General features: G+C 72.9%; 54 protein-coding genes (2 of these 54 cut by a window edge). 28 read left to right on the top strand and 26 right to left on the bottom strand.

The window, feature by feature from the left end; all coding sequences use genetic code 11:
* Positions 1 to 663, top strand: the 3' portion of a protein-coding gene (locus tag ACFYYW_RS45815) for an NAD(P)H-dependent flavin oxidoreductase (protein ID WP_387660051.1). 360 nt of this gene lie to the left of the window's left edge; 663 of the gene's 1,023 nt are visible here — the last part of the coding sequence; the start codon falls outside the window, past its left edge; the stop codon is at positions 661 to 663.
* A 63-nt stretch (positions 664 to 726) separates the two neighbouring features.
* Here the strand turns inward: ACFYYW_RS45815 and ACFYYW_RS45810 are convergent, their stop codons facing one another.
* From ACFYYW_RS45810 to ACFYYW_RS45800, 3 genes are all read right to left on the bottom strand, one after another.
* On the bottom strand, positions 727 to 1,392 hold the full coding sequence (locus ACFYYW_RS45810) for a pentapeptide repeat-containing protein (protein WP_352319921.1): 666 nt from the start codon (positions 1,390 to 1,392) through the stop codon (positions 727 to 729).
* Between the two features lie 4 nt (positions 1,393 to 1,396).
* Positions 1,397 to 2,875: a glycoside hydrolase family 3 N-terminal domain-containing protein gene (locus ACFYYW_RS45805; protein WP_364414965.1), complete on the bottom strand. Its 1,479-nt coding sequence runs from the start codon at positions 2,873 to 2,875 to the stop codon at positions 1,397 to 1,399.
* Positions 2,876 to 2,999: 124 nt separating this feature from the next.
* Positions 3,000 to 4,154 carry an acetyl-CoA C-acetyltransferase gene (locus tag ACFYYW_RS45800; RefSeq protein WP_387660046.1) on the bottom strand — a complete coding sequence of 385 codons (1,155 nt, stop codon included), beginning with the start codon at positions 4,152 to 4,154 and terminating at the stop codon, positions 3,000 to 3,002.
* Between the two features lie 98 nt (positions 4,155 to 4,252).
* On the opposite strand from ACFYYW_RS45800, the gene ACFYYW_RS45795 reads away from it, so the two are divergent.
* Both ACFYYW_RS45795 and ACFYYW_RS45790 read left to right on the top strand, forming a co-directional pair.
* Entirely contained in the window at positions 4,253 to 4,924 is a 672-nt protein-coding gene (locus ACFYYW_RS45795) for a TetR family transcriptional regulator (protein WP_352319927.1), read from the top strand.
* Positions 4,921 to 5,601, top strand: a complete 681-nt coding sequence (locus ACFYYW_RS45790; RefSeq protein ID WP_352319928.1) for a DNA alkylation repair protein — start codon at positions 4,921 to 4,923, stop codon at positions 5,599 to 5,601. The genes ACFYYW_RS45795 and ACFYYW_RS45790 overlap by 4 nt, the downstream gene beginning before the upstream one ends.
* A gap of 77 nt (positions 5,602 to 5,678) precedes the next feature.
* On the opposite strand, the gene ACFYYW_RS45785 is transcribed toward ACFYYW_RS45790, so the two are convergent.
* The gene (locus ACFYYW_RS45785) at positions 5,679 to 6,518 is read right to left on the bottom strand and encodes a LysR family transcriptional regulator (RefSeq protein WP_352319984.1); all 840 of its coding nucleotides are present in this window, start codon (positions 6,516 to 6,518) and stop codon (positions 5,679 to 5,681) included.
* An 82-nt stretch (positions 6,519 to 6,600) separates the two neighbouring features.
* Between ACFYYW_RS45785 and metE the strand changes: the two genes are divergently transcribed.
* Entirely contained in the window at positions 6,601 to 8,760 is a 2,160-nt protein-coding gene (metE, locus tag ACFYYW_RS45780) for a 5-methyltetrahydropteroyltriglutamate--homocysteine S-methyltransferase (protein WP_387660042.1), read from the top strand.
* Here the strand turns inward: metE and ACFYYW_RS45775 are convergent.
* The 3 genes from ACFYYW_RS45775 to ACFYYW_RS45765 all read right to left on the bottom strand — a co-directional run bounded on the left by ACFYYW_RS45775 (position 8,751) and on the right by ACFYYW_RS45765 (position 11,375).
* Positions 8,751 to 9,302 carry a GNAT family N-acetyltransferase gene (locus tag ACFYYW_RS45775; RefSeq protein ID WP_387660039.1) on the bottom strand — a complete coding sequence of 184 codons (552 nt, stop codon included), beginning with the start codon at positions 9,300 to 9,302 and terminating at the stop codon, positions 8,751 to 8,753. The genes metE and ACFYYW_RS45775 overlap by 10 nt on opposite strands.
* A gap of 102 nt (positions 9,303 to 9,404) precedes the next feature.
* Complete coding sequence (locus ACFYYW_RS45770; RefSeq protein WP_387660037.1) at positions 9,405 to 10,319, bottom strand: ABC transporter permease; 915 nt, start codon at positions 10,317 to 10,319, stop codon at positions 9,405 to 9,407.
* Between the two features lie 213 nt (positions 10,320 to 10,532).
* A complete protein-coding gene (locus ACFYYW_RS45765; protein WP_387660034.1) occupies positions 10,533 to 11,375 on the bottom strand; it encodes an alpha/beta fold hydrolase in 843 nt (280 codons plus the stop codon).
* Positions 11,376 to 11,442: 67 nt separating this feature from the next.
* Between ACFYYW_RS45765 and ACFYYW_RS45760 the strand changes: the two genes are divergently transcribed.
* The 3 genes from ACFYYW_RS45760 to ACFYYW_RS45750 all read left to right on the top strand — a co-directional run bounded on the left by ACFYYW_RS45760 (position 11,443) and on the right by ACFYYW_RS45750 (position 12,683).
* Complete coding sequence (locus tag ACFYYW_RS45760) at positions 11,443 to 11,919, top strand: MarR family winged helix-turn-helix transcriptional regulator (RefSeq protein ID WP_387660032.1); 477 nt, start codon at positions 11,443 to 11,445, stop codon at positions 11,917 to 11,919.
* Between the two features lie 144 nt (positions 11,920 to 12,063).
* Complete coding sequence (locus tag ACFYYW_RS45755; RefSeq protein WP_387660029.1) at positions 12,064 to 12,270, top strand: hypothetical protein; 207 nt, start codon at positions 12,064 to 12,066, stop codon at positions 12,268 to 12,270.
* Positions 12,267 to 12,683 (top strand): type II toxin-antitoxin system VapC family toxin, encoded by a 417-nt coding sequence (locus tag ACFYYW_RS45750; protein WP_387660026.1) that lies wholly within the window; start codon positions 12,267 to 12,269, stop codon positions 12,681 to 12,683. The genes ACFYYW_RS45755 and ACFYYW_RS45750 overlap by 4 nt, the downstream gene beginning before the upstream one ends.
* 85 nt (positions 12,684 to 12,768) lie before the next feature.
* Here the strand turns inward: ACFYYW_RS45750 and ACFYYW_RS45745 are convergent, their stop codons facing one another.
* The gene (locus ACFYYW_RS45745) at positions 12,769 to 13,056 is read right to left on the bottom strand and encodes a hypothetical protein (protein WP_387660023.1); all 288 of its coding nucleotides are present in this window, start codon (positions 13,054 to 13,056) and stop codon (positions 12,769 to 12,771) included.
* 645 nt (positions 13,057 to 13,701) lie between these two features.
* Here ACFYYW_RS45745 and ACFYYW_RS45740 point away from each other — a divergent pair.
* Complete coding sequence (locus ACFYYW_RS45740; RefSeq protein ID WP_387660020.1) at positions 13,702 to 14,169, top strand: NUDIX hydrolase; 468 nt, start codon at positions 13,702 to 13,704, stop codon at positions 14,167 to 14,169.
* A 251-nt stretch (positions 14,170 to 14,420) separates the two neighbouring features.
* On the opposite strand, the gene ACFYYW_RS45735 is transcribed toward ACFYYW_RS45740, so the two are convergent.
* From ACFYYW_RS45735 to ACFYYW_RS45715, 5 genes are read right to left on the bottom strand one after another with little or no spacing between them, the layout of a single operon-like run.
* Entirely contained in the window at positions 14,421 to 15,338 is a 918-nt protein-coding gene (locus ACFYYW_RS45735; protein ID WP_352319944.1) for a carbohydrate ABC transporter permease, read from the bottom strand.
* Positions 15,339 to 16,250: a carbohydrate ABC transporter permease gene (locus ACFYYW_RS45730; RefSeq protein ID WP_387660017.1), complete on the bottom strand. Its 912-nt coding sequence runs from the start codon at positions 16,248 to 16,250 to the stop codon at positions 15,339 to 15,341. It abuts the gene before it with no gap.
* On the bottom strand, positions 16,250 to 17,662 hold the full coding sequence (gene ngcE, locus ACFYYW_RS45725) for an N-acetylglucosamine/diacetylchitobiose ABC transporter substrate-binding protein (RefSeq protein ID WP_387660014.1): 1,413 nt from the start codon (positions 17,660 to 17,662) through the stop codon (positions 16,250 to 16,252). The genes ACFYYW_RS45730 and ngcE overlap by 1 nt, the downstream gene beginning before the upstream one ends.
* A gap of 17 nt (positions 17,663 to 17,679) precedes the next feature.
* Complete coding sequence (locus ACFYYW_RS45720; RefSeq protein WP_352319949.1) at positions 17,680 to 18,414, bottom strand: SIS domain-containing protein; 735 nt, start codon at positions 18,412 to 18,414, stop codon at positions 17,680 to 17,682.
* Position 18,415: 1 nt separating this feature from the next.
* Positions 18,416 to 19,285, bottom strand: a complete 870-nt coding sequence (locus ACFYYW_RS45715) for a MurR/RpiR family transcriptional regulator (RefSeq protein WP_352319951.1) — start codon at positions 19,283 to 19,285, stop codon at positions 18,416 to 18,418.
* Between the two features lie 79 nt (positions 19,286 to 19,364).
* Between ACFYYW_RS45715 and ACFYYW_RS45710 the strand changes: the two genes are divergently transcribed.
* A complete protein-coding gene (locus ACFYYW_RS45710) occupies positions 19,365 to 20,315 on the top strand; it encodes a BadF/BadG/BcrA/BcrD ATPase family protein (RefSeq protein ID WP_352319952.1) in 951 nt (316 codons plus the stop codon).
* A gap of 28 nt (positions 20,316 to 20,343) precedes the next feature.
* Here the strand turns inward: ACFYYW_RS45710 and ACFYYW_RS45705 are convergent, their stop codons facing one another.
* Entirely contained in the window at positions 20,344 to 21,414 is a 1,071-nt protein-coding gene (locus tag ACFYYW_RS45705; protein ID WP_387660011.1) for an acetyl-CoA acetyltransferase, read from the bottom strand.
* Positions 21,415 to 21,671: 257 nt separating this feature from the next.
* Between ACFYYW_RS45705 and ACFYYW_RS45700 the strand changes: the two genes are divergently transcribed.
* Positions 21,672 to 22,520 (top strand): LysR family transcriptional regulator, encoded by an 849-nt coding sequence (locus tag ACFYYW_RS45700; RefSeq protein ID WP_387660008.1) that lies wholly within the window; start codon positions 21,672 to 21,674, stop codon positions 22,518 to 22,520.
* A gap of 15 nt (positions 22,521 to 22,535) precedes the next feature.
* Positions 22,536 to 23,174, top strand: coding sequence for a MerR family transcriptional regulator (locus ACFYYW_RS45695; protein WP_387660005.1), 639 nt, complete (start codon positions 22,536 to 22,538; stop codon positions 23,172 to 23,174).
* Positions 23,175 to 23,211: 37 nt separating this feature from the next.
* Here the strand turns inward: ACFYYW_RS45695 and ACFYYW_RS45690 are convergent, their stop codons facing one another.
* Positions 23,212 to 24,099 carry a hypothetical protein gene (locus ACFYYW_RS45690; protein WP_387660002.1) on the bottom strand — a complete coding sequence of 296 codons (888 nt, stop codon included), beginning with the start codon at positions 24,097 to 24,099 and terminating at the stop codon, positions 23,212 to 23,214.
* 51 nt (positions 24,100 to 24,150) lie between these two features.
* Positions 24,151 to 24,828, bottom strand: coding sequence for a ThuA domain-containing protein (locus ACFYYW_RS45685; RefSeq protein WP_352319961.1), 678 nt, complete (start codon positions 24,826 to 24,828; stop codon positions 24,151 to 24,153).
* A 122-nt stretch (positions 24,829 to 24,950) separates the two neighbouring features.
* On the opposite strand from ACFYYW_RS45685, the gene ACFYYW_RS45680 reads away from it, so the two are divergent.
* Together ACFYYW_RS45680 and ACFYYW_RS45675 are read left to right on the top strand one after the other, a co-directional pair.
* On the top strand, positions 24,951 to 25,805 hold the full coding sequence (locus ACFYYW_RS45680; protein ID WP_387660073.1) for an RNA polymerase sigma-70 factor: 855 nt from the start codon (positions 24,951 to 24,953) through the stop codon (positions 25,803 to 25,805).
* Positions 25,806 to 25,829: 24 nt separating this feature from the next.
* Positions 25,830 to 26,591 (top strand): SDR family oxidoreductase, encoded by a 762-nt coding sequence (locus ACFYYW_RS45675; RefSeq protein WP_387659999.1) that lies wholly within the window; start codon positions 25,830 to 25,832, stop codon positions 26,589 to 26,591.
* Here the strand turns inward: ACFYYW_RS45675 and ACFYYW_RS45670 are convergent.
* Positions 26,581 to 27,153 carry a TetR/AcrR family transcriptional regulator gene (locus ACFYYW_RS45670; RefSeq protein WP_387659996.1) on the bottom strand — a complete coding sequence of 191 codons (573 nt, stop codon included), beginning with the start codon at positions 27,151 to 27,153 and terminating at the stop codon, positions 26,581 to 26,583. The two genes, ACFYYW_RS45675 and ACFYYW_RS45670, sit on opposite strands and share 11 nt — an antisense overlap.
* Before the next feature lie 84 nt (positions 27,154 to 27,237).
* Between ACFYYW_RS45670 and ACFYYW_RS45665 the strand changes: the two genes are divergently transcribed.
* Together ACFYYW_RS45665 and ACFYYW_RS45660 are read left to right on the top strand one after the other, a co-directional pair.
* Positions 27,238 to 28,887: an FAD-dependent oxidoreductase gene (locus tag ACFYYW_RS45665; protein WP_352319969.1), complete on the top strand. Its 1,650-nt coding sequence runs from the start codon at positions 27,238 to 27,240 to the stop codon at positions 28,885 to 28,887.
* Positions 28,884 to 30,314 carry an ATP-binding protein gene (locus ACFYYW_RS45660; RefSeq protein WP_387659993.1) on the top strand — a complete coding sequence of 477 codons (1,431 nt, stop codon included), beginning with the start codon at positions 28,884 to 28,886 and terminating at the stop codon, positions 30,312 to 30,314. Before ACFYYW_RS45665 ends, ACFYYW_RS45660 begins: the two co-directional genes overlap by 4 nt.
* A 39-nt stretch (positions 30,315 to 30,353) precedes the next feature.
* Here ACFYYW_RS45660 and ACFYYW_RS45655 read toward each other — a convergent pair whose 3' ends face one another.
* Entirely contained in the window at positions 30,354 to 31,355 is a 1,002-nt protein-coding gene (locus tag ACFYYW_RS45655) for an ROK family transcriptional regulator (protein WP_352319973.1), read from the bottom strand.
* A gap of 74 nt (positions 31,356 to 31,429) precedes the next feature.
* On the opposite strand from ACFYYW_RS45655, the gene ACFYYW_RS45650 reads away from it, so the two are divergent.
* The 3 genes from ACFYYW_RS45650 to ACFYYW_RS45640 are packed head-to-tail and all read left to right on the top strand — an operon-like array spanning position 31,430 to position 35,197.
* Positions 31,430 to 32,593: an MFS transporter gene (locus ACFYYW_RS45650; RefSeq protein ID WP_387659990.1), complete on the top strand. Its 1,164-nt coding sequence runs from the start codon at positions 31,430 to 31,432 to the stop codon at positions 32,591 to 32,593.
* A gap of 46 nt (positions 32,594 to 32,639) precedes the next feature.
* Entirely contained in the window at positions 32,640 to 33,707 is a 1,068-nt protein-coding gene (locus tag ACFYYW_RS45645) for an LLM class flavin-dependent oxidoreductase (protein WP_352319977.1), read from the top strand.
* Positions 33,708 to 33,709: 2 nt separating this feature from the next.
* Positions 33,710 to 35,197 (top strand): AMP-binding protein, encoded by a 1,488-nt coding sequence (locus ACFYYW_RS45640; RefSeq protein WP_387659987.1) that lies wholly within the window; start codon positions 33,710 to 33,712, stop codon positions 35,195 to 35,197.
* 235 nt (positions 35,198 to 35,432) lie between these two features.
* Here the strand turns inward: ACFYYW_RS45640 and ACFYYW_RS45635 are convergent, their stop codons facing one another.
* Positions 35,433 to 36,341: a cyclase family protein gene (locus ACFYYW_RS45635; protein ID WP_387659985.1), complete on the bottom strand. Its 909-nt coding sequence runs from the start codon at positions 36,339 to 36,341 to the stop codon at positions 35,433 to 35,435.
* 29 nt (positions 36,342 to 36,370) lie between these two features.
* On the opposite strand from ACFYYW_RS45635, the gene ACFYYW_RS45630 reads away from it, so the two are divergent.
* The gene (locus tag ACFYYW_RS45630; RefSeq protein ID WP_387659983.1) at positions 36,371 to 37,669 is read left to right on the top strand and encodes a serine hydrolase domain-containing protein; all 1,299 of its coding nucleotides are present in this window, start codon (positions 36,371 to 36,373) and stop codon (positions 37,667 to 37,669) included.
* Between the two features lie 14 nt (positions 37,670 to 37,683).
* Here the strand turns inward: ACFYYW_RS45630 and ACFYYW_RS45625 are convergent, their stop codons facing one another.
* Positions 37,684 to 38,421 (bottom strand): SDR family NAD(P)-dependent oxidoreductase, encoded by a 738-nt coding sequence (locus ACFYYW_RS45625; RefSeq protein WP_387660070.1) that lies wholly within the window; start codon positions 38,419 to 38,421, stop codon positions 37,684 to 37,686.
* Positions 38,421 to 39,011 (bottom strand): isochorismatase family cysteine hydrolase, encoded by a 591-nt coding sequence (locus ACFYYW_RS45620; RefSeq protein ID WP_387659980.1) that lies wholly within the window; start codon positions 39,009 to 39,011, stop codon positions 38,421 to 38,423. The genes ACFYYW_RS45625 and ACFYYW_RS45620 overlap by 1 nt, the downstream gene beginning before the upstream one ends.
* A gap of 178 nt (positions 39,012 to 39,189) precedes the next feature.
* Between ACFYYW_RS45620 and ACFYYW_RS45615 the strand changes: the two genes are divergently transcribed.
* The 7 genes from ACFYYW_RS45615 (at position 39,190) to ACFYYW_RS45585 (ending at position 48,419) form a co-directional block, all read left to right on the top strand.
* Entirely contained in the window at positions 39,190 to 41,061 is a 1,872-nt protein-coding gene (locus ACFYYW_RS45615) for a protein kinase (RefSeq protein WP_387659977.1), read from the top strand.
* Positions 41,062 to 41,071: 10 nt separating this feature from the next.
* A complete protein-coding gene (locus tag ACFYYW_RS45610) occupies positions 41,072 to 41,434 on the top strand; it encodes a Zn-ribbon domain-containing OB-fold protein (protein WP_387659974.1) in 363 nt (120 codons plus the stop codon).
* Positions 41,431 to 41,754, top strand: a complete 324-nt coding sequence (locus ACFYYW_RS45605) for a VOC family protein (protein ID WP_352319442.1) — start codon at positions 41,431 to 41,433, stop codon at positions 41,752 to 41,754. Before ACFYYW_RS45610 ends, ACFYYW_RS45605 begins: the two co-directional genes overlap by 4 nt.
* 14 nt (positions 41,755 to 41,768) lie before the next feature.
* Positions 41,769 to 43,283: a class I adenylate-forming enzyme family protein gene (locus tag ACFYYW_RS45600; protein ID WP_387659970.1), complete on the top strand. Its 1,515-nt coding sequence runs from the start codon at positions 41,769 to 41,771 to the stop codon at positions 43,281 to 43,283.
* Positions 43,280 to 45,358 carry an acetate--CoA ligase family protein gene (locus tag ACFYYW_RS45595; RefSeq protein ID WP_387659968.1) on the top strand — a complete coding sequence of 693 codons (2,079 nt, stop codon included), beginning with the start codon at positions 43,280 to 43,282 and terminating at the stop codon, positions 45,356 to 45,358. The genes ACFYYW_RS45600 and ACFYYW_RS45595 overlap by 4 nt, the downstream gene beginning before the upstream one ends.
* Positions 45,345 to 46,094, top strand: coding sequence for a glucose 1-dehydrogenase (locus ACFYYW_RS45590; protein WP_387659965.1), 750 nt, complete (start codon positions 45,345 to 45,347; stop codon positions 46,092 to 46,094). Before ACFYYW_RS45595 ends, ACFYYW_RS45590 begins: the two co-directional genes overlap by 14 nt.
* Before the next feature lie 267 nt (positions 46,095 to 46,361).
* Positions 46,362 to 48,419 (top strand): CHAP domain-containing protein, encoded by a 2,058-nt coding sequence (locus ACFYYW_RS45585; RefSeq protein ID WP_387659962.1) that lies wholly within the window; start codon positions 46,362 to 46,364, stop codon positions 48,417 to 48,419.
* 77 nt (positions 48,420 to 48,496) lie between these two features.
* Here the strand turns inward: ACFYYW_RS45585 and ACFYYW_RS45580 are convergent, their stop codons facing one another.
* Genes ACFYYW_RS45580 through ACFYYW_RS45570 form a run of 3 tightly spaced genes read right to left on the bottom strand, consistent with a single transcriptional unit; the run spans position 48,497 to position 51,400 of the window.
* The gene (locus tag ACFYYW_RS45580; protein ID WP_387659959.1) at positions 48,497 to 49,309 is read right to left on the bottom strand and encodes a TIGR03619 family F420-dependent LLM class oxidoreductase; all 813 of its coding nucleotides are present in this window, start codon (positions 49,307 to 49,309) and stop codon (positions 48,497 to 48,499) included.
* Complete coding sequence (locus ACFYYW_RS45575; RefSeq protein WP_387659956.1) at positions 49,306 to 50,280, bottom strand: acyl-CoA dehydrogenase family protein; 975 nt, start codon at positions 50,278 to 50,280, stop codon at positions 49,306 to 49,308. Before ACFYYW_RS45575 ends, ACFYYW_RS45580 begins: the two co-directional genes overlap by 4 nt.
* Positions 50,281 to 50,299: 19 nt before the next feature.
* Complete coding sequence (locus tag ACFYYW_RS45570; RefSeq protein WP_387659953.1) at positions 50,300 to 51,400, bottom strand: acyl-CoA dehydrogenase family protein; 1,101 nt, start codon at positions 51,398 to 51,400, stop codon at positions 50,300 to 50,302.
* A 66-nt stretch (positions 51,401 to 51,466) separates the two neighbouring features.
* Between ACFYYW_RS45570 and ACFYYW_RS45565 the strand changes: the two genes are divergently transcribed.
* Entirely contained in the window at positions 51,467 to 52,744 is a 1,278-nt protein-coding gene (locus ACFYYW_RS45565; RefSeq protein ID WP_387659950.1) for a helix-turn-helix domain-containing protein, read from the top strand.
* Here ACFYYW_RS45565 and ACFYYW_RS45560 read toward each other — a convergent pair.
* Entirely contained in the window at positions 52,722 to 53,687 is a 966-nt protein-coding gene (locus ACFYYW_RS45560; RefSeq protein ID WP_387659947.1) for an alpha/beta hydrolase, read from the bottom strand. The genes ACFYYW_RS45565 and ACFYYW_RS45560 overlap by 23 nt on opposite strands.
* Before the next feature lie 218 nt (positions 53,688 to 53,905).
* Positions 53,906 to 54,562 carry a type 1 glutamine amidotransferase domain-containing protein gene (locus ACFYYW_RS45555; RefSeq protein WP_387659944.1) on the bottom strand — a complete coding sequence of 219 codons (657 nt, stop codon included), beginning with the start codon at positions 54,560 to 54,562 and terminating at the stop codon, positions 53,906 to 53,908.
* Between the two features lie 73 nt (positions 54,563 to 54,635).
* Here ACFYYW_RS45555 and ACFYYW_RS45550 point away from each other — a divergent pair, with 73 nt between their 5' ends.
* On the top strand, positions 54,636 to 54,722 hold the beginning of the coding sequence (locus ACFYYW_RS45550) for a LysR family transcriptional regulator (protein ID WP_387659941.1). Its footprint extends 807 nt past the window's final position; only the first 87 of its 894 coding nucleotides appear in the window; it begins with the start codon at positions 54,636 to 54,638; its stop codon lies beyond the right edge, outside the window.

Genomic DNA, 54,722 nt, shown 5'->3' with positions numbered 1-54,722 from the left:
CGGCACGCCGAGAAGGTGGCGGCGTGGGGCGTGGACGCGGTGATCGTGCAGGGCGGCGAGGGCGGCGGGCACACCGGCCCGCTGGCCACCACGCTGCTGCTGCCGCAGGTCGTGGACGCGGTCGACATCCCGGTGATCGCGGCGGGCGGCTTCTTCGACGGCCGGGGCCTGGTCGCCGCGCTGGCCTACGGCGCGTGCGGGATCGCCATGGGCACCCGGTTCCTGCTGACCCGCGAGTCCCCGGTGCCGGACGCGGTCAAGGACGTCTACCTGGCCGCCCGCGAGACCGTCGTGACGACCAGGGTGGACGGCGTGCCGCACCGCGTGCTCAGCACCCCGTTCGTGGCCTCGCTGGAACGGTCGCGGCTGCTGCGCGCGGTGCTGAACGGCGCCCGGTTCCGGCGGCTGTCCGGCCTGTCGTGGGGCGCGCTGGTCCGCGAGGGACGCCGGATGCGCCGCGGCCGGGAGCTGACCTGGGCGCAGGTGCTCCAGGCGGCCAACACGCCGGTGCTGCTGCGCGCGGCGATGGTGGACGGCCGGGCCGACCTCGGGGTGATGGCCTCCGGCCAGGTGGTGGGCGTGATCGAGGACCTGCCGTCGTGCGCCGAGCTGATCGGGCGGGTGATGGCCGAGGCCGAGGAGGCGCGCAAGCGCCTGCCCTGACCCGCGGGACGCCTGACCCGCACGGCGCCTGACCCGGGCGGGTCTGGCTCACACGGGCCTGGCTCACACGACGGTGATGCCCCTGGCCAGCAGGATGGCGTTGGCCTGGGTCTGGTTGATGATCGCGCCGGCGAAGGCGCGCAGCTTGGCGTCGTCGGGCTGCCCGAGGTCGGCGCCGCGCAGGTCGGCCTTGGCGAAGGTGGTGTTGAGCAGCCGCGTGCCGATGAGCCGGCAGTCGCTGAAGGTGGCCTCGGTGAAGTCGCAGCCCGACAGGTCGGCGTCGTCGAAGCGCACGCCCTCGATGAACTCGCCGCGCAGCGAGCAGCCGCCGAGGTTGGCCAGCGTCAGGTTGCACCGCGCGACCTTGAAGCCGGTGCCGCGCGAGGCTGTGAGCGCGGCGCCGATCATGCGGCAGCCCTGGAAGGAGGCGTCGGTGAGCAGGGCGCCGCCGAACTGGGCCGAGGACAGGTCGACGTCGGTGAAGGTCGCGTCGATCAGGTCGGCGTCGTTGAACCTCGGCCGCATGCCGCCGCCGCCCGCGAAGACCGCGCCGTCGAGGTCGGCCTTGCGCAGGTCGGCGCCGTCGAGCACGCAGGACTCGAAGCGGGCGCCGGCCAGCGCGGCTCCGGACAGGTCGGCCTCGGTCAGGTCGCAGTCGCGGAAGACGTGCGGCCCGTCGTCATGGAGGGCGGGGCGGCTGTGGGAGAGGTCTTCGCCGTCGAGGATCACGGTGTCACAGCGTACCGGTGAGCACCTCCGCCGCCGCCTGGCCGCAGACCCGCGCCGACCCGTACGTGGCGATGTGCACGGCGCCGAGGTCGGAGCGGGCGGGCAGGCCCATCTCCACGACGACGGCGTCCGGCCGGGCGCTGAGCAGGTGCCGCAGCGCCTCGCCCTGCCAGGCGTAACGGTGGGCGTCGCGGACCACGATCACCAGCGGGCGCTGCGCCGCCTCGCCGATCAGCCGCTCCAGCCTGGGCCCGGTGGTGTCCCCGGCCGCCAGCCGGGTGACGGCGGTGCCGGGCAGCAGCCGTCCGAGCGGTTCGCCGACGCCCCACGGGGTGCCCTTGTCGATGGCCAGGTTCATCTCGGGCGTCAGCTCGACCACGTGCGCCGCCCCGGTGAGCGGCAGCACGGCCGCCGTGGACCTGCGGGTGACGCGGACGGCCCGGCGGGCCGCGGAGAGCCCGAGGTAGCCGTCCTCCGGTACGGGGCTGCCCGAGGAGGTGGTCCAGGCGGCCAGCTCGCGGACCCTGCGTGCGGCGTCGGCCAGTCGCTCCTCGGGCAGCAGTCCTTCGGTCACGGCGGCGGCGATGGCGTCGCGGACCTCGACGGCGGTGGCCTCGTCGGCCCGCTCGCCGCCCACGCAGATCGCGTCGGCCCCCGCGGCTATGGCGCGGGCGGAGGCGCCCCCGATCCCGTACGCCCCCGACACCGCAGCCATTTCTATGCCGTCCGTGATGATCATTCCCTGGAAGCCCAGCTCCTCGCGCAGCAGGCCCGTGAGGACCTTGGGGCTGAGCGTGGCGGGCAGCTCGGCGTCGTAGGAGGGCACGAGCAGGTGGCCGGTCATGATCGACCGGACCCCCTCCTTGATCGCCTCCCGGAACGGGAAGAGCGCCTCCTCGATGCCGGCGTCGGCCACCACGGGCACGCCGTGGTGGGAGTCGACGGTGGTGTCCCCGTGGCCGGGGAAGTGCTTGGCGCAGGCGGCCACCCCGGCCGACTGCAGGCCGCGGACGAACGCCCTGGTGTGCCGGGCGACGAGCGCGGGGTCGGCGCCGAAGGAGCGCAGGCCGATGACCGGGTTGTCGGGGTTGGAGTTGACGTCGGCGGACGGGGCGAAGTCGATCGTGATGCCCGCGGCCGCCAGCTCGCCGCCCATGTCCCTGGCCAGGGCCTCGGTGAGGCCGACGTCGTCCACGACGCCGAGCGCGTAGCCGCCGGGACGGCTGCTGCCGGTGCTCACCTCCAGCCGGGTGACCTCGCCGGACTCCTCGTCGGTGCCGACGAGCACCGCGGGGTTCTCCGCGCGCAGCGCGGCGGTGAGCCGGGCGACCTGCGCGGGGTCGGCGATGTTGCGGGAGAACAGCACCACACCGGCCAGTCCCTCGCCGAGTCGTCGGCGGATCCAGTCCGGAGGCATCTGTCCCACGAAACCAGGGAGGAGGACGGCATCGGCGAGGCGAAGAAGGTCACCGCTGAGGGGCATGACCCGAAATCTAATAGGAAAGTTTCCTATTTGCTAGAGGCATTTTCTGATGTCAGCCCGGTTCCTTCCGTGTCTTATTCAACCATTGCCGTAAATGCTCACTTCAGTTGCGCGGCGCGGCCTTTCAGCCGAGACGTTCGATGACGGTGACGTTCGCCTGTCCCCCGCCTTCGCACATGGTCTGCAGGCCGTACCGGCCGCCGGTGCGTTCCAGTTCGTGCAGCAGCTTCACGGTCAGGACCGCGCCGGTCGCGCCGAGCGGATGGCCGAGCGCGATGGCGCCGCCGTTGGGGTTCACCCTGGACGGGTCGGCGCCGGTCTCCTTGATCCAGGCCAGCACGACGGAGGCGAACGCCTCGTTGATCTCGATCGCGTCGAAGTCGTCGATGGCCAGGCCGGTCCGGTCCAGGGCGTGGGCCGTGGCGGGGATGGGGGCGGAGAGCATCATGATCGGGTCCGCGCCACGCGCCGAGAGGTGGTGCACGCGGGCGCGCGGGGTCAGCCCGTGGTCGCGTACGGCCCGGGGCGAGGCGACCAGCAGCGCCGCCGCGCCGTCGGAGATCTGGGAGGCCAGCGCCGCCGTGAGCCGTCCCCCTTCGCTCAACGGCCTGAGCGCGGCCATCTTCTCCGGCGAGGTGTCCCGGCGGGGGGCCTCGTCGTCGGAGACGCCCTCACAGGGGACGATCTCGCGCCGGAAGCGCCCCTCGTCCATGGCCCGCAGCGCGCGGCGGTGGGACTCGTAGGCGTAGAGCTCCATCTCCTCGCGCGACAGGTCCCAGGCCACCGCCATCTGCTCGGCCCCGGCGAACTGGGAGACCTCCGCCGCGCCGTAGCGGGCCGCCCAGCCCTTGGACCCGGCGTACGGGGTCTCGTGCCCGAGCGGCCGGCCCGCCAGCATGGCCGAGGAGATCGGGATCATGCTCATGTTCTGCACGCCGCCCGCCACCACCAGGTCGCTGGTTCCCGACAGCACGGCCTGGGCGGCGAAGTGCAGGGCCTGCTGCGAGGAGCCGCACTGGCGGTCGACGGTGACGCCCGGCACCTGCTCGGGCAGCCCGGCGGCCAGCCAGCAGGTACGCGCGACGTCCCCGGCCTGCGGCCCGATCGTGTCCACGCAGCCGAAGATCACGTCCTCGACGGCGGCGGGATCGGCGTCGGCCCGCCGCATCAGCTCGCGCAGGACGTGCGCGCCGAGGTCGGCCGGGTGGGCCGCGGCCAGCCCGCCGTTCCTGCGCCCGACGGGGGTACGGACGGCGGCGACGATGTAAGCCTCGTTCATCCCGCAATCCTAACAAGCGCTTGGTACGTAGGATAATGCCCTACGAGCTGGGCCTGACGCGTGAACAAGCGATTGTCTGAGGGCTCATAATGGGAAACGTGACCACGCGAAAGAACTCCGGCACCACCACGTCACCGGCGAAGCGCCAGCGCGCCTCCTCCACTGGGGCGGCCTCAGAGCGGCGCGACCACCTCGTCAAACTCGCCGCGGAGCTCTTCGCGCGCAAGGGCTTCCAGGCCACGACCGTACGCGAGATCGCCGACGAGGCGGGCATCCTGTCCGGCAGCCTCTACCACCACTTCGACTCCAAGGAGACGATCGTCGACGAGGTGCTGTCCACCTTCCTCGACGACCTCATCGCCCGCTACCGCGCCGCCGTCGACACCAACTCCGACGCCCGCACGGTCCTGTCGGAGATGGTCCGCATCGGCTTCGGCACGCTGGAGCCCCACCGCGCCGCGATCACCGTCATGCAGAACGACTGGAACTACCTGCGCCAGTTCGAGCGCTTCAACTACCTGGTCAAGGCCGAGGACGAGGTCGAGCAGATCTGGGTGACCCAGATCAAGGCCGGTCAGGCGGCCGGGCTGTTCAGGGCCGACGTCGACCCCAAGCTGACCTACCGGATGATCCGCGACACCATCTGGGTGGCCGTGCGCTGGTTCCGTCCCGGCGGCCGGCTCAACACCACCGCGTTGGCCGAGCACTACATCACGGTGCTGTTCGACGGCCTCGCCACCGGCGAGCGCACGACCCAGCGTCAGGGATGAGCCTCGGCAAGGCGGTGCGGCTGGCCCTTGAGGAGGTCGCCGAGCCGGACAAGGCCGAGCCGATGCGCGCGTACATGAAGTCGGAGATGCCCTTCCTCGGCGTGCAGGCCACGCCGAGGCGGGCGGCGCTGCGGCGGGTGTTCGCCCGCCACCGCCTCGACTCCGCGCCCGAGTGGCGGCGCGCGGTGCTCTCGCTGTGGCGGGAGGCTGAGTACCGCGAGGAGCGTTACGCCGCCGTCGAGCTGACCGGCCACCGCTACTACCGCGACTTCCAGACCCTCTACACCGTGCCGATGTACGAGGAGATGATCGTCACCGGCGCCTGGTGGGACCTGGTCGACGAGCTGGCCACCCATCGCGTCGGCGACCTGCTGGCGGCCTTCCCCGACACCATGCGCCCGCTCATGCTGGAGTGGGCGGCCGACGCCGACCTGTGGAAGCGCCGCACGGCGATCCTGTGCCAGAACCGCTTCAAGTCCCGCACCGACACGGCCCTGTTATACGCCTGCATCGAGCCCAGCCTGTCCGACACCGACTTCTTCGCCCGCAAGGCCATCGGCTGGTCCTTACGCGAGTACGCCAAGACCAACCCCGACGAAGTCATCCGGTACGTCCGCGCCAAGGGCATCTCCGGCCTGAGCCGCCGCGAGGCCCTGAAGAACCTGCCTGTGAGTTAGCCCTTCCTCATCCGGCCTCACCCGCTCTCATCCGCTCTCATCCGCTCTCACCCGCCCTCACCCGCCCTCACCCGCCCTCACCTGGTCCAGAGCGCGTCCTGCACCGCCTGCACCAGCGCCATCAGCTCCGGCGTCACCCGCTCGCGCGCCCAGGCCAGCGCGTAGGTGATGCGCAGCTCCCCCGCCTCCAGGGGCACGAACCGCACGTCGTCCCGCCTGACGGCCCTGACCAGGAGCTGCGGGATCGGCAGCACCCCCGCCCCGGCGGCCACGAGATCGAGCGCGGCGGCGAAGTCGTCGTCGGCCACCATCCGCGCCCGCCCCGGCAGCCCCGCCCACGGCCGGCTCCCCGGTGTCAGCAGCACCTGCCCGCCCAGGTCGTCCGGCGTCACCCTGCCGTGCCCGGCCAGCCGGTGCCCGAGCGGGACGGCCAGATGGTCCACGGTCACGTGGAAGCGGGCCGCCGTGACGAACTGCGCGGGCGCCGGCGTGGCCAGGATCGCGGCCGAGACCTCCCCGCTGCCCAGCGCCTGGGCCGCGGCGCCCCGCCCGGCCACGACGAGTTCGACGCCGATCGCCGGGGCGCGTCCGGCCAGCCGTCTGGCGATGCGCGCGGCGAGGGTGCCCACGAGCGGTGGATAAGCCAGGTGAATGGTCGGGCGGGCCAGTCTGGCGGCTTCCGCGGTGAACGCCTGGGCCGATTCGAGCACCTGCCGGGCGTACGGCAGCAGGCCCTTGCCCTCGGCCGTCAGCCGCACCTCGCGGGCGTTGCGCTCGAAGAGCCTGACCCCGGCGGCGCGTTCGAGCCGGGTGATGGCCTGGCTGACGGCGGGCTGCGACATGCCCAGGTCGGCGGCGGCGGCCGAGAAGCCAAGCCGCTCGGCGACCAGGAGGAAGCAGTGGATCTCCTTGAGCATAAGCAGCACTTATCGATGATGCACCACGTCGGCCTCGCCGGACACGATTCCCGCATCTGACCGACGTGATCGAGGAGCTGAGATGTCGCCATTCCCCACGTCCACGGTGCTCGGGTACCCGAGGATCGGGCCGCGACGGGAGCTGAAGCGGGCCCTGGAGTCGTACTGGGACGGGCGGTCCGGCCGCGCGGAGCTGGAGCGGACGGGCGCGGAGATCAGGGAGCGGACCTGGCGGCGGCTGGCCGAGCTGGGCCTGGAAGGGCTGCCGTCCAACACCTTCTCCCTGTACGACCACGTGCTGGACACGGCGGTGCTGCTGGGCGCGGTGCCCGAGCGCTACCGCGCGGCCGAGGACCCCTACTTCGCGATGGCCAGGGGCACCGAGGGGCTGGCGCCGCTGCGGATGACGAAGTGGTTCGACACCAACTACCACTACATCGTGCCGGAGATCGGCCCGGAGACCGTCTTCAAGCTGGACGCCGCCAAGCCGCTCGCCGAGGTGCGCGAGGCCCGCGCGCTGGGCTACGAGACGCGGCCCGTCGTGGTCGGGCCGGTGACGTTCCTGCTGCTGGCCGGGGCGCCCGAGCGGCTGGAGGACGTGCTCGGCTGCTACGAGGAGCTGCTCGCGGCGCTGGCCGCCGAGGGCGTCGAATGGGTGCAGCTCGACGAGCCGGCGCTGGTCGGCGACCGCACGCCCGAGGAGCTGGCGGCCGTGCGGCTCGCCTACGACCGGCTGGGGTCGGCGGCCGTCCGCCCGGGGCTGTTCGTGGCCTCCTACTTCGGCGACCTCGGGCCCGCGCTGCCGGTGCTGGCCGGCACGCCCGTCGAGGCGATCGGCGTGGACCTGGTGCGCGGCGGCGCCGTGCCCGACCTGCCGGGCAAGACCGTGGTCGCGGGCGTGGTGTCGGGCCGCGACGTGTGGCGCACCGCGCCGGAACGCGCCCTGGCCGCGCTGGGCGGCGTGCACGCGGACCGCGTGACGGTGAGCACGTCGTGCTCGCTGCTGCACGTGCCCTACGACGTGGCCGCCGAGCCCGACCTGGACCCGGCGCTGCGGGCACGGCTGGCGTTCGCCGAGCAGAAGGTGGCCGAGGTGGTGGCGCTGGCCCTCACCGTCGCCGAGGGGCCGGACTTCCGGGGGCCGGTCCCGGCCGCGCCCTCCGTGCCGCTGACCGCGCCGGTCGCGCCGGAGGAGCGGGCGCCGTACCCGGTGCGGGCCGCCGCCCAGGCCGCCCACCTGGGCCTGCCCGTACTGCCGATCACCACCATCGGCTCGTTCCCGCAGACCGGCGAGCTGCGCGCGGCGCGGGCGGCCGTGGTGGCCGGCACGCTGTCGGAGGAGGACTACGAGCGGCGCGTCGAGGCCGAGATCGAGCGCGTCGTCAGGGTGCAGGAACGCCTCGGCCTGGACGTGCTCGTGCACGGCGAGCCCGAGCGCAACGACATGGTCCAGTACTTCGCCGAGCACCTGGACGGGTTCGCGGTCACCAGCAACGGCTGGGTCCAGTCGTACGGGTCGCGCTGCACCCGGCCGCCGATCCTGCACGGCGACGTCGGCCGTCCCGGGCCCATCACCGTGCGCTGGGCCTCCTACGCGCAGTCGCTCACCGCCAAGCCGGTCAAGGGCATGCTCACCGGGCCGGTGACGATCGTGGCCTGGTCGTTCGTCCGCGACGACCTGCCGCTGCGGGACGTGGTGTTCCAGGTGGCCGACGCGGTGCGCGCGGAGGTGCGCGACCTGGAGGCGGCCGGCGTGTCGATCATCCAGGTGGACGAGCCCGCCCTGCGCGAGCTGCTGCCGCTGCGGCGGGCCGCTCAGGCCGACTACCTGGAGTGGGCGGTGGCGGCGTACCGGCGGGCCACCTCCGGCGCGGCCGACCGCACCCAGATCCACACCCACCTGTGCTATTCGGACGCCGACCAGATCCTGGCCGCCATCGACGGCCTGGACGCCGACGTCACCACGATCGAGTCGGCCCGCTCGGGGGCGCGCATCCTGGGCGCGGTGCGCGCGTTCGGCCGCGGCCTCGGCCCCGGCGTGTACGACATCCACTCCCCGCGCGTGCCCGGCGCGGACGAGGTCGAGGACCTGCTGCGCAGGACGCTGGCGGCGCTGCCGGCCGAGCGGATCTGGGTCAACCCCGACTGCGGGCTGAAGACGCGCACGTACGAGCAGGTGGAAGCCTCGCTGGCGCACGTCGTCGAGGCCACCCGGCGGCTGCGGGCCGAGCTTCAGCCGTAGAGCTCGGTGAACTCCTCGACCGTCATCCCGAACAGGATCCCGTCGTCGTAGCGCCCGGCGGCGAAGCGGCTCCTGCGCCGGCGGCCCTCCTCGACGAAGCCGAGCCGCCGGTGCAGGGCCTGCGACGGTTCGTTGGAGCTGTAGACCCACGCCTCGGCCTTCTGGAAGCGGCGCTCGGCGAACATGTAGCGCAGCAGCAGGACGATCGCCTCGCTGGCGTAGCCCTTGCGGTGGTGGGGGGTGCCGATGGAGATGCCGTAGCAGAACGTGCCGTGCATGCGCTCGACCTCGTGCGTGTTGAGCATGCCGACCGGCCGGCCGTCGGCCGCGTCGGCGATCACCAGGCGGAGCTCGTCCATGTCGGGCTCCTGCTCGGCCAGCTCCCTGGCCCACTTCTGCGCCTGGGCGGCCGAGCGGGGCGGAGGCAGCCGCCAGCCGTTCCTGGCCGCGTCGGTGTCCTCCTCGAAGGCGAAGAGCTCCGCCCAGTCCTCCGGTTCGATGGCCCTCAGGCGCACGCGCTCGCCGACCCACGCAGACGTCATGATGGGGAGCAAACCAGAGCACGCCCCCGGCGCGCGAACCCTTTTCCGGCCCCCACCCGCTTTCCGGCCCCCCGCTTTCCGGCCCTCACCCGCTTCCGGCCCTCACCCGCGCCCGTACGTGTCCTCGGCCCGCCAGAAGTACCAGAGCCCGAGGGTCAGCCCGGCGACCGCCCAGAACGTGCAGCTCAGCCAGACGAGCGGGCGCGGGCTGGACGCGTGGATCAGGATGTCGCGCATGAACTCGATGATGGAGGCCGCGGGGTTGAGATACATGACGTCGGCCACCCACTGCGGCAGCCCCACCCCGCCGACCGGCTCGCCGGTGACCGGGTCCGGATATCCCACGATCTTGTACTGGATCGAGAAGAAGACCCCGGAGGCGTACAACCAGGTCCGCAGGACGAACGGCAGGAGCTGGTTCACGTCGCGCAGCGAGGCCCCCAACCGCGCCAGGACCAGGCTCAGCCCGATGTTGAACATCGTCTGCAGCAGCACGGCGACCGGGATCAGCAACCAGAACCAGGTGGGCAACTCCCCCATGACGACCACGAGCACGAGCAGCACCCCCATGGAGACCGCCGCCTGCCGCAGCTCCTGAAGGGTGTAGGCCAGGGGAAGCGCGGCGCGCGGGAAGTGCAGGGCGCGGATGAGCGAGAGGTTCCCCGAGACGGACTTGGCCCCCGCCGAGGCCGACCGCTGGCTGTAGGTGAAGACGAACATCCCCGTGACAAGGAACGCCGCATAGTTCTCGATGTGGTCGTGTCCGCCCAGGACGAGGCCGAACATGACCCAGTAGATGCCGGCGTTCAGCAGCGGCGTCAGCACCTGCCAGAGTTGCCCGAGCGCGGAGCCGGAGTACTTCGAGGCGGTGCGCGAGGTCGCGTACACCAGGATGAAGTGCCGGCGTTCCCATAATCGGCGCAGGTAGACGTGCAGGTCCGGGCGGGCCATGGCTCGCCTCAGCCCGTGCCGGGTCGCGAGGGCGGCGAGTGATTCCTGTTCGGGCGCGGATGACATGGGAGTCTCCTCACGGCCTGCTGCGTCGCGGAATGCCCAGGAGTCTAGGCTCCGGCGTGGCGGGACGGGCGTCCTGGCGCTTCGGAGAGGGGCAGCGGCGCGGGCGTCCTGGCGCTTTGAGAAGGGCAGCGGCGCGGGCGTCCTGGCGCTTTGAGAAGGGCAGCGGCGCGGGCGTCCTGGCGCTTTGAGAAGGGCGGCGGCGCGGGCGGCGGGTCAGGTGGCTCGTCCGTCGAGGAAGTCGACGACGCGGGCGTTGAGGTCGGCGGGGTCGTGCCACGGCATCGCGTGATGGGACAGGTGCGGCAGCACCTCGGTCCGCGCGCCCGGCAGCAGGCGGGCGGCGGCCGACGCGACGCGGTGCGGGGAGTGCGCCTTGCCGCGCCCGGCGACGAGCACGAGGGCCGGCGTGGTGAGCGCGCGCAGCGATCCGGGCTCGGGCCGTTTCCCGGTGACGACCTTCGTGTCCGGGAACTCCGCGGCCAGGCCGTAGAGCCGCAGCCAGGCGGGGTCGGCGGGCGCGCCGCCGGTCTCCCACTCCAGGAAGGCCCGCGCGCGAGCGGCCGTCGGCCGCAGCAGGGTGGGCAGTGCGCGGGCCAGGTATCCCGGCCGGAACCCGCCGAAGCACTGCGTCGGGTCGAGCAGGACGAGCCGCTCGACCCGCCGGGGCGCGTGCAGCGCGTACGTCAGGGCGATCCATCCGCCGTAGGAGTGTCCGCACACCGCGGCGCCGTCGATGCCGAGGCCGTCGAGCACGCCGTCCAGCCAGCCGAGCAGGTCGCCGACGCTGCGCGGGGGACGTTCGCCGCGGAGGCTGCGGCCCGGCTCGCCGATGCGGTCCACGGCGTAGACGCGATGGCGGCGGGCGAAGGCGGCGACGTTGGCGTACCACATCGCCGCCGTGGTGCCACCGCCGTGCAGCAGGACCAGCGGCGGGCCATCGGCGGGGCCGCACGCGTTCACCCGGGTCGTGCCGTACGCCGAGGGCAGGTCGATCGGCTCGACCGGAACCGGCCAGCGTTCGAGGACCGCGTCGTAGGCGGAGAAGAAGTCGGACATGCCGCACCTAACTGAATAGCTTGCTCAGCAACAATCTCGCTCGGCGAGATAATGCCATACTGGTGGCATGACGATGCGGCCGGACCACGCCGGAAACGTGGACGATCAGGACGCGGGGATGCGGCTGGTCCATCTGCTGCGCGCCGTCACCGTGGAACTCGACCGCATGGGCGAGCGGTTCGCCGCCGCGCACGCCCTGCACCCGACCGACGTACGGGCCCTCATCTGCCTGCTCGACGCCGCCCGCACCGGCGCCCCCGCCACCCCGGGAACGCTGGGCACGCACCTCGGCCTCAACTCCGCGGGCACCACGGCGGTGGTGGACCGTCTGGAACGGCTCGGCCACGTCCGCCGGGAACGCGACATCCGGGACCGGCGGCGGGTGCTGCTGAAGGTCGACGAGAGCGCCGTCACGCTGGGCTGGAGCTTCTTCGGCCCGCTCATCCAGGAGATCGTCGCCCTCATGGACCGGTACGACCCCGCGGAACGGGCCACCATCGAACGCTTCCTCGGCGACGTCCACAAAACCGTCACCCAGGGTTAGGCCGGCGGCTCAAGTCAGCGTGGCTGTTGCCGCCTGCCCGCTCGGCCTCACCTCCAGCGAGCCCGAGCTCGACGGGACGACCTTCCCCTGCCAGGACAAGGGTGTCCCAGGCTCAGGACGCTCATGTCTCGTAGACTGGATGGCATGAGCGTGATGCGCGACGAACTTCATCACCTGGTGGACCGGCTGCCCGAGGAGAAGGTCGCGCCTCTGCTCCGTCTGGTCCGGGATCAGCTCGACGAGCAGCAGGCGGTACGGGACTTGCCGTTCATCGGAATGCTCGATGCGGAGCCGGATTTCGCGGAACGCGCCGAGGAGATCCTGCGGGCGGAGGACAATCACCCTTTGTGATCGTCCATGACACAGGCCCGTTGGTCGCGGCGCTCAACAGCAAAGACCGGCACCATGAGGTGTGTGCACGCCTCCTGCGTACGCATCCGGGCCCGTTGCTCGTCCCGTCCACGGTGCTCACCGAGGTGTGTCAGCTGGTGGAGAGGCGGCAGGGCAGTGCAGCGGAGGCTTCGTTCTTGCGGACCTTCGGGGCAGGTCTGAACCTGGTCGATCTCACCGAGCAGGATCTTCGGCGTATGAGCAGGTTGGTCGCCGCCTATGCGAACCTGCCTCTGGGCGCGGTCGACGCCTCCGTCATAGCGATCGCCGAACGGCTCAACACTCCAGAGGTGGCCACGCTCGATCGCCGACACTTCACGGTCGTGCGCCCGCACCACACCCATGCGCTGCTCCTCCTGCCAGAAAGACTCTGAGAACCGCCACCACGTCGCCGCTGAGGAACGACGTGCTTCGGGGTCGGCGGGACATGCACGGCCTGCCGGGCCGGCTTGCGTTCGCTCAGTTGCTCGTCACGGGTGAGCGCGGCTTGTCGAGCCTGCTCTCGGCCTGGAGGTTGCCGGCCAGTTCCGCCAGGGTCGCCCCGCAGCGGACGTTCGAGAGCCCGCTGTCACCGGACACGAGAGGCACGCGGAACGCGACCCAGCCGCCGGTCACGTCGATGATCCGCCACCCGGGAAACCTGCCGAGAACCTCCCGCAAGGTGATCGCGGAGCTGTTCTGCGGCCTGCGCAGTTCCGGCTCCCGGCCCGTACCGTTCAGCTGCCTCGACTCCCGCTGTGGATTCATCCAGCTGCCTCCTGCGACTCCGGTCCCGGTACGCCAAGTGAAGCCAGGTGAAGCGGACCTTCCAACCTCGCCGCAGCCCGTTGCCAGGACGTGTCGCGGCACGGGCAAACGTCCCGGGACGGCCTTGAAACGTCCCGGACGTTCGCGTCCACTGGATGCGTGAACGAGCGCCTACGCACAGCAATGCTCCGTCACGGTGTGGCCCTGGAGGACCTGGCCGAGACCTGCGGCGTCGAACCCAAGACCGTCGAACGCTGGATCAACACCGGCCGTGTTCCGCACCGTCGGCACAGGTGGGCGGCGGCGAAGCTGCTGACAGCTGACGAGACCTACCTGTGGCCCGGCGTGCTGGAAACCAGCGGGGCCCGCCGGGGCAGGGCGAACCGGTCGGAACTCGTGGAGGTTTTTCCCGACCGTGCCAGCGTGCCTCGTGAGCTCTGGTTCTGTACGCCTCGCTGTTCCGCTACGACGACGACATCCTGGTCAACCCGCACGCGTACGGCGAACCGGCCTCTGCCAATCCGACCTTCCACTTCCCTCATCTCGACGGAGGGACGATGGCCGAGCACTACATGTCATCGTTCGAGCGAGTCTGGACCGGAGCCGTTCCGTGGTCCGGCGCGGAAGTCTGAGGAGGCATCGCCCATGGGACGAGTCGAGTACTGGAACGACCCGGACGCCCCGAAGGCGAACAGCCTGGTGCCGGCCTGCGGCACGGTGACCGTGGACGAGGCCGGCCGCATCCTCATGCAGCGCCGGCGCGACACCGGTCAGTGGGCGTTGCCGATGGGCAAGATGGAGATCGGCGAGACCCCCTCACAGTGCGCCGTACGGGAGACGGAAGAGGAGACCGGCGTCCGCGTCGAGCCCACCGGCTTCCTCGGCGTCTACTCCGACCCTGGCCACATCGTGGCCTACACCGACGGCGAGGTCCGCCAGGAGTACGAGGTGATGCTGATCGCCCGCCCCGTCGGCGGCCGTCCGGAGGCCAACGACGAGGCGAGCGACGTGCGCTGGGTCGAGCCGGGCGAACTGCACACCCTCGACATCCATCCGACCCAGTGGCGACAGCTCAACGACTATCTGCAGCAGAGGAATCCGCATATCGATTGACCTGGATCCGTTGTCGTCGATGTCTCGTGGAAGCGGAACGAGGTTCGGGCCCGCCCAGGGCGACACCATGCCGACTGCGATGGGCCTCCCGGCAGAGCCCAGGAGCAACCCGGTAGCCGGCCGTGAGCGGGCCGGACCATGGCGCCGCCAGGCGCGTGGGTTGCGCCGCCAGGCGCCTCACATTGAACCGCCTGAGCTCCCGAGGCGCGATGCGCCCCCTCGGCGAAGACCATCGGCCGAAGGCGACCTCCCTACTTGAGGGCTCCCGAGGTCAGGCCGGACTGGATCTGGCGCTGGAACACCGTGTAGACGACCAGCATCGGCAGGATCGCCAGCGTCAGCGCGGCGAACAGCGCCGACCAGTCCTGGTCGTACCCGGCGGACGTGGAGATGTCAGCGATCCCCTGCGTGAGCACCCATTTGTCCCGATCCTGCAGCAACACCAGCGGCAGCTGGTACTGGTTCCACTGCCCGAGCACATTGAAGATCGTGATGCTGATGATGCCCGGTCTGGCCATCGGCAACATGATCTGGAAGAATACGCGGGTGTGCGAGGCCCCGTCCACCATGGCCGCCTCCCCCACCGCCGTGGGCAGCGTACGGAAGAACGCCGTCAGGAAGAACACCGTGAACGGCATCGAGTACGCGATGTAGACCAGCACCAGCCCCGCGTGCGTGTTCAGCCCGATGTACGGCCCCACCACCGGCACCGCCCCCATGTTCTGCACGACGAAGAACAGCGGCGTCAGCTTCAGGTACACCGGGAAGGCCAGCCCGGACACGAACAGGAAGTAGATCGGCCGGTTGGCGCGGAAGGGGTACCGGGCCAGCACGTACGCGGCCATCGAGCCGAGCAGCATCGTCCCGGCCACGCTGAAGGTGACGACGATGACGCTGTTGAGCATGTACTGCCCGATGTGCGCCTGTTCCCAGGCGCGGGCGAAGTTGTCCCAGTTGAGCCTGGCCGGCAGCCCCCACGCCTCGCCGAAGATCTCGTCCTCGCTCTTCACCGAGGCCAGGAAGGTCCACAGGATCGGCACCACGACGAGCACCGTCCACACCAGGAGCGCGACGTGGGAGAGCAGGGCCATCGGCCCGAGCCGTCGCCGGCGCTCCTGGCGGGCCAGTTTGCGGGAGTTCGCCACCGTCCATGTGGTCGTCGTTGTCATCTAGTACTCGATTCGTTCGCGGCGTGACAGGCGCAGCGAGAGGATGGCGAAGCCGACGGTGAAGAAGAACATCATGACGCCGAGGGCCGAGGCGTAGCCGAAGCGGAAGTACTGGAAGGCGTTGCGGTAGATCTCGGCGGCCATGACGGTGGTCGACCAGTCGGGGCCGCCGTGCTGGTCGGTCATCACCCACACGATCGCGAACGCGTCGAGCGCGAGGATGCCGAGGTAGACCCAGGCCACCTGGATGGTGTCCCAGAGCAGCGGCAGCGTGATGCGGAAGAACAGGCTGAACCGGCCCGCGCCGTCGATCTGCGCCGCCTCGAACATGTCGCGCGGGATGGAGGCCAGCCCGGCCGAGAACAGCACGACGTAGAAGCCGACCGCCTGCCAGACCAGCACGCCGAGCACCGACCAGAAGGCCACGCCGGGGTCGGACAGGAAGCCGACCGGCTTGGCGCCGAGCGCGATCAGGGGCCCGTTCAGCATGCCGCTGCCGTCGGGCCGGAACACCTGCTGGAACAGCACGCCCACCACGGCCACGGCCAGGACCTGCGGGAAGAAGAACACCACCCGGTAGAACTTCGAGCCCGCGATGCCCGAGGAGCCCTTGCGCCCGCCCACGTTGAGCAGGAAGGCGAAGAACAGCGCGATGACGATCGTGAGCAGCGGCAGCAGCACGAGCAGCATGGCGTTGTGGCTGACGGCCTTCCAGAAGACGCCGTCCTTGAACAGCCGGACGAAGTTGTCCAGCCCGATGAAGTTCGGCGTGGCCGTCACGCCGCGCCAGTCGGTCATCGCGATGCGGAACGCCTGGATCAGCGGCGAGATCACGTAGGCGAGGTAGAGGATCACCGGGGCTGCCAGGAACGCGGTGATGAACAGCCCGCGGCGATACCTGTTGAACAACATCAGCGCTTGTACTTCTTGATCGAGGAGTCGTTCTTGATCTCGTCGGCCTTCTTCTGCATGCGCTCCAGGTACTTCTCCGGCGTCAGGCCGCCGGACATCAGCTCGCCGGTGGCGGCGATGCCCTCGTCCTTGAGCTGGCCGTACCAGGTGTACCAGCGGTAGTAGACGGTGTTGGCGCCCGCGTCGGCGACGGCCTTGGAGGCGCTGGTGACGCCGGGCGAGATCGTCCGGCCCTCGGTCGCGCCCTTGACCGCGGTCACCGTCTTGACCATCTCGCTGAAGTCGCCGGCCGCCTTCTTCGACAACATGCCGCGCAGGTACTCGATGCCGCCCTGCGGGTTGGCGCTCCTGGCCGAGACCATGAAGTTCTCGCCGGGCTGGGTGTGCAGGGTGCCGTACGGCATCTTGTCGGAGCCGGTGACGTCGGGGATCGGGAACATGCCGTACTCGAAGTCGGGCGGGGTGGTGCTCTTCTGCTCGTTCTCCAGCCACGACCCGGACGGCAGCATGGCCACCTTGTACTTGTTCTGGGCCGTCTGGGTCTGCACGTGGTCGAGGCCGGTCGTGCCCTCCATGAGGAACTTGGCGCCCACCTCGGCCCAGGCCGTGGCGGCGGTCTTCATGGCCTCGGTGGTCCAGGCGCCGTCCTCCAGGTTGTCGATGTTGACCAGCACCTCGTTGCCGCCGATCTTGGCGGCCATGGTCAGCAGCGGCTCGTACAGGTACTGGGGGAACTTGCCCGCGTACGTGAAGGGCGCCATCTTGCCGGACTTCTTGATCGTCTCGCAGAGCTTGACGAACTCGTCCCAGGTCTTGGGGATCTCCCAGCCGTTGTCCCTGAACACCTTCTGTGAGTACCAGATGCCGTGGATGTAGTTCACGTAACCCAGCACGCTGAACTTGCCGTCGTAGGTGCCGATGTCGATGACCGACTGGTCGATGGTGTCCCTGACCTTGACGGCGGGGTCGTCCCAGCTCGGCGCGTCGAGCAGGGCGGTGAGGTCCTGGAGCTGGCCGTCCTGGGACAGGGCGCCGAAGTCCATGAAGTTGGCGCCGGAGTTGTCGATGACCTCCGGCGGGTTGCCGCCGGCGAACCGCGGCTGCAGGACCTTGGTGATCTCCTTGGTGGCGTTGTGCTTGATCTCGCTCTTCGGGTACTTCGTCTTGAACAGGGGCTCGTGGATGTTCTTGGCGTAGTCCTGGCCGAAGCCGCCGTCGAAGATCCACACCTCCAGGGGCTTGCCGTCCGCGACGCCGAACGGGTTGGCCGCGCTGGTCGCCACCGGCGCGGAGGAGGCGGTGGCCGTGGGCTTGGCGGCCGGGGTGGCGCAGGCGGCCAGCGCCCCCGCGACGGGGACGAGGGCCGCGCCGCGCAGGAGTTGACGACGGCTGATATGGGGGGTGTCAGGCATTGATGGCTCCTAGCTGTTCATGATCCTCGTCGTATTCGCCCTGCGTACCGGCTCTCCAGGGCCTTGTTGTGCTCGTCGCCGCCGGTCACGTTGACCGACAGGTAGACGGGGGGCCGCTCGCCCAGGGCGACGAGCTCCTCCACCGCCTCGGTGACCACCATCTGCGCGAGCAGCGCCGAGGTGATCGTGGAGACCGCGCCGTACGTGCCGCCGTCCGGCAGGTCGAGGACGGCGTCCCCGTACGGGGAGCCGTTGTCGAGCACGACGTCGGCCAGGTCCATGAGCTTGCCGCCCGAGGGATGGCGCGAGGTCATGCGCGTGCTGTGCGCGACCGAGGTGATCGCGACGAGCGGGTGGCCGCGCTCCTTGACCAGCGTGGCCAGCTCCACGACCGTGCCGTTCACGCCGGAGCTGGAGATCAGGACGAACACGTCCTGCGGCTCGACGGGGGCCAGGTCGTAGATCTCGTGGGCGACGGCCGGGTCGCGTTCCAGCTCCGGGGTGAGCACGCTCGGCGGCCGGCCGCCGTACAGGACGAGGTCGCGCGGGGAGAGGCGGTTGCTGGGCACGAGGCCGCCGGCCCGTCCGGCGATCTCCATGGCGATGGCCTCGGAGTGCCCCGATCCGAACGCGTTGACCACCCCGCCGGCGCGCAGCGCGGCGACGATCAGGGCGGCGGCCCGGCGCACCGGCTCCGCCTGGCTCTCGGCGACCTGCCCGGCGAGGGCGAGGGCCTTGGACGCGTACCGCATGTCAGCCTCTCTCCACGCGGTGGCTCTCCACCGCGCTGATCGTCAGCTCGAACGCCTCGTTGGTGCGCTCGTACGTGCGCTGCGCGACCGCCACGTAGACGGCGTCGAGCACGAAGAGCTGCGAGTGCACGGCCGCCAGCCCGCCCAGCCGGAACGTGGTCTCCCTGCTGGCCGTGGTCAGCACCAGGCCGGCCAGCTCGGCCAGCGGCGAGCGGGCGAAGGAGGTGACGGCGACCGTCGTGGCGCCGTGGCTGCCCGCCTCGGCCAGCGCCTCCATGACCTCGCGGGTGCGGCCCCGGTGGCTGATGCCGATGGCGACGTCGTCCGCGCCGAGCAGCGCCGCCTCCGACAGCGCCACGTGCGCGTCGCCGGCGCTCCAGCACGGGATGCCGATGCGGCGCAGCCTGCCTTCGAGCATGGTGGCGACGTTCCCGCTGGTGGAGACGCCGATCAGCAGCACCCGGCGGGCCCTGACGACGGCGTCGGCGACCTGGGCGACCATCGCGAGGTCGAGTTGGGCGGCGGTGTCCTGGATGAGCCTGGCGTCGGCGGCGGCCATCACCTCGATCGCCGAGTCGAGCGGGTCGTCGGGGCCGATCTCGTGCCCGACGCCCGCGCCCCAGCCGGCCTGGGCGGCCCTGCCGGTCTCCGTGGCGAGGGCGACCCGCAGCTCGGCGTAGCCGGAGAAGCCGAACGCCCGGCAGAACCTCGTCACGGTGGCGGGCGAGCTGCCCGCCCGTTCGGCCAGCGCGATGATGGTCGACCGGGCGGCCTCGGCGGGGTCGCCGAGTATCACCTCGCCGACCCGGCGCAACGCCTCCGGCAGGCCGGGCAGTTCTGTTTCGACGCGCCCGAGGGCTCCTGAAGTCACGAATATTCCTTCCGAATACTCGGTCTTCTGGCGAAAATTATTCTTGCTTCCCGGTCACGTCAACCCCCAGAATTTGACCGTGACCAAATCGCTGGTGGTCGGTGTCGACGCGGGAGCCACCTCGACGCGCGTCTCCGTCCACACCCTCGACGGCACCCGCGTCGGCTACGCGCGGGCGGGCGCCGGCAACCCCTCGGCGCACGGTCTGGACAAGGCGGTGGCGGCGATCGGCACGGCGCTCGGGCAGGCGCTGGGGTCGCACGACGGCGGCCAGGTCGTGGCCTCGCTGGCCGGGGTCGCGGGCCAGGTCGACACGCTGGTCCCCGAGCTGGCCCGGGTCTGGGCCGGCCACGGCATCGAGGCGGGCCCGCTGATCGAGCGGGACGTGGCGGTGGCCTACGCCGCCGGCACCGCCGAGCCCGACGGCTCGCTGCTGCTGTCGGGCACGGGCGCGGTCGCGGCCAGGGTCGCCGGCCATCGCATCGACACGATCGCCGACGGGCTCGGCTGGCTGCTGGGCGACGAGGGCTCGGGCTTCTGGATCGGCCGCGCCGCCGCCAAGGCCGTGGTCTCCGCCCTCGACCGGGGCGCGACGGGCGAGCCGGGCAGCCTGGTCGCGCTCGTCGTCGAGCACTTCCTGGGCGAGGAGCGTCCGGGGTCGCCGCGGGCGGTCGCCGACCGGTTCGTCCGGCTCGCGCAGGCCCACCACATGCGCCTGGCCGCGCTGTCCGCCCTGGTCAGCCGGGCGGCCGAGGCCGGTGACCCGATGGCGCTCAAGGTCGCCGAGGAGGCCGCCGACCGTCTGGTGGCCACCCTGCGCAGGGTGCACGTGTCGGGCGACGTCGTGCTTGCGGGCAGCGTGCTGACCAGCGAGGGGCCGGTGCGCCGGGCCGTGCTGGCGCGGCTGTCCGGCGAGCGGGTGCGCACGGCGCGCGACGCGGCGGGCGCGGCGGCCTGGCTGGCGGCCCGCGGCGTGCTGCCCGGCGACGACGGCCGGAGCTCGCACGCGGCGTTCACGCTCACTCCCTGACGTTCAGTTCGCGCTCATTCCCTGACGTTCAACGGGTGAGCAGGGCCGCGCTGCCGTAGCTGCCGCCGAAGCCGGTCACCAGGGCGGTCTCGTGCCCGGCGCGCAGTTCCCGCACCGCCTGGGCCACGTTGTTGAGCCCGTGCACGTACCCCTCCGACAGCAGGCCGCCGTGCGGGTTCACCCACGCGTGCCGCCGTTCCAGCAGGTACGCCCCCAGGTCCTCCCTTGTCACCAGCCCGAAGTCCTCCAGTTGCCGGGGCACCAGCCAGGAGTAGGCGTCGTAGAGCAGCGCCGCCCGGACGTCCGAGGGCCGCATCCCGGACGCCGCCCACAACATCGGCGCGACGTGCTCGGAGAAGACGGCCGTCACGTCCGGCGAGCGGTCCATGGAGGAGCAGCCGGGCCCTCCCCCGCGGACGACCGCCCGGATGCGCGGGCCGTCCAGGACGCCGCTCACCAGCAGCGCGCACGCGCCGTCGGTCTCCAGGCAGCAGTCGGCGGTGCGCAGCGGCGTGCAGACGTACGGTTTGGCCAGGTAGGCGGCCAGGTCCAGGGGCTCGCGGCGCAGGGCGCGCGGGTTGGCGGCGGCGTTGCACCTGGACTGGCCGACCACGGCGTGCAGGTGCTCGGCGGTGAGCCCGGTGTCGTACAGGTAGCGGGTGGCGGCCATGGCGAACAGCGGGATCGGCCCCGCCAAACCGTAGGTGTGGCGTTCCAGGGGGCCGGTGGAGGCGGTGTTCATCCGCGTGCCGGACCGCCCGTTGAGCGCCCGGAAGACCAGGACGTTCCTGGCCAGGCCGGCGTGGATCAGCATGGCCGCGTCCCCCAGCACGGACGCGGCCTGCGTGCCGCCGCCGGAGATGTCATTGTGCCAGCGCAGCCGCTCGATCCCCAGCGCGCGGGCGACCTGGACGACCGGCGCCGAGTCGTTCATGTGGTAGCTGAGCAGCCCGTCGACCTCGCCGGGTGTGATCCCGGCGTCCGCGCAGGCGGCCCGGCACGCCTCGGCGGCCAGCTCCAGCTCGGTGCGCCCGGACTGCCTGGTCAGCGCGGTCATCCCGATCCCGGCCACGGCCGCGCACCCGGCGAAGGACTGCATCCCGCACGATAACACGCCGAGACAAGCGCTTGCTCGGCACACGGACGGCCGAGGCTCCCGGCGCGCCGAACGCGGTGTTTCCGGGCGGCCGCAACGGCGGCGTCTTCCGTCCGAAGGTGTTCGCCGCCAGGTCGGGCGAGGTCCTGAGCAGCGGGAAGGCATGAGCCGTGACTGGATGTCTTCACGCGGGCTGCCCCGTCTTGTAATACGGAGAGGTGATCAGCCGATAGCCCATCATCATCACCCCGAGGTGAGAGATGGATCTGCGCTACGTCAGATACGCGATGGCGATCGCGCGCGCCGGCAGCCTCCGCCGCGCCGCGACCGCGCTGCACATCGCGCAGCCCACCCTGTCGGAGCAGCTCAGGGCGCTGGAGAAGGAGATAGGCGTCGAGCTGTTCAGCCGTTCGTCCAGCGGTGTGCGGCTCACCGAGGCGGGCGAGGCGTTCCTGGCCCAGGCCACGGTCGCGCTCGACGCCTACGAACGGGCCGTGGCCGCCGCGCGCGGCAAGGGCCGCACCGCCCGCCTGGGCGTGGCCGACGGGCTGGCCGACGTGGCCGCCCGGCTGCTCGCCCAGCTCCAGAACGTGCCGGTGCGGATCGCGCCGATGAGCACGGCCGAGCAGTTGATCTCCATCGCCGACGGCACGTTGCAGGCCGGCCTCGGTTACGCCCCCGGCTCGCTGCCGAGGGGCGTGGCCCGCATGCTCGTCCATCGTTTCCCGGTCCGCGCGCTGCTCCCGCGCGACCACCACCTGGCCGGGCGGGAGGCGCTGTCACTGGCGGACCTGGCCGGCGAGCCGCTGATCATGCCGGAGTCGGACGCGGTCGCCGGGGCCCGGCGGTTCCTGGAGGGGTTCGTCCGGCATCGGCTGCATCCCCGGCTGGGCCCGGCCGCCGCCACCCATGACCTGGTGATCGACATGGTGGCCGCGGGGGCCGGCTACAGCCTGTGCGTCCACGAGGGCAGCACCGTGCCCGACGCGCTCGCCTTCGTGCCCATCAAGGAGGACGTGCCGCCGCTGGAGGCGGTCTTCCTGTGGAACCGGCAGGCCGACGTGCACGAGGTGGTGAGCGCGGCCCGGCACGTCGCCCGATCTGGATAGCGCTATTATCTATCGATGCGCATCTCAGAACTGAGCGCCCGATCCGATGTCGCCATCCCCACGATCAAGTACTACCTGCGTGAGGGCATGCTGCACCCGGGCGAGCAGACCGCCGCGACCCGCGCGGAGTACGACGAGTCCCATCTGCGCAGGCTGCGCCTGATCCGGGCCCTGCTGGAGGTGGGCAGGCTCCCCGTGGCCGCCATCAAGCAGGTCATCGCCGCCGTCGACGACGAGACGCTGCCCATCCACCGCATGCTGGGGATCGCCCACTACGCGCTCGGCCCGGTCGTCGAGCCCGAGCAGGACGAGGAGTGGCGAACCGCCAGGGCCGAGGTCGACCGGCTGATCGACGAGCTGGGCTGGACCGTCGTCGAGGACGCCCCCACCCGCGACGAGCTGGCGCAGACGGTGGTCCGCATGCGCCAGCTCGGCCTGCGCGTCGACCTCGCGCCGTACGTCGAGGCCGCCAGGAAGCTGGTGACCGAGGTCGAGATGGACACCATCCCCTTCGACGGGCCGCGCGACGCCGCCGTGGAGGCCCTGGTGCTGGGCACCGTCCTGTACGGCAAGGCGTTCGACACGCTGCGCCGCATGGCCCAGGAGTCGGAGTCGGCCCGCCGGGTGGGGCAGCGCCAGCGGTCGGGCCGGTAAGAGCCGGTCAGGGCCGGTCAGGGCCGGTAAGAGCCGGTCAGAGCACGCCGTTGCGGCGCAGGATCTCGACGGCCCGTACGGTGGCCGCGCCCCGCCATTCGAGCGCGCCGGCGGGCGAGATCCGCGCGTAGTCCACGACCCAGCCGCCGTCCTCCTGCTGCGTCCCGGCCAGCCGGTCGAGGTCGGCGGCGATCACCTCGGGCGCGAACAGCTCGCGCGCCGGCCGTCCGGGGTAGGGCGCGAAGTCGAGGGGGTTCAGCCGCTCCTCCGCCGTGCCGCCCTCCACGGGCACCCGTCCGTCCTCGGGGATGTGCGCGGCCAGCCGCTTGAGCAGCCCGGCCGCCTCGGGCCGCGTCCCGTGGACGGCGTCCAGGAAGCGCACGGCGAAGGAGAGCACGTAGGCGTGCGGCCGTTCGTCCAGCGCCTGGATCGCGTCGAGGCAGTAGCGGGTGGCCCGCTCCAGCCACGGATGCGCGGCCACGGCCGGGTCGTGGGCGGCCACGCCGTGGGCCGCCGCCGCGGAGATGGCCGTGATCTGCAGCGACGAGGTGCTCGTGTCCGCGCCCGCCCACCAGGGCGCGGTGCCCTTGGTCAGGGTGAGCGGCAGCGCGAACGGCAGCCCGCCGTCGGGCATCGTCACCGACTCCAGCCAGTCGCACAGCGCGACGGCCTGCGGCGCGGTGTCGGGGCCGATCTCCTCCAGCACCTCGAAGGCGTGCAGCGCCGCGCCCGGCTGGCTCTCCGGCGAGCGCAGGTCGGGCTCCAGGCCCCAGCCGTAGCCGCCGTCGGGGTTGCGGTAGGCGTCGAGGGCGCCGAGCACGGAGGCCGGGCCGGTCTCCCCCATGAGCAAGTGGAAGCGGCGCCGGTCCAGGACCCGCGCGTGCGTGGCCAGGAACCCGGCGACCGCCGAGAGATTGACGTTCATAGGGCCATCGTGCCCGCCGCGCGAGCTCGGGTCTTGTCCGAACCGGACATGTCACCCGGTATCGCTCACCGGCCGTTTCAGCAGCCACAACGCGGCCCGCTGGAGCAGGGTCCGGTGGATCTCGTTGTCGTAGGACCTGGTGTCGTGCCCCAGCGCGTCGTAGACCACCCGGCCGCGGCGCACCGGACGCGCCCACACCAGCGGCTGGCCGTTCGCGGAGGCCAGGGGGCGCACGTCCGGCAGCACGTCGAGGTCGCTGTAGACCTCGTCCACCAGGTCGAAGTCGCGCAGGCCCGCCACGATGGGGTGGGCGGCGCCGTGCACCCGCACGCCGGTCCAACCCAGGGGCGGATGGTGGGACTTGGGCCAGTTCCAGCAGCCGCCGAGCACCCGCGGCCAGCCCTGCCAGTCGTCGAAGCAGACCGCGGCCGTGTGCACGCACAACAGGCCGCCGCCCCGGTCGAGGTGGTCGAGCAGCGTGGTGCGGGCCTGGGCGGGCAGCGCGAAGCGCCATTCGCCGCGCAGGTCGGCGAAGCGGTCCTGGCCCATCTGCCAGCGCAGCGCGTTGACCGTGATGAGCTGCACCTCCGGCGGCTCGCTCAGCGCGCCCGCGATGTCCTCGGTGATCTCGGACTCGACCCCGACCTCGCCCAGCACGTCGGCGAGCGCGGCCGACGTGGCGGCGAAGTCGTGGAAGAGCCCTCCTGACAGGATCAGATTTCTCGCCACGCCCCCAGCCCATCACGCCCGGCCCGCCTTGACCACCCACCCGAGCCGCCCACCCGAGCCGCCCACCCGAACCACCCCGCCGAGCCGCCCCGCTGACCCGCCCGGCCGGGCGACAGGGCATGATGCCGGACGTGGACTTCGAGGAATACCGCCCGATGTTGCTGGGACTGGCCTACCGCCTGCTCGGCAGCATGTGGGACGCCGAGGACGTCGTGCAGGAGGCCTGGCTGCGCTGGGAGGGCGCCGACCGGAGCCAGATCAGGGAGCCCCGCGCGTTCCTGCTGACCGTGGTCTCGCGGCTGGCCCTCGACCAGCTGCGCTCGGCCCGGGTGCGGCGGGAGGCCTACACCGGGCCGTGGCTGCCCGAGCCGGTCGCGACGGGCGAGGCCGGGCCGCTGGACACCGCCGAGCTGCGCGACACCGTCTCCTTCGCCACCCTGCACCTGATGGAGAAGCTGTCGCCGCCGGAGCGGGCGGTGTTCGTGCTGCGGGAGGCGTTCGAGCTGCCGTACGACGAGATCGCCGAGATCGTCGGCTCGTCGGTGGCCAACGCCCGGCAGATGCACCACCGCGCCTCGGTCCGGGTGTCGCAGGGCCGCGACCGGTTCACGCCGACGAACGAGGACCATGCCAGGCTGCTGACGAAGTTCATGGAGGCGGCCGGCGGCGGCGACCTCGACGCGCTGACCGAGCTGCTGCACGAGGACGTCGTCATGTGGAACGACGGCGGCGGCAAGGTCCGCGCCGCCCTGCGGCCGATCCTGGGCCGGCGCAAGGTCAGCGCCTTCATCGGCGGCCTGCTGGCCCGCTACGACTTCAGCCAGGCGCACCTCGTCGAGGCCAACGGCCGCCCCGCCCTGTGGACGCACGTGGCCGGGACCGACCAGCTCATCGCCCTGGACGTGCGCGACGGCCGCATCCAGGGGCTTTACGGCGTGCTCAACCCCGACAAGCTGACCCGGGTGCGGCCGGAGTGATCGGCCCGTCACTATAGTCGCCTTATGGATCTCGGCATCTCGGGCAAGGTCGCCCTGGTCACCGGCGGCAGCGCGGGCATCGGCCTGGCCGCCGCCAAGAGCCTCGCGCGCGAGGGCTGCGACGTGTGCGTCAGCGCGCGCAACCCCGAGCGGCTCGCGGACGCGGTGGTGGAGCTGCAGCAGTTCGGCCACGTGGTGCACGCCGTGCTGGCCGACGTGGAGGACCCGGCGGCGGCTCAGCGGGTGGCCGACGAGACGCGCGACGTGCTCGGCCCGGTCGACATCCTGGTGGCCAACGCGGGCGGCCCGCCCACCGGCCGCTTCGACGAGGTCGGCCGCGAAGACTGGGACGTCGCGGTGCAGCGCAACCTGCTCGGCACCGTCCGGCTGATCCAGGCGGTGCTGCCGGAGATGCGCTCGCGGGGGTGGGGCCGGATCGTCACCGTCACCAGCTCGTCCGTCCGCGAGGCGATCGACGGGCTGGCGCTGTCCAACGCCATGCGCCCGGCCGTCGCCGGGCTGGTGCGCACGCTGGCCCGCGAGGTGGGCGGCGACGGCGTGCTGGTCAACAACGTGCTGCCGGGGGCGATCGACACCGAACGCCTGCGCGGCATGTCGGGCGGCGACGACGTGGTCGAGGAGCGCGGCCGGGCCGTGCCGGTCGGGCGGGTCGGTCAGGCCGAGGAGGTGGGGGACGTCATCGCGTTCCTGGCCAGCGAGCGGGCCTCGTACGTGAACGGCGTCTCGATGCTGGTCGACGGCGGCGCGGGCCGGGTCATCGCCTGAGCAGGGTGGCGACGACGCCGGCCGCCCACTCCTCGTCCTTGTCGGCCGGGTCGACGAAGTAGGACAGGTTGGCCCGGTGGAAGCAGGCGCCCATCAGCAGGGCGGCCGCCGCGCCGGGGTCGAGGCCGGGGTCGGTGCGGCCCGCGGCCCGTTCGGCGTCGAGGATCTCGGCCAGGGCCCCGATCGGCAGGTGGGGGCCGGTGCCGGTGGTGGCGAGCATGTGCTTGAACCGGGCCAGCAGCGAGGGGTCGGCCAGCATGCCGGAGGCGATGGTGGCGGCCTCGGTGTAGAACTCCAGCGCCGCCAGGGTGAAGCGGGTGAGGTTGTCGGCCAGGTCGCCCTCGCCCGTGCTCAGCCGCAGCCGGGCCAGCGCGGGCGCCAGCGCGGGCAGCCGTTCGAGCAGGACCGCGAGGAACATCTGCTCCTTGCCGGCGAAGTGCTTGTAGAGCAGCGCCTCGGAGCAGCCGGCCGCCTGGGCGATGCGCCGCGTGGTCGCACCCGAGATGCCGAACTCCCGAATGGCCTGCTCGGCGGCGTCGAGGATGCGCTCACGGGTGCTCATCCGCCCATGATATGAGCGAGTGCTCACCAACCCACGCGTGCATGACATCCTTCCCTTAGGGACCATTGGGGAGAAGGTAGGGGAATGGACAAGCCGGTCATCGTGACGGTCGACGACGACCCGGGGGTGTCGCGGGCGGTGGCTCGTGACCTCAGGCGCCGGTACGGCCATGAGTACAGGATTGTCCGCGCCGAGGCCGCCCACGACGGCATCGAGGCGGTCAAGGAGATGCGGCTGCGCGGCGACGAGGTGGCGGCGATCCTGGCCGACTACCGGATGCCGCAGATGAACGGCGTGCAGTTCCTGGAAGCGGCCATGGACATGTACCCGTACGCGCGCCGGGTGTTGCTGACCGCCTATGCCGACACCGACGCCGCGATCCAGGCGATCAACGTGGTCGATCTCGATCATTACCTGCTCAAGCCGTGGGACCCGCCGGAGGAGAAGTTCTACCCGGTGATCGACGGCCAGCTCGACGCCTGGATGCGGACCGACCGCACGGCCCGTCCCGAGCTGCGCGTGGTGGGCGACCGCTGGTCGGCGCGCTCGTACCAGGTGCGGGACTTCCTGGCCCGCAACCACGTGCCCTACCAGTGGATGCTGGCCGAGGACCCCGAGGGCGCGCAGCTCGTCAAGGCGGCGGGCGAGGGTTGTCACCTGCCGCTGGTGGTCACCGAGGACGGCACCACGCTGGAGTCCCCCGACCAGGCCACGCTGGCCACCGCGGTCGGGCTGTCCACCACGCCGGCCACCGACTTCTACGACCTGATCGTGGTCGGCGGCGGGCCCGCGGGCCTCGGCGCGGCGGTCTACGGCGCGTCGGAGGGCCTGAACACGGTGCTGGTCGAGGCGCACGCCTCGGGCGGCCAGGCGGGCCAGAGCTCCAGGATCGAGAACTACCTGGGCTTCCCCGACGGCGTGTCCGGGCAGCAGCTCGCCGACCGGGCGCGCCGGCAGGCGCTGAAGTTCGGGGCCGAGCTGCTGAGCGCGCGCAAGGTCACCCATCTGGAGCCGCGCGGGCAGGCCCGGGTGATCGGGTTCAAGGACGGCGGGGAGATCGCCGCCCACGCGGTGATCCTGGCCACCGGCGTCACCTACCGGCGGCTGGAGGCGCCCGGCCTGGACGAGTTCGTCGGCCGGGGCGTCTTCTACGGCGCCGCGCTGACCGAGGCCCCGGCGTGCAAGGACAACGAGGTCTACATCGTCGGCGCGGCCAACTCGGCCGGGCAGGCGGCCGTCTACCTGGCGGGATTCGCGCGCAAGGTCCATTTGTTGGTGAGGAGTGATGGTTTGGAGAAGTCCATGTCCCACTACCTCATCGAGCAGATCAACGCGATCGACAACATCGAGGTCAGCCTCCTGACCGAGGTCGTCGCCGGCGCCGGTGACGACCACCTCGAACGGCTCACGCTGTCGACCAAGGGCGAGGAGCGCACGGTCGACGCCCAGTACCTGTTCGTGTTCATCGGGGCCGAGCCGTACACGTCGTGGCTGGGCGAGACGATCGAGCGGGACGCCAAGGGGTTCGTGCTGACCGGGCCCGACCTGGTGCAGGGCGGCAGGCGGCCGCGCAACTGGGCGCTGCGCCGCGAGCCCTACTACCTGGAGACCAACGTGCCCGGCGTGTTCGCCGCGGGGGACGTGCGGGCCGAGTCGATCAAGAGGGTCGCCTCCGCCGTCGGTGAGGGCGCGATGGCCGTCGCGCTGGTGCATCGTTATCTGGAGAAGCAATGACCGACACCGTCGACATCGACGAACTGCGCAAACTCTTCCTGTTCGAGCGGCTGACCGACGAGCAGCTCGGCAAGCTGGCCGCCAGCGGCCGGGTGCGCTCGTTCGCCCAGGACGAGGACATCGTCCGGCAGGGCGAGCCGGCCGAGTGCTTCGCCGTGCTGCTGGAGGGCGAGGTGCAGATGATCAACGAGACGGTCAGCGCCGGCACCGTCGCCATGCCGCGCGCCTCCCAGCCCGGCGTGTACGGCGGCGCGACCTCGGCCTACCTGGGCGACCGGGCGCCGGAGACCTACCAGCACACGCTGCGCGCGACCGCGCCCTCGCGGATCTTCCTGCTGCCCGCCAAGAAGTTCGCCTACATCGTGGCCGAGTGGTTCCCGATGGCGATGCACCTGCTCGACGGCATGATGTCGGGCGGGCGCATGCAGCGGGAGATCATCGACCGGCGGCAGCGGCTGACCGCGCTCGGCACGATCACGGCCGGGCTCACGCACGAGCTGAACAACCCGGCGGCGGCGGCCGTGCGCGCGGTGAGCGAGCTGCGTTCGCTGATCAAGGCGTCCCGCATCCAGCTGGCCCAGCTCGCCGAGGCCGGCATCCCGCCGGAGAAGCTGCGCACGCTGATCGAGGCCCAGGAGGCGTGCACGAGCAACCTGGGCAACCAGCCGCAGCGCTCCCCGCTGGAGATCTCCGACGCCGAGGACGAGCTGGGCGAGGCGCTGGAGGACGTCGGCGTCGAGGACGCGTGGGAGCTGGCTCCCGCGCTGGTCAACGCCGGTTTCACCGCCGAGTACCTGCAGAAGATCCGCGGCAAGGTGGGCGAGGAGCACACCCCGGCCGCCCTCCACTGGCTGGCCGAGGCCGTCGAGATCTCCCAGATGCTCAACGAGGTCACCGAGGCCACCGAGCGCATCACCTCGCTGATCCGTTCGGCCAAGCAGTACTCGCAGATGGACCGGGCGCCGTTCCAGATGATCGACGTGCACGACCTGCTCGACAGCACGATCGCCATCTTCCGCGGCAAGACCCCGCCGGGCGTCAGCGTGGTCACCGACTACGACCGCACGCTGCCGCTCATCCCCTGCTACGCGGGCGAGCTCAACCAGGTGTGGACGAACCTGATCCACAACGCCCTCGACGCCATGGGCGACGAGGGCACGCTGACCGTCCGCACCGCCCACGACGAGGACGAGGCGATCGTCGAGATCGGCGACACCGGCCCCGGCGTGCCCGAGGCGATCAAGGACCGGATCTTCGAGCCGTTCTTCACCACCAAGAGCGTGGGCGAGGGCACCGGGCTCGGCCTGGACATCTCCTACCGCATCGTGGCCGGGCGGCACGGCGGCGAGATCAAAGTGCGCTCGGTGCCGGGCGAGACCTGGTTCGAGGTGCGCCTGCCGCTGCGCGAGCCCGCCGCCGTCCAGTGAGCCGGACCGTCTGAGGCGGGCCTTACGGCGCGGCGCGGGTCACCAGACGTTGTCCCGCGCCGTGTCGAGGGCTGTCAGCACGGCCCCCTCCAGCACCGCGTTGCCCCCGACCCGGGTGGCCCTGACCTCGGTGGGCGCGGGCGACAGCTCGCCCAGCCGGACGGCGACCTGCTCGGCCAGCTCGTCGCCGCCCTGCTGGCCGGTGGCCCCGCCGAGCACCACCAGGCCGGGGTCGAGCAGGGTGACGAAGGCGAAGGCGCCCTTGGCCACCCGGCGCGCCAGCTCCTCGGGGCGGGTGGTGTTCTGGAGCAGGATGCACAACGGCGTGCCCTCCACGTCGAGGAAGCCGATCTCGCCCGCGCCCCCTGACGCGCCGCGCCGCACCCGCCCGCCGAGCACGACCGCGGCGCCGATGCCGTCGTCGAGCCAGAGCAGCACGAAGTCGTCGCTGCCCTGGGCCGCGCCGGTGCGCAGCTCGGCGACGGCGGCCAGGTTCACCTCGTTCTCCAGGACGACGGGCACGCCCAGCCGCTCGCGCACGGCGCCCACCAGGCCGGGCCGCCACCCGGGCACGTCGTTGGCCACCGCCAGCTCGCCGTCCATGGGTTTGACCAGGCCGGGCGCGCCGATGACCACGTTGTCGAGCGGACGGCCCGCGGCGGCCTCGGCGACCGTGGCCGCGACGAGGGCGACCAGGTCGCCGGAGATCTCGCGGACGGCCGAGCCGACCACCTGGCCGGTGAGGTCGGCGACCGTGACCTTGATCGCCGTGCGGCGCAGGTCGACCCCGGCGACGTGGGCCCGGCCGGCGACCAGCGCGTAGAGGCGGGCGTTGGGGCCGCGACGGTCCTCGCCGCGCTCGCCGGCCTCCTCGATGAGGCCGCCGCCCTTGAGCCGTTCGATCAGGTCGGAGACGGTGGGCCTGGACAGGCCGGTCAGCTCACGAAGCTGCGGGGCGGTCAGCGGACCGTGCTCCAGCAGCAGGTCGAGGGCGAGCCGGTCGTTGATCGCACGGGCCATGGACGGGGTCGCGGTCTTCACGCCGCCCATAATAGTCAGGAAGCCTCCCTGATAGCTCTTTTCATCAGGAAGGTTGCCTGATAGTTTCTCTGGCCATGAGCCCTCATCGCGCCATCGCGGCCGTCTTCGCCGCACACGGAGCCGTCGCCGGCAGTTTCGCCACCCGCATCCCGTGGCTCCAGGAGCACGTCCACCTGAGCGCGGCGATGCTCGGGTTCGCGCTGCTCTGCCCCTCGATCGGGGCCTTCGCGGCGATGCCGCTGGCCAGCCGCCTGGCCCACCGGTTCGGCAGCCGCGCCACCACGCGCGCGCTGCTCGCGTTGTGGTGCGGCGGCCTGGCCCTGCCCGCCTTCGCCCCCGCCCCCGTCTGGCTGTTCGTCATCTTCCTGCTGTACGGCGCGTCGGCCGGCATGTGCGACGTCGTCATGAACGCCCACGGCGTCACGCTCGAACGGCATCTGAAGAAGCCGGTCATCTCCGGCCTGCACGGCATGTGGGCCGTCGGCAGCCTGGCGGCGGGCGGCCTCGGCACCCTGGCCGCGCACGCCGGCATCGACGCCCGTCTGCACCTGGGCGTCGTCGCCGCCGTCCTGGTGGTCGCGAGCGGGATCGCCGGGCGCGGGCTGCTGCCCGACGGGCCGCGGGCCGCCGCCGGGCCCGCGCCGCGCCGGTTCGCCCTGCCCTCGCGGGCCATCGCGGCCATCGGCGTGGTCGGCTTCTGCGGCACGTTCGCCGAGGGCGCCAGCTCCAACTGGGCCGCGGTCTACCTCACCAACGTCGCCGACGCCGGGCCCGGCGTGGCCGCCGCGGGTTACACGATCTTCATGCTCTGCATGGCCGGGGCCCGGCTGCTGGGCGACCGGGTGGTGCGCCTGACCGGCCCGGTGCGGGCGGTCAGGACGGGCGGGATCGTCGCGGTCGCGGGCGGCGTGCTGGTGGTCCTGGCCCGCACGCCCGCGCTGGGCATCGTCGGGTTCGCGCTGGTCGGGCTGGGGGTCGCGGTCATCGTGCCGCTGGTGTTCGCGGCGGCGGGGAACGCGGGGCCCACGCCGGGCGAGGGGGTCGCCGGGGTCGCGACGATCACGTACCTGTCGGGGCTGACCGCGCCGGCGGTGACGGGATGGGTGGCCGACGGCGTGTCGTACCCGGCGGCGTTCGCGCTGATCACGGGGATCCTGGTTGCTCTCACGCTGCTCGCGCCGGTGCTGCGGCCGCGCGCGGCCGCCACGGAGGTGGTCCTGGAGCGGCAGCCGGCGTGATACGCTCCCAAGCGAGCGCTTGGTTTACATACGGAGAGGCCGCCGCATGAAGTTCTCGACCTTCCACCTCTTCCACCGCTTCGACGGCCAGAGCTTCAAGGACGTCTACGACTACCATCTGGAGCTCATCGAACTGGCCGAGGAGCTGGGCTTCGACGGGGTGCGGCTGGCCGAGCACCACTTCCGCGACTACGGCGTGGCCCCCAACCTGTTCACCATGCTCGCCCACGCCGCCGCCCGCACCTCCCGGCTCCGGCTCGGCACCGGCATCGTGGTGCTGCCGCTGCACAACCCCGTCCACGTGGCCGAGGAGGCCGCGCAGGTGGACGTGCTCTCCGGCGGGCGGCTCGACCTGGGGATCGGGCGGGGGTACCAGAGCTTCGAGTTCGAGGGCTTCGGGATCGACCTGGCCGAGGCGCGCGACCGGTTCAACGAGGCGCTGGAGGTGATCCTCGGGCTGTGGACGCGGGAGTCGTACCGGCACGAGGGGAAGTTCTACCGGACCGGCGCCGAGGTCTCGCTCGTACCGCGTCCGTTGCAGTCGCCGCACCCGCCGCTGCACGTGGCCGCGGTCTCCCCCGAGACCGTCACCATGTACGCCGAGCGCGGCCTGCCCGTCCTGGCCGACCCCGCGGCGACGTTCCGCAAGGTCGTCAAGGCGGCCGAGACCTGGCGGGAGACGGCGGCGCGGGCCGGCCACCCGGCGGGGGCCGACCTGGTGGTGGCCCGCAGCGTCTATGTCGCCCCCACGCTGGAGCGGGCCCGCGAGGACCAGGCCAGGTTCGAGGCGTCCTTCGACCGCTCGCGCATCTTCAACGAGCGCAGCGCGCCCATCGACCCGAGGACCGGCAAGGCCGCCGAGGGCTTCGAGTACTACCAGGACCGCTACCTCAAGGGCGGCTCGGTCTCGCCGGACTTCCGCTGGGAACAGCTGGAGGTCATCGGCGACCCCGCCCGCGTGATCGAGCAGATCTCGCTGCTCAGGGACGCCGGCTTCAGCAACCTCCTGTGCGACTTCGGCAGCACCAGGCCCATGCCGCTGGAGGACATGAAGCGGGTCATGCGCTTCTTCGCCGCCGAGGTCATGCCGGCCTTCGCCCCCGCAGGAGGATGACGATGATCCACAGCCTCACCCTGTCCGACGTGCTGGCCGACCACGCCCGCAGCCGCCCCCTGGTCACCGCCGTGGTGGACGGGGACGTGCGGCTCACCTACCCCGAGCTGGACGCCCGCGTGACGCGGCTGGCCGACGCCCTGGCCGGGCGCGGCGTGGCCGCCGGCGAGCGGGTGATGTGGCTCGGCCAGAACTCGCACGCCGTGCTGGAGCTGCTGCTGGCCTGCTCCCGCCTGGGCGCGGTGCTCTGCCCGGCCAACTGGCGGCAGTCCGGGGACGAGCTGCGTTTCGTCCTGGCCGACCTGGCGCCGCGGGTCGTCGTCTGGGAGCACTCCGACACCGCCGCCGAGCTGGCGGACGAGGCGACGTGGGTGCGCGCGGGCGAGGCGTACGAGGAGCTGGTCGCCGGGGGTTCGCTGCGCGAGTTCCCGCAGGTGGACGACGCCGAACCGGTGCTCGCCCTCTACACCGCCGCCTTCGGGGGGCGGCCGGGCGCCGCCCTGCTCAGCAGCGCCGCCCTGGTGGCCCACAGCGCCACGCTGCTCGTCGTACGGCAGATGGAGCCGGGGTTCACCTTCCTCAACGACGGGCCGCTCTTCCACGTCGGGACGATGATGTTCTGCCTGGCCACCCTCCAGATCGGCGGCACGAACGTGTTCACGCCCGCCTTCGACGCCGAGGAGGTCTGCCGGCTGGTCGACGCCGAGCGGGTGACGCAGGCGTTCCTGTTCGGGCCGATGATCGACGCGGTCGCCGCGGCGAACGCGGGCGGCAAGTACGACCTGTCCTCGCTGCGCTTCGTCGCCCACTCCGCCGAGTGGGACGACATGATCACCGTGGACGACTCTCCCTGGTGCCGCTCGAAGATGGGCGGGTACGGGCAGACGGAGGTGGGCGGCATGCTCACCTTCCTGGGGCTGGCCGAGGGCGGGGCGGGGTTCGCGGGACGGCCGTCGCCGCTGGTCCAGGTGCGCATCCTGGATCCGGAGGGCGCGGAGGTGCCGGCAGGCGAGGTGGGCGAGATCTGCGCGAGGGGCAAGACCCTCTTTTCCGGATATTTCGCCCGGCCCGACTTAAATGCGGAGAAGTCGCGGTACGGCTGGCATCACACCGGCGACCTCGGCCGCCGCGAACCCGACGGCACCATCACCTTCATCGGCCCCCGGCTCCGCATGATCAAGTCGGGCGCCGAGAACATCTACCCGGCCGAGGTCGAGCGCGCGCTCAGGACCCACCCGGCCGTCGCCGACGCCGCGGTGATCGGCGTGCCCGACCCGCGCTGGCACCAGGCCGTCAAGGCGGTCGTGGTGCTCAGGCCGGACGCCGCCGCCTCGCAGGAGGACCTGGTCGCGCACGTCAGGGGTGAGCTGGCGGCGTACAAGAGGCCGCGGGAGGTGGTGTTCGCCGACGCCATCCCCAAGCAGGGCTTCACCCCCGACTACGACGCCCTCGACGCCGCGTACGGCGGCGGCAACTACCCGGGCGCCTGACCCGCGCCCGCTTCTCCCCTTCCATGCCGTCGGCGATCTCCTACGGCGTCCTGGGCGTCGCCGAGCCGCGGCGCGGGGGCGCTCGCCGGGATCGAGCTGCGGATCGGCTACCGGGCGCTGTTCGAGCGTTTCCCCGGCCTGCGGCTGGCCGTTCCGGCGGCCGAGGTGCCGGTCAAGCACGACGCCTCGGTCTACGGCGTCAGGAGCCTGCCCGTCACCTGGTGACCCGGCGCGCTCACAGGACGGCGAGCGGGGTGATCGGGCTGCCGGTGCCTCCCTCGATGCGCAGCGGCGCGGCCACGAAGACGAACTCCGTCCGTCCGGCCGCGCCCAGCTCCTCCAGCCACAACATCTCGAGCAGGTGCACGCCGTGCCGGTGGAGCAGGATGAGGTGCAGGTCGTCGGCGGCGCACTCGTCGGCGAGCTGACGTTCGTTCAGGCCGCCCACGGCGGCGTTGTCGCAGGCCACCGCCGACACGTCCCGGGCGGCCAGCCAGGCGCCGGCCTCCGCCGACAACCCCGGCTGCCCCGCCCAGTACTCCTCGTGCGACCGCTGCCACACCAGCGGCCATCCCGTACGGACCACCGCGACGTCGCCGGGGCGCGGCGTGGCGATCTCCTCCAGCAGCCCGGCCGGGATCCGGAAGTCCGCCGGCAGGTGGTCGAGCCCGAGCCGCCGGGGCACGTCGAACAGCACGCCCCTGGCGACCACGCCGCCGACGTGCTCGATCCCGCACCTGGTGGCGCCGTAGGAGCGGACGCGGGCGGCCGGGTGACCGTTGTAGAGCCGGTCGCCGGTCCACATGTGGCACAGCGCGTCCATGTGGGTGGTGGTGCCGTGGTGGCTGACCAGCAGGGCGTCGTCGGCCACCCGCAGGCCGTCGCCGACCGGCCGGGCGCCGGCGGCGTAGTCGCCGCCGTCCACGGACATGAAGTGCTGCGGCAGCGGGCGGCCCCGCAGGTGGGGGACGGTCGTGGCGGCCGCCGAGGAGGTGGCTCCCCTGATCGGCATGGCCAGGCTCAGCACCTCGCCCGTGACGGCGCTGCGCAGGGCCTCCAGGACGACGGCGGGGGTCAGCAGGTTGAGGGTGCCCCGCTGATCGTCTGGGCCGAATCGTCCCCAGTTGTTAGGCTCGTGCACCAAGTAAGCGCTTCCTTTCCTGCGGAGGTCTGATGTACTGCGATCCCCGGTTCTCCCGCGTGCGGGAGGCGTTCGAGCGGAACTTCGCCGAGGGCGAGGAGCTGGGCGCGGCGGTGGCCGTCCACCTCGACGGCGAGCTGGTCGTCGACCTGTGGGACGGCGTCGCCGACCGGCACACGGGACGTGCCTGGGAGGCGGACACCCCGGCCTTCGCCTACTCGTGCACGAAGGCCGTGGCGGCCACCGTGCTGCTGCGGCTCGCCGAGCGGGGGCTGGTGGACGTGCGGGCGCCGGTCGCCGACGTGTGGCCGGAGTTCGCCGCCGGAGGCAGGGAGGCGATCACGGTCGAGCACGTGCTGACGCACTCCTGCGGGCTGCCGGTGATCGAGACGCCGGTGCCGGTGGCGGAGTTCGAGGACCTGCCGGCCATCGCGGCCCGGCTCGCCGGTCAGACGCCCCTGTGGGAGCCGGGGACGGCGCACGGGTACCACGCGCTGACGTACGGCTTCCTGGTCGGGGAGGTGGTGCGGCGGGTCACCGGGAAGTCGGTGGGCGAGCTGGTGGCGGCGGAGATCGCCGGGCCGCTGGGGCTGGACCTGTGGGTCGGCGCGCCCGACGACGTGATCCCCCGCGCCGCCCGCCTCAGGGCCCCCGCCCGCCCCCGCCCCAACCCCGAGAACCCCGCCCCCGCGCCTGCCTCGGAAGCTTCCGGAACCTCCACGCCCATCTCGGGAACCCCTGGGGCCCCCGCGCCCGCCTCGGGAACTTCCCCCACTCCCCCACCCGCCCCCGAGAGCCCCGCGCCCTCCGGCGGCGGGAACGGGCCGGGCGACGGTGGGGGGCGGGATCTGCTGGGCGAGATGGGCCGGGCGGCGCTCGACCCCGGCAGCCTGATGAACCGGGCGCTCGGCAACCCCGCCATCCGCCTGCTCGAAGGCGGCGCGAACAACCCGGTGATCCTGCGCGCCGGATGGCCCGCCGCCGGGGTCGTCACCACCGCCAAGGGCCTGTCCGGGTTCTACCGCGCGCTGGTCGGCGGCGACCTGCTGAGCTCCGCGACCCTCCAGGACGCCCTGCGCCCCCGCGTCAGCGGCCCCGACCGCGTGCTGTTCATGGACACCGCGTTCGGCCTCGGCTACATGCGCCCGTCGTTCGCGTTCCCGATGCCGTCGGCGACCGCGTTCGGCCACTCGGGGATGGGCGGCTCGCTCGGCATGGGCGACCCCGACCGCAAGCTCGCCTTCGGGTACGTGATGAACCGGATGGCCGACAGCCTCACCGGCAACCTGCGCGGCCTGCGCCTGATCGAGGCGGTCTACCGCTGTCTGTGACCCCACGGCGCGCGTCACTGCATGGTCACGCCGCCGCTCACCGACAGCGTCTGGCCGGTGATGTAGGCGGCGCGGTCGGTGCACAGGTAGGCGATCAGCCCCGCGACGTCGGCGGGCGAGCCGAGCCGGCGCAGCGGGATCCCTTTGGCGATCTTGTCCACCAGCCCCGGCTCGGCCTCGGAGACGCGCCGGAGCATCGGGGTGTCGGTCGGCCCGGGGCAGACGACGTTCGAGGTCACCCCGCCCCTCGCGGCCTCCCGGGCGAGCGTCTTGGCCAGGCCGAACAGGCCCGCCTTGGTCGCCGCGTACGCGCCCTCGCCGCCCGACCCGGCCCTGGCGCCGTCGGAGGAGACGAACACCAGCCGCCCCCAGCCCCTGGCCGTCATGCCGGGCAGGAGCAGCTTGGTCATGAGCATCGGGCCGCGCAGGTTGACCTGCCACATGAGGTCCCAGTCCGCCGGGTCGCTCGCCGTGAACGGCTGCACGATCGACACCCCGGCGTTGTGCACGAGCACGTCCACGGGCCCGGCCTCGGCGCAGAACGCCTCGACGGAGGCGGGCGAGGCCAGGTCCACGGCCAGCGCCCGCGCGCCGGGCAGCGCCGCGGCCGTCCGGCGGGCGCCCGGGAGGTCCACGTCGGCGACGGTGACGCGGGCGCCGAGCGCGGCGAGGTCGGTGGCGACCGCCGTGCCGATCGCGCCCGCTCCCCCGGTGACGACGGCGACGCGGCCGTCGAGGCGCAGGCCGTCCATCACGTCCACGCCCGGACGAGGTCGGCCGCGGCGACGCGGGTGGCCAGCAGGCTGATCGTGTTGCGCAGGACGGCCTCGGCGTAGTCCTCGGGGATCCCGGCCACCGCGTCCCGCACCACCGTCACCCGGTAGCCGAGGTCGACCGCCTCCAGCGCCAGCCCCGGGATGCCCAGGTTGAGCGAGACCCCCATCGCGACCACGGACGAGACGCCGAGCGAGCGCAGCGTCATGTCCAGCGAGGTGCCGGTGAACGGCGAGAACCCGTGGTGCCGCCGGCTCTCCAGGTCGCCGTCCTCGCGCAGCTCAGGCAGCACCTCCACGGCGGGCGTGCCCTCCAGCATGTGCGCGGGGTCCTTGAGCAGGGAGACGATGAACGGGCAGTTGCCGGTGTGCGAGCCCGCCCGGTCCGGCCGGAAGGCGGCCGTGCAGTGGATCACCGGGAGCCCGGCCGCTCGGGCCGTGCGCAGGACGCGGGCGGCGTTGGGGACGACGTCGTGACGGGCGCAGGCCGCCACCAAATCCGGAAACTTCGTGAGGTCGCCGACGACCCCGCGCTGCATCTCCATCACCAGCACGGCCGACCGCTCCACCCGCACCCTCCGTCATTTAGCCGAGCGCTTGCTTGGGTTCGCCACAGCATAACACCGCGCCCACACCCTCACCGGGCGTCACCGTTCATCACAAAGGGCGAAATTTCTCCAGACGTGACAACCCACACCCCGGGTGAGACCGTCGAATGCACGACGGCATGGCTGATGGGGGTTGGACTTGGTCCCTGGTTACCGTGAAGTTCGTCAGCTCGGCGCGGGCCGCACCGGCCGCGTGTTCCTCGCCACCTACCAGTCCACCGGCGCCTACGTCGCGATCAAGTACCTGAACGCCACCCTGCGCAGGGACCCCGAGTTCATGGACCGCTATAGGGCCGACGCCCATCAGCTCGTCGAGCTCGACGACCCCAACATCGTCCGCCTCTACGAGTACGTCGAGACCCCGGCCCGGGCGGCCGTCGTCATGGAGCTGGTGGACGGCGTCTCGCTGCGCACGCTGCTGGCCGAGCACGGCCGGACGGCCCCGGAGGCGGCCCTGGTGCTGCTCAAGGGCATCCTCGCCGCCCTGGCCGCCGCGCACGAGAAGGGCGTGCCGCACCGGGACGTCAAGCCGGAGAACGTCCTGGTCCAGGCGGACGGCACGAGCAAGCTGGCCGACTTCGGGGTCGTCGTGCACGCCGAGGAGCCGGGGGTGCCGGCGGGGAGCCCGGCGTACATGTCGCCGGAGCTGTGGACGCAGGGACGGGCGGGGCCGCCGGCCGACCTGTACGCGGCGGCCTGCGTGCTGTTCGAGGCGGTCAGGGGACGGCCGCCCTACCGGGCGTACAAGGAGGACGGGAACGGCGGGGACGGCGAGCAGGACGTCGCGGCCCTGCGGGACCTGCACCTGACGGCGCCGGTGCCGCTGGAGGTGGTCCCGGACGCCCTGCGCGACCTGCTCAGGCGCGGGCTGGCGAAGGACCCGGCGACCCGGTACGCCTCGGCCCGGCAGTTCGCGGCCGAGCTGGAGGAGGACGCCGTCGCGGGGTACGGGCCCGGCTGGGAACAGCGGGGCCGCCGCCGGCTCGCCGAACTGGCCACGCTGCTGGCGCTGCGCTTCCCGCTGGCGGCCAGGACCGAGCAGGACGCCCGCGTCCCGGCCGGGATCCGGGGGCGGGCGGTCCGGCTGCCCGCGTTGCCGCCGCACCTGTGGGTGGCGGGCGCGACGGTGGTCGCCGTGGCGATCGCCCTGGTGATCTCCGGCGGACGGCTGTCGCCGGGGGCGGGCACGATCCTGATGCCACAGCCGAAGCCGCCGGGCGAGCTGAACTCGGCGCCGGTCGACGCCCACACGCCGACGCCCCGCAGGAGCGTGCCCGCCACGGCCCGCGGCAGCGCGTCCCCGCCCGCGCCCACCGGCGGGCCACGCGTCCCGACCGGCCCGGCCGCGCCGACCAGTGCCGCGCCGCCGCCTGTGCCGCCGACAGTTCCCACAACGGCGCCCCCGACGGTGCCGCCGACGGTGCCGACGACGGTGCCGACGCGGGCGCAGAGCGGGACCGCCCTGCCGCCGCCCGCCGTGCGGGAGGCGAGCATCGCGCGGTGGAGCGGTTCGGCCGGTGCGATCAGGGTGTCCGCGGACGGCACGGGACCGGTGCGGCTGCGGATCGCGTACACGCGGCGGCTCGGCGACGGGCCGGTCACCACCGTGCGGCGGGAGACCCTCACGTTGCGCGGCAGCACCGCCTACACCAGCGGGGTCCGGCACGATCCCGGGAGCGTGGACTGCGGGGTGCGGGCCTACCTCGGGATCGTCGTCATGACCGAGCCGGCGGCGGTCAACGGGCCGCAGGTGAGCGAGGTCGCGGTGGACGGCCCCGCCTGCACCGTCCCGCCGACCCGCTCCGCACCGCCCACCCCGACCGGCACCGCGTCCCCGACCGACGCCGCGTCCCCGACCGGCGGGCAGCCCGTGGCGCACCCGACCTCGGGAGGGACGCCACCGGTCAGCAGCCCGCCCGTGGCACATCCCACGCCGGGAACCACCTACCTCACGGAGGCCGCCTCCCCGGCAGGCTCCCGGGCTCTTGTTCGGCAACCAAGCGTGCGCTAGCTTGGCAGCGATGAGCGGTGAGACCTCCCCCACCGGCGCCGCAGGGGCGCGCGGCGAGCTGGTGATCCGGCGCTGCCTGAGCTGCGGCCGCCGCGGCTGCCTGCCCGAGCCGTCGTGCCCGTCGTGCGGCGGCGGCGAGATGGCCGCCGATCCCGCCAGGGGCACGGGGACGGTCCACACGTTCACCGTCGTGCACCGGTCGTTCGCGCCCGGCTACCGGGGGCGGGAGCCGTACGTGCCGGCGTGGGTGGACCTGGACGAGGGTGTGCGCGCGTTCGGGCACGTCGTGGGGTGCTCGCCGGAGGAGGTCCGCGTCGGGATGCCGGTGCGGGTGACGTTCGTGGACGATCTGCCGCATTGGAGGCCCGTGTGAAGCTCGGCAACGTGCTCATCCCCGTAGCCGACCTGGACGAGGCGATCGCCTTCTACGGCCTGCCGGTGAAGTTCAGGGACGGCGACAGGTTCGCCGCGCTGGACGGCGGCGGCGTCACCGTGGCGCTGGCCGGTCCCGCTGAGCACGTCACCGCGTCGGCGGCGCCGTCGTACAAGGTGGACGACGTGGCGGTCACGGTGCGCGAGATGGCGGCGCGCGGGGCCGAGGTGGTGCGCGCGCCCGAGGACGGGCCGCACGAGAGGCGGGCCGTGCTGCGCGACCCCTCAGGAAACACGTTCGTGCTCTACTCGCCCCTCTGACCTGGAGGCCCCCCATGGCGCGATCACCCTACGGCAACTACGGCCACGCGATCCTGACCGCGGGAGCGCTGCGCACGCCCGACCGGGTGGCGCTGACGTACTGCGGCGAGCGGAGCTTCACCTACGACGAGCTGAACCGGGCCGTCAACCGCCGGGCGAACGCGCTGCTGGCGGCCGGGATCACCGCCGGGCAGCGGGTGGCTGCGCTGCTCAACGAGACGCTGCTGGTCGCCGAGGTCTACCTGGCCCAGGCCAAGATCGGAGCGGTGACGGCGGCGCTCAACCCGTACTGGCCGGCCGAGACGCTGCGGGCGGTGGTGGCCGCCTCCGGCTGCACGGCCTTCGTGTACGACTCCACGGTCGCCGACCTGGTCGACGGCATCAGGGACGCCCTTCCGCAGGTCACCACCTGGATCGACGCCGGTGAGCTGACCGGCGGCCAGGAGGAGGAACCGCCGCTGGGCGGCTTCCACGACGACCCGCTGGCCCTCTACTACACCTCCGGCACGACCGGCCTGCCCAAGGCCGTCGTGCACACCCACGCCTCCTCCCTGGCGACCGCCCAGATCTGGCTGGACGTGCCGCGCGGCCCCGACTCGGTGTTCGGCACGGGCGCGATCATCTGGGGCATCGGCTTCCCCGCCATCGTCGGCCCCGCCCTGTACGCGGGCATGCGCCTGGTGCTGGAGCAGGACTGGGGGCCGGCGAACTTCCTGCGCGTGGTGCCGCGCGAACGGGTCACGCACGTGTCGCAGATCCCGTCGTTCTACGCGGCGCTGCTGGGGACGTCCGAGCACGAGGGGGTGGACCTGTCGTCGATCCAGGTGATCATGCTGGGCGGCGAGCCGCTGACCGCGACCATGCTCGACCGGATCAAGGCCAGGCTGCCCGGGGCGGGGGTCTACTCCTACTACGGGCAGACCGAGGCGCCGTACACGTGCATGGGCCGCGTGGACGACGGCTCGACGCCGCTCGGGTCGTCCGGACGGGCGCGCACGGGCAACGCCGTGCGGATCACCGACCCGTCCGGCGCCGCGGTGACCGGCGAGGTCGGCGAGATCAACCTGGCCGGGCCGCACCGCATGGCGGGCTACGACGGGACGGACGACCACGGCGTCCTGCGCGGCGAGTGGTACGTGGGCGGCGACCTCGGGACGTTGTCGGACGACGGCGTGCTGCGCGTCCTGGGCCGCCGCGAGGACTCCATACTCAAGCACGGCCAGTGGACGCAGCCCGCCACGATCGAGGAGGCCGTCTCGGCCCTGGACGGCGTGGCCGAGGCCGGCGCGGTGGGCGTCCCGGAGGGGGCGGACGAGCAGCGGGTGCTGCTGGCGGTCGTGCCGCGCGCCGGGCAGTCGCTGGACGCCGCCAAACTGTCCCTCGCCCTGGCCGACACGCTGCCCCCGCACCAACGGCCCGACCACATCGTGGTGACCGGCGAGCTGCCGCACTCGCAGGACGCCTCCGGCGGCCCCGGCAAACTGCTGCGCCGCCGGATCCGCGAGCAGCACGGGCACCTGCTCGGGTGAACGCCCAGGAACCCGGGAACCCGGACATCCCCGGCGCCCCTGACGAGCACGACCCCCAGGACGTCCCCCGCGTCCCCCGCGAGCACGAGGTCAAGGAGCTGGTCGCGGCGGCCGGGGTGCCGGTGCCGCGCGGGGTGGTGGTGCGCGACCTGGACTTCGCGGCGGCCGGAGGGCTGGCCGAGCCGCTGGTGCTGAAGGCGTTCGGCCCGGGGCTGGTGCACAAGTCGGAGGCGGGAGCCGTCCGGCTCGGCCTGCGGGCGGACGGCCTCGCCGCGGCGGCCGCGGAGATGCGCTCCCGGCTGGACGTGGAGGGATTCCTGGTCGAGGAGCAGGCGCCCGCCGGGGTGGAGCTGATCGTCGGGCTGGTCGGCGACCCGGGGTTCGGCCCGGTGCTGCTGGCCGGGCTGGGCGGCGTCTGGACCGAGGCGATGCGCGACACGGCGCTGCGCCTCTGCCCGATCTCCGAGCGGGACGCGCGGCTCATGCTGGACGAACTGCGCGGCGCGGCACTCCTGCACGGCCATCGCGGCCACCCGCCCGTGGACGTGGACGCCGTCGTCAAGCTGCTCATGACGGTCGGCGGCCCCGGCGGCCTGTGGGAACGGCTGGAACTGGGCGAGTTCGAGCTGAACCCGGTCATCGCCACCCCGTCCGGCGTGACCGCGGTGGACGCGCGCCACCTGCCCGGCCGGCCGCGCCCGTCCACCGCCCGCGAGCCGGCCGACTTCCTGCCGCTCTTCGAGCCGCGCGCGGTGGCCGTCGTCGGCGCCTCGGCGAGCCGGCCGAACTTCGGGAACATGTTCCTCGACTTCTACCGGGCGGCCGGGGTGCCGCTGGTGGCCGTGCACCCGTCGGCCGCCGAGGTGGCGGGGGTGCCCGCGGTGCCGTCGCTGGCCGCCGCCGACGTGGACTACGCGCTGGTGGCGGTGCCCGCCGAGCGGTGCGCCGAGGTGGTGCGGCAGGCGTCGGGCATCCCGTACGTGCAGGTGATGAGCGGCGGGTTCGGCGAGACCGGACGCGCGGACCTGGAACGCGACCTGGCCGGGGCCGCCCGCGCGGCGGGCACCCGGCTGCTCGGCCCCAACTGCATGGGCGTGTACTGCCCGCGCGGCCGGCAGACGTTCGTCGGCGGCGGCCTCGGACCGGCGGGGACGGTGGCGCTGATCTCGCAGAGCGGCGGCCTCGCGGGTGAGGTGATCAAGGTCGGGGAGCGGCGCGGGCTGGCGTTCAGCCGGGTCGTCACCGTGGGGAACGCGGCCGACGTGACCCCCGCCGAGTTGCTGTCCTGGCTGGCCCGCGACCCCGAGACGCGGGCCGTCGGGCTCTACCTGGAGGACCCGCGCGGCGGCCGGGAGCTGCACGAGGCGCTGCGCGCGGCCCGGCTGCCGGTGGCGCTGCTGGTCGGCGGGCGCAGCTCGCAGGGACAGCGGGCGGCGCTCTCGCACACCGGCGGCATGGTGAGCGACCTGCGGGTGTGGGCGGCGGTCGCGGCCCAGACCGGCACGGCGCTGGTCTCCTCCCAGGACGACCTGATCGGCGTGCTGGCCTTCTTCCAGGCGCACGGCTCCCGCGTGACGGACGGCGACCGGGTGCTGGTGATCGGGCCGAGCGGCGGCGCGGGCGTGCTGGCGGCCGACGCGTTCGACCGGGCCGGGGTGCGGCTCGCCCCGCTGCCGGACGGCGTGCTCGACGGGCTGGGCCTGGCCGCTGCGGGCAACCCGCTGGAGGTGCCGGTGGGACCGCGCGGGCGTCCCGGGCTGGTGCCGGAGGTGATCGAGGCGATCGTCCGGCGGGAGCCGTACGCGGACGTGGTCGCCCACGTGAACGTGCAGAGCTTCTTCACCTACGGCGACGCGGCCGAGCCCCTGTACGCCTACGCGCGGGCCCTGGCCGGCGCGCAGGAGGCGCTGCCGCGCGTCCGGATCACGCTCGTCACCAGGAACGGCGAGTGCGCGCCCGCGGGCGTGGAGGACGAGGTACGGCGGATCGCGGCGGCGGCGGGCGTCCCCGTCTACCGCTCCATGGAGGCGGCCGCGGCGGCGGTCGCGGCAGGAGGTAGTCGTGGGACTGCTTGACGGCAAGGTCGCGCTGATCACGGGCGGGGCCAGGGGCATGGGCGAGTCGCACGTGCGTCTGTTCCTCGAGGAGGGCGCGCGGGTGGTCTTCGGCGACGTGCTGGAGGAGGAGGGCAAGGCGCTGGCCGCCGAGACGGGGGCCACGTACGTGCGGCACGACGTGCGCAGCCCGGACGAATGGCGGCGGGCCGTCGACACGGCCACGGAGCTGCACGGCCGGCTCGACGTCCTGGTGAACAACGCCGGCATCCTCACCTACGGCCGCATCCAGGACATGGCGCCCGAGGACTTCGACCGGGTGATCGACGTGAACCTCAAGGGCACCTGGCTGGGGGTCAAGTCGGTGATCGACCCCATGAAGGCGGCCGGGCGCGGCGCCATCGTCAACATCTCCTCGATCGAGGGGTTCGTCGGGGCGGAGGGGCTGTCGGCGTACGCGGCCTCGAAGTTCGCGGTGCGCGGGCTGACCAAGTCGGCCGCGCGGGAGCTGGCCCGGTTCAAGATCCGGGTGAACTCGGTGCATCCGGGGGCGATCAACACGGCGATGGCGGTGAACCCGGACCTGATGGCCGAGGTGGACGCGGAGGCGTTCGTGAAGTCCATGGTCATCAAGCGGTTCGCGAAGCCGGTGGAGGTCTCGCACGTGGTGGCGTTCCTGGCCTCGGACCGGGCCAGCTACTGCACGGGGAGCGAGTTCACGGTGGACGGAGGGCTGCTGACGGGAGCCGGTTACTAGGCCCCCTGGGCGCGACACGCGGGTCTTTTCCTGTTAAATCACCCACCTTGACGGGGTCCGCCGGCTTGGTTGAGCTGCGGTTATGCGCCCGGTGACGTCTTTACCCTCTCTTGGGGCGTGCTTGACCTTGGTCACGAAGCGGTAACCTCGCACCGCACGGAAGACTACAGGTTTCCGGTTTTGCCACACATGTCCCGGGTTACCCCCGTGTACCCGAGTATGTGCGGATAAATCCGGATCTTGACCGGAAGGTTCCCCCATACTTCCATGACGCCCGAGATGCAGAAGTACATCGACCTGCTGGAGAGCCAGCTCGGCTACGCCGAAAAGGCCGGTGCGTACACCAAGTTCGGCGACTGGTACGGCAAGACCGTCGAGTTCGACGCCGACTACTCCGCCGCACCCTGGTGTGACATGTACCTCTCCTGGGCCGCGCACAAGCTCGGCTACCAGGAGTGGATCGGGCAGTTCGCCTGGACCGTACGGCACGCCGAATGGTTCAAGGCTCAGGGGGCCTGGGGGAAGACGCCCAAGCCCGGCGCGTTCGTCTTCTACGACTGGAGCGGCACCGGCAAGATCGACAACATCGACCACGTCGGCATCGTCACCCGGGTCGAGGGCGACACGATCTTCACCATCGAGGGCAACATCGACGGCGGCGTCGCCAAGCGCAAGGAGCGCGACACCAGCAAGGTCGTCGGCTACGGCTACCCCGAGCGCATCAAGGCCCGCCTCGACGCCGAGGCGGCCCAGAAGCGGGCCGACGAGCAGGCGGCGACACCCGCCAGGCCCGGCACCGACGTGGGAACGCTCCAGCTTCCCGCCGACTCGCTCAGCTCCCTGATCCCGCACGTCGAGCAGGAGCGCGCCGCCGAGGTCCCGCTCGCCGCGCGTCCGAAGGCCGAGACCGACAAGCCGGCCAGGACCACGGCGACCTCGCCTTCTGCGCCCCCCGCCGCGCCCTCCGCGTCCGTCTCGCCCGCGACGGGGGCGGCGCCCGTACCGGCGGCGGCGGCCGGGAAGTCGGGACAGAAGTCCAAGCACGCCAAGGCGACCACCGCCGACACCACGTCCGCCACCGCCGAGCCCCTTCCCGCGCTCGTGGACGCCTCCTCGACCGGCTCGATGCCCGCGATCGGCTCCCCGTCGCTGGTCGGGTCCGCGCTGATCGCCGCGCTGGCGCTCGTCGCCCTGGCGAAGACCCGCCAGAGCCGCCTGCGCCCGGCCGCCGCGTCGGCGAAGGCCGCCCGCGTACGCGCCGCCGCCGCGACCCTCTCCGCGGGGGAATCCGCAGGGGAAGGCGTCACCCTGAGCACCGCCGCTCTGAACGTCACCACGGCGCAGAGCACCGCCGCTCTGAACGTCGCTGCGGCGCAGAGCACCGCCGCGGGCGTCACTGCAGGCGTCGCTGGGGGCGTCACGGCGGCCGTCACGGCGGGCATCGCCGTGCCCGTCGCTCTGCCTGTTCCGGTGCCCGTCGCCGTGCCTCTTCCCGGGACGCGTTCCAGGCGCGGCACCCACGCCGCCCCCTCACGTCACCGGCGTCGCCGCCGTCCCGCGGAGACGCGCCACGACCACTCCCGCCCCTCCTCGCTGCGGACCACCGCCGAGCCCGCCGACCACTTCGAACTGCCCATCACCCCTTCCGGCACGGGGTTCGAACGCGCGGCCGTCTCTCCCGAGACCGGTCAGAGGGAACGCTTCGAGCTTGGCTCAGGCTCTTTCGAGGCCGGTCGGAACCGTACCTTCGAGTTCGCCGCCCCCGTCCCCGAGCTCGGCCCCGCGGGCGGCGTCGAGCTCGCGGCCGGCCTGGACGCGTTCGAGCCGTTCACCGACCGGATGGCCCCGCCGCGGCGGCTGGACAGCGCCTCGTTCCGGCCCGCCCCCGACACGGCGCCCTTCGAGCCCATGTTCGACACCGGCCCGATGGTCCCGATCTCGCTCCCCCCGGCGACGAGCACGTTCAGCGCCTTCTCCCCCAGCCCCCGACCGGGCGCCGAGGTGGCCGCCCGGACGAGGACGACGCCGCGGGCCGCCCAGGCGTCCGGGATCGGCGCGACGTACCAGGGCCGCCGCCGCCGCAGCGAGCCGGTCGCGGACGCGTACGCCTCCGAGCACCCCTTCTTCATGGACGAGTTCACCGCCGATTCCGTCCCGCGCGGCCGCCGCCACCGTCGCGCGGCGACCGCCGGGACCGCCGGGATCACGGGCTCGCAGCACCCGCGAGGGCTGCGCCAGGAGTCCGGCGGGACGAGCACCATCGACGCCTTCGTCCAGGACGCCCCGCTGCGCGGCCGCCGTCACCGCACCCCCACCCCCGTGTGAGGACGGCCCACGGGCGACCGAACGGCCGGGTGGCGAGAGTGGCGGGGAGGGCCGGGCGGCCCGGCGGCCCGGCGGGGTCAGGTCACGTCGTACTCGGCGGCGAAGGCGGCCAGCCGGGTGACCGCGTCCCGGCTGCGCGTCCACGGCCGGACGATCAGCCGTTCCACCCCCAGCTCCGCCCAGGCGGCCACCTCCGCCGGAGAGCCCAGCGCGTACGCGTGCGCCGTGACCGGCACCCCCGCCCCCAGCCGGGCCAGCTGCGGCCTGATGGACTCGACGGTGTGCGGCATGCTGATCCACCCGTCGCACAGCCGCGACGCCCGGCGCAGCGCCGCCGCCGACTCCCCGCCGGCCAGCACCGGCAGCCGCCGCTGCACGGGCTTGGGCTCGAAGGCGACCTCCGGGAACCGGTAGAACCGTCCGGAATGGGCGACCACCGGTTCGGTCCAGAGCCGCCGGACGATCTCGATGACCTCGTCCAGGCGGGCGCCGCGGGTCTCGAAGGGCAGGCCGGCCGCCGTCCACTCGCCGCGGTACCAGCCCGCGCCCACGCCGCAGATCGCCCGTCCGCCCGACACCACGTCCAGGGTGGCGAAGGCGCGGGCCGAGACGAACGGGTGGCGCAGCGCCAGGAGGTGCACGGCGGTGCCGAGCCGGACGCGGGTGGTGAGCCCGGCCAGCCAGCACAGGTAGGCCGGGGCGTCGAACAGCGGGGTCGTCGGCTTGATGCCGGGGTCCTCCGTGCCCGGGTAGACGGCGAGCGACAGGTCGGTGGCGAACACCAGGTGCTCGGGCAGCCAGACGGACTCGAACCCCAGCTCGTCGGCGGCCACGGCCACGTCCTTCCAGGCGTCCGGGTGCAGCAGGCCCAGCGGCACGCCGTACTTCACGGGTACCTCCGCAGGTCGCGGGCGCGCAGGCAGGCGCGGACGTGTTCGCGGTGGGCGGCGGTGGTGCCGTGCGCGGCCGACAGGGACCAGGCCCGCGCGAGCCAGAAGCGCAGGTCCAGCTCCTCGGTGTAGCCGATCGCGCCGTGGGTCTGCAGGGCGACCCGGGCGGCCAGCGTCGCCGCCTCGCCCGCCGCGGCCTTGGCGGCGCTCGCGTCCCGTCCGGCCGTGGGCGCGTCCCGGTCGACGGACAGCGCCGCGCGGTGCACCAGCGGCGCGGCGAACTCGACGGCGACGGCCACGTCGGCGAGCCGGTGCCGGACGGCCTGGAAGGACCCGATCGGCGCGCCGAACTGCCTCCTGACCCCCGCGTACGACACCGAGACCGCGAGCAGCTCCCGCGCGACCCCGACGAGCTGGGCGGCGGTCGCCACCGCGACGGCCCGCGCCGCGAGCGCCACCCGGTCCGCGCCGGGATCATCGTGTCCGGACGCCTCGAAGGCGACGTCGAACATCGGCCGGCACGGATCCATCCCCGGCACGGCGGCGAGCCGCGCCTCGTGCCGCGGCAGCACCCGCACCCCCTCCCCCGTACGCGCCACGACCAGCACGTCGGCGAGATCGGCGTCGGCCATGTACGCCTCCCCCGGCAGCAGCACCCCGACGCATACCCCGCCCGAGGCCAGCTTGGGCAGCCCGGGGGTCAGGAACGCCGCCGCCACCGCCGTCCCGACCACCGGCCCCGGCAGGCAGGCCCGCCCGGTCTCCTCCACGGCGGGCAGCACGTCGGTCAGCCCGAGCCCGAGACCGTCGAGCTCCGGCGGCAGCAGCAGCCCGAAGAACCCCAGCTCGGCCAGCCGGTCCCAGGCGGGACGGCGTTCGGTCCGCAGCGCGCCGGGCGGGCAGTGCGCCCGCAGCACGTCGCGGACGGTCGCCCCCAGGGCGAGTTGCTCGTCGGTGAAGGCGAAGTGCATGAGGGCGACTCCAGAGGGGTCATCGGGGCAGGCCCAGGACACGCTCGGCGATGATGTTGCGCTGGATCTCGTTGGTGCCCGCGTAGATGGGCCCGGCCAGCGAGAACAGGAAGCCGTCCAGCCAGGCCGTCCCGCCGGCGCGGTCGCCGAGCAGTTCCATGGCCAGCTCGTGCATGCGCAGGTCCAGCTCCGACCAGAAGACCTTGCCCATGCTGGCCGCCGCCCCGATCTCGGCCCCGGCCATGATCCGGCGGGCGGTGGCGAAGGTGTGCAGCCGGTACGCCTCGGCCGCCGTCCAGCAGCGCGCGGCCTGGTCGGCGAGGGCGGGGTCGGCGTCCAGGGCCAGGTCGAGGAGGCGGTCGGCGGTGGCGAGGAAGCGGCCGGGGCTGCGCAGGGTCAGGCCGCGTTCGGAGGAGGTGGTGGACATCGCGATGCGCCAGCCGTCGCCGGGCTCGCCGAGCACCATGGAGTCGGGCGCGAACACCCCGTCGAAGTGCAGCTCGGCGAACCCGGGCAGGCCGTCGAGCTGGGCGATCGGCCGGACGGCGACGTCGTCCAGGGGGAACAGGAAGTAGGTCAGGCCCTTGTGCCGCGCGCCGGAGGTGCGGAAGAGGCCGAAGCCGTGGGAGGCGTGGGCGGCTCGGGAGCTCCAGGTCTTGTGCCCGTACAGGAGCCAGCCGCCGTCGGCGCGTTCGGCGCGGGCGGTGAGCGCGGCGAGGTCGCTGCCGGCTTCGGGCTCGGACCAGGCCTGCGCCCAGACGTCCTCGGCCGTCGCCATCCGGGGCAGCCAGCGCCGCCGCTGCTCGGGGGTGCCGAACCGCATGAGGCTGGGGGCCAGGAGGAAGATGCCGTTCTGGCTGACCCGGGCGGGGGCCCCGGCGGCCCAGTACTCCTCCTCGAAGATCAGCCATTCGATCAGGGACGCGGCCCGGCCGCCGTACTCGCGGGGCCAGGAGACGACCGACAGCCGCTCGCCGGCCAGCAGCGCCTCCCAGGCCCGGTGGGCCAGGAAGCCTTCATCGGTGTCCATCGGCGGCAGCCGCTCGGGCACGTGGGCGGCCAGCCAGTCGCGAACCTCGGCGCGGAAGTCCTGCTCGGCCGGGGAGAAGTCGAGATCCACGAAACCAAACTAGCGCACGCTTGGTCTACTGGCCAGGCCGCCGTCCGTCGGCCTAGTCTGGACGTCGTGCAGGGTCTTCTGCTCCGGCTTTCCACACTCGACACCGACGCCGAGAGCGCGGTGCGGGTCATCGCCTACTTCGACTCGCTGGTGCGCGACCATGTCACCGTGCCCGTGCTGCTCGCGGCCACCGCGCGGCTGGCGCGATGCCCGGTCGGCCTGCACGACGCCACCACCGGCCGGCGCCTCCGGACGGGCCCGGACGGCCGGTCCGCCGACACGGAGACGCCGCGCGCCGGGGAGGGGGGCCGGGCGAGGGAGCTGAGCGGCGGCCTGGGCAGCGTGTGGATGGAACGCGAGGGCGCCCCCCACGGCCTCGACGACATCGTGCTCGAACGGTTCGCCGCCGCCGCCGAGCTGACCTTGGAACGCGCCGCCGCGCAGGCCCGCGAGGGCCGGGACCCGGCGCTGGTCGAGCTGGTGCTGTCGGCCGAGACCGGCGAGGCGGAACGCGCGCGGGCGCTGCGCCTGCTCGGTTTCGCGCCGTCCACCCCGCTCCAGGCCATGGCCTTCGCCCTCCCCCACGACCCGCTTCACGCCACGGCATCCACCATCGCCCGCGACCCGCTTCAGGCCACGACGTCCACCACTCCCCGCGACCCGCTCCGGACCACGGCGTCCGCCCGCCTCCACGACCCGCTCGCGGCCGGGTTGCGGGCGATGGGGCACCGCGTGCGGACGGCCAGGATCGGCGACACCCAGGCCGTGCTGGTGGCCACCACCGTCGAGGGCGAGCTGCCCGAGGGCGCCCGCGTGGGCATCGGCCCCGAGCTACCCGGGTCGCACGCCGCCGAGTCCTGGGCCAAGGCCCGCACGGCGCTGCGCTTCACCGGCCCGCACGACCGGGTGGTGCGCTGGACTGATCTCGGCGCGCTCGCGCTGTTCGCCGACCTGCCCGGCCCGGCCGTCGCGGAGCTGGCCGACGTACGGGCGATGGCGCGGCTGAGCGAGGACCACCTGCTCGCGGTGCGCGCGCTGTGCTCGGCCGGGTCGGTCCGCGCCGCCGCCACCGGGGTGCACCTGCACCACAGCTCGATGGCGGCCCGCATCGCGCGGGCGGAGTCGGTGCTGGGCTTCTCCCTCGCCGACCAGGCCGGACGCCTGCGCGCCCACCTCGCCCTGGCCCTGCTGCGCCTCCTCGCGAACGCCACCACCGCTGACGCCACCACCGCTGACGCCGCCAACGCCGGCGCCGCCAACGCCGGCGCCACCACCGCCGGCGCCGCCAACGTCACGCCCACCACCGTCGGCGCCGCCACCGCTACAGGCGGTACGCCCGCCTGAGCGCGGCCAGCCGGGTCTCCCGCGCCCGCCTGCTCAGCGGGGTGTCCGGCACCATGACGTCGAACCCGTGGAACGCCCCCGGGTAGAGGTGGAACTCGGTGGACACCCCGGCCCGCGCCAGCCGCTGGGCGTAGTCGATGTCCTCGTCCCTGAACACCTCCAGCTCGCCCACGTCGACGAACGCGGGCGGCAGCCCCGACAGGTCCTCGGCCCGCGCCGGCGCCGCGTACGCCGGGACGTCCGGGCCACCCGCCCGGTCGCCGAGCAGGGCGGACCAGCCGTAGAGGTTCGCGGCCCGGTCCCAGACCACGGCCTCGGTGAACTCCAGGCTCGACGGGGTGGTGTTGCGGTCGTCGAGCATCGGGCAGATCAGCAGCTGGAGGACCACCTCGGGCCCGCCCCGGTCGCGGGCGAGCAGCACGGTCCCGGCGGCCAGCCCCCCACCCGCGCTGGCCCCGCCGACGGCCAGCCGGGCGGGGTCGATGCCCAGCTCCTCGGCGTTCTTGGCGGTCCACAGCAGGCCCGCGTAGCAGTCCTCGACCGGCGCGGGGTGCGGGTGCTCGGGCGCCAGACGGTAGTCGACGGAGACCACGACGACGCCGAGCCGCTCGACGTACTCGATCATCGCGGCCTCGTCCACCTCGGGCATGCCGACGATCATGCCGCCGCCGTGGATCCAGTAGAGGCCGGGCCGGCCGGCGCCGTCCTGCGCGGGGCGGTAGACGCGGACCCGGATGTCCGGTTCGCCGTCGGGACCGGGGACGCGGCGGTCCTCGATCCGCACCTCGGTCTCGGCGGGCGGCGTCGCGGCCAGCATCGCGTGGATCTGGGCGCGGTGCCCGGCCAGCTCCTCCGCGTCGAGCGCCGTCACGTCGAACGCCGGGAACGGCGCGTTCTCCAGGGCGGCACGCAGGTCCGGATCGAGGTTGGGGTGGAACGCCATGAGGACTTCCTTCCACGGAGGGGCTTGCCGTACCCCTCGATGGTCGGATCTCGCGCGACGGCGCGGCAACCGCCATCCGGCTGCCGTTGGCGGCCCGACGCCCGCCGTCCGGCGACCTCGGCCAAGGCCGGGGCAAGGTCGGCCGAGGTCAGCTCAGGAGGGCGACGACCTGGTCGGCCGGGGTCAGCTCAGGAGGGCGACGACCTGTTCGGCCGGAGTCAGCTCAGGAGGGCGACGACCTGTTCGGCCAGGGGCGCGGCGCTGGCCGGGTTCTGGCCGGTGACCAGCCGGCCGTCCACGACGACCTGCGGCTGCCAGTCGGGGGCGGGCTCGTGCCGGGCGCCGCGTTCGGTCAGCGCGTCGGCCAGCAGGAACGGCACCACCCCCGCCACGCCCCGCGCGGTCTCCTCGCTGTTGGTGAAGGCGGCCACCCGCCGCCCGTCCACCAGGTGGGAGCCGTCGGACAAGGTCAGGCCGACCAGCGCGGCCGGGCCGTGGCAGACCGCAGCGACCACGCCGCCGCGCTCGTAGATCTCGCGGCCGACCCGGGCCACGTCGGGGTCGGCGGGGAAGTCCCACATGGTGCCGTGGCCGCCGGCGTACAGGACGGCGTCGTAGGCCGAGGCGTCCACCGCGGAGAGGGGGGCGGTGTCGTCGTCCAGGCCGGTGGCGAGGAAGGCGGCCTGCGCCGGGTCGTCCGGGTCGTGGCCGTCGCGGGGCGGCCGGCCGCCGGCGATGCTGGCGACGTCCACCTCGAAGCCGGCCTTGGTGAATATCTGCCAGGGATGGGCCGCCTCGGGGACGTAGTATCCGGTACGCTCCACGCCGCCGAGGTCGTCGTGGCTGGTCAGCACGATCAGGATGCGCTTGCTCATGCCGTCGAGCATGGCCGGGAAAGCCCATCAGCAACAAATAGCGAGACGTCGGTCGTGGCATCAGAATAGTGATGTGTCCTCTCTCTCGCTGGACCTGCTGCGGACCTTTCTCGCCGTCCACAGGACCGGCTCCATCACCGCCGCCGCGCACACACTCGGC

The sequence above is a fragment of the Nonomuraea sp. NPDC001831 genome, assembly GCF_042892035.1.
In the GTDB taxonomy this organism is placed as follows: domain Bacteria; phylum Actinomycetota; class Actinomycetes; order Streptosporangiales; family Streptosporangiaceae; genus Nonomuraea.
Note: the sequence above shows the minus strand (reverse complement) of the source record. Positions and strands in the feature narration are given on the sequence as shown.

Excerpts from the sequence above, each read along its gene's own strand:
- ACFYYW_RS45805 (WP_364414965.1), bottom strand. The coding sequence starts at position 2,875 with ATGCCCCTCAGCGGTGACCTTCTTCGCCTCGCCGATGCCGTCCTCCTC.
- ACFYYW_RS45800 (WP_387660046.1), bottom strand. The coding sequence starts at position 4,154 with ATGAACGAGGCTTACATCGTCGCCGCCGTCCGTACCCCCGTCGGGCGC.
- ACFYYW_RS45790 (WP_352319928.1), top strand. The coding sequence starts at position 4,921 with ATGAGCCTCGGCAAGGCGGTGCGGCTGGCCCTTGAGGAGGTCGCCGAG.
- ACFYYW_RS45785 (WP_352319984.1), bottom strand. The coding sequence starts at position 6,518 with ATGCTCAAGGAGATCCACTGCTTCCTCCTGGTCGCCGAGCGGCTTGGC.
- metE (WP_387660042.1), top strand. The coding sequence starts at position 6,601 with ATGTCGCCATTCCCCACGTCCACGGTGCTCGGGTACCCGAGGATCGGG.
- ACFYYW_RS45775 (WP_387660039.1), bottom strand. The coding sequence starts at position 9,302 with ATGACGTCTGCGTGGGTCGGCGAGCGCGTGCGCCTGAGGGCCATCGAA.
- ACFYYW_RS45770 (WP_387660037.1), bottom strand. The coding sequence starts at position 10,319 with ATGTCATCCGCGCCCGAACAGGAATCACTCGCCGCCCTCGCGACCCGG.
- ACFYYW_RS45765 (WP_387660034.1), bottom strand. The coding sequence starts at position 11,375 with ATGTCCGACTTCTTCTCCGCCTACGACGCGGTCCTCGAACGCTGGCCG.
- ACFYYW_RS45760 (WP_387660032.1), top strand. The coding sequence starts at position 11,443 with ATGACGATGCGGCCGGACCACGCCGGAAACGTGGACGATCAGGACGCG.
- ACFYYW_RS45755 (WP_387660029.1), top strand. The coding sequence starts at position 12,064 with ATGAGCGTGATGCGCGACGAACTTCATCACCTGGTGGACCGGCTGCCC.
- ACFYYW_RS45745 (WP_387660023.1), bottom strand. The coding sequence starts at position 13,056 with ATGAATCCACAGCGGGAGTCGAGGCAGCTGAACGGTACGGGCCGGGAG.
- ACFYYW_RS45740 (WP_387660020.1), top strand. The coding sequence starts at position 13,702 with ATGGGACGAGTCGAGTACTGGAACGACCCGGACGCCCCGAAGGCGAAC.
- ACFYYW_RS45735 (WP_352319944.1), bottom strand. The coding sequence starts at position 15,338 with ATGACAACGACGACCACATGGACGGTGGCGAACTCCCGCAAACTGGCC.
- ACFYYW_RS45730 (WP_387660017.1), bottom strand. The coding sequence starts at position 16,250 with ATGTTGTTCAACAGGTATCGCCGCGGGCTGTTCATCACCGCGTTCCTG.
- ngcE (WP_387660014.1), bottom strand. The coding sequence starts at position 17,662 with ATGCCTGACACCCCCCATATCAGCCGTCGTCAACTCCTGCGCGGCGCG.
- ACFYYW_RS45720 (WP_352319949.1), bottom strand. The coding sequence starts at position 18,414 with ATGCGGTACGCGTCCAAGGCCCTCGCCCTCGCCGGGCAGGTCGCCGAG.
- ACFYYW_RS45705 (WP_387660011.1), bottom strand. The coding sequence starts at position 21,414 with ATGCAGTCCTTCGCCGGGTGCGCGGCCGTGGCCGGGATCGGGATGACC.
- ACFYYW_RS45700 (WP_387660008.1), top strand. The coding sequence starts at position 21,672 with ATGGATCTGCGCTACGTCAGATACGCGATGGCGATCGCGCGCGCCGGC.
- ACFYYW_RS45695 (WP_387660005.1), top strand. The coding sequence starts at position 22,536 with ATGCGCATCTCAGAACTGAGCGCCCGATCCGATGTCGCCATCCCCACG.
- ACFYYW_RS45690 (WP_387660002.1), bottom strand. The coding sequence starts at position 24,099 with ATGAACGTCAATCTCTCGGCGGTCGCCGGGTTCCTGGCCACGCACGCG.
- ACFYYW_RS45680 (WP_387660073.1), top strand. The coding sequence starts at position 24,951 with ATGCCGGACGTGGACTTCGAGGAATACCGCCCGATGTTGCTGGGACTG.
- ACFYYW_RS45675 (WP_387659999.1), top strand. The coding sequence starts at position 25,830 with ATGGATCTCGGCATCTCGGGCAAGGTCGCCCTGGTCACCGGCGGCAGC.
- ACFYYW_RS45670 (WP_387659996.1), bottom strand. The coding sequence starts at position 27,153 with ATGAGCACCCGTGAGCGCATCCTCGACGCCGCCGAGCAGGCCATTCGG.
- ACFYYW_RS45665 (WP_352319969.1), top strand. The coding sequence starts at position 27,238 with ATGGACAAGCCGGTCATCGTGACGGTCGACGACGACCCGGGGGTGTCG.
- ACFYYW_RS45660 (WP_387659993.1), top strand. The coding sequence starts at position 28,884 with ATGACCGACACCGTCGACATCGACGAACTGCGCAAACTCTTCCTGTTC.
- ACFYYW_RS45650 (WP_387659990.1), top strand. The coding sequence starts at position 31,430 with ATGAGCCCTCATCGCGCCATCGCGGCCGTCTTCGCCGCACACGGAGCC.
- ACFYYW_RS45645 (WP_352319977.1), top strand. The coding sequence starts at position 32,640 with ATGAAGTTCTCGACCTTCCACCTCTTCCACCGCTTCGACGGCCAGAGC.
- ACFYYW_RS45640 (WP_387659987.1), top strand. The coding sequence starts at position 33,710 with ATGATCCACAGCCTCACCCTGTCCGACGTGCTGGCCGACCACGCCCGC.
- ACFYYW_RS45630 (WP_387659983.1), top strand. The coding sequence starts at position 36,371 with ATGTACTGCGATCCCCGGTTCTCCCGCGTGCGGGAGGCGTTCGAGCGG.
- ACFYYW_RS45625 (WP_387660070.1), bottom strand. The coding sequence starts at position 38,421 with ATGGACGGCCTGCGCCTCGACGGCCGCGTCGCCGTCGTCACCGGGGGA.
- ACFYYW_RS45610 (WP_387659974.1), top strand. The coding sequence starts at position 41,072 with ATGAGCGGTGAGACCTCCCCCACCGGCGCCGCAGGGGCGCGCGGCGAG.
- ACFYYW_RS45600 (WP_387659970.1), top strand. The coding sequence starts at position 41,769 with ATGGCGCGATCACCCTACGGCAACTACGGCCACGCGATCCTGACCGCG.
- ACFYYW_RS45585 (WP_387659962.1), top strand. The coding sequence starts at position 46,362 with ATGACGCCCGAGATGCAGAAGTACATCGACCTGCTGGAGAGCCAGCTC.
- ACFYYW_RS45575 (WP_387659956.1), bottom strand. The coding sequence starts at position 50,280 with ATGCACTTCGCCTTCACCGACGAGCAACTCGCCCTGGGGGCGACCGTC.
- ACFYYW_RS45560 (WP_387659947.1), bottom strand. The coding sequence starts at position 53,687 with ATGGCGTTCCACCCCAACCTCGATCCGGACCTGCGTGCCGCCCTGGAG.
- ACFYYW_RS45555 (WP_387659944.1), bottom strand. The coding sequence starts at position 54,562 with ATGAGCAAGCGCATCCTGATCGTGCTGACCAGCCACGACGACCTCGGC.